Origin of the sequence: Crossiella sp. SN42, from assembly GCF_023897065.1 — a bacterium.
Taxonomy (GTDB): domain Bacteria; phylum Actinomycetota; class Actinomycetes; order Mycobacteriales; family Pseudonocardiaceae; genus Crossiella.
This window is the reverse complement of record NZ_JAMHIV010000018.1, coordinates 1-57671: the sequence shown is the minus strand read 5'-3', so window position 1 is coordinate 57671 and position 57671 is coordinate 1. Positions and strand designations below refer to the sequence as shown.

At 72.4% G+C, this 57671-nt stretch carries 45 protein-coding genes and 1 riboswitch (1 of these 46 running past the window's edge); of the genes, 30 read left to right on the top strand and 15 right to left on the bottom strand.

Annotated features, from left to right (window positions below; genetic code table 11):
* Positions 1–255: the 5' portion of a right-handed parallel beta-helix repeat-containing protein gene (locus tag M8C13_RS22040; RefSeq protein WP_252482553.1), read on the bottom strand. Its footprint begins 522 nt before the window's first position; only the first 255 of its 777 coding nucleotides appear in the window; the start codon lies at positions 253–255; the stop codon falls past the left edge of the window.
* Between the two features lie 143 nt (positions 256–398).
* Between M8C13_RS22040 and M8C13_RS22035 the strand changes: the two genes are divergently transcribed.
* The 11 genes from M8C13_RS22035 (at position 399) to M8C13_RS21985 (ending at position 10538) form a co-directional block, all read left to right on the top strand.
* A complete protein-coding gene (locus M8C13_RS22035) occupies positions 399–2156 on the top strand; it encodes a serine/threonine-protein kinase (protein WP_252482552.1) in 1758 nt (585 codons plus the stop codon).
* Positions 2157–2217: 61 nt separating this feature from the next.
* Entirely contained in the window at positions 2218–3018 is an 801-nt protein-coding gene (locus M8C13_RS22030) for an FHA domain-containing protein (RefSeq protein WP_252482551.1), read from the top strand.
* Between the two features lie 41 nt (positions 3019–3059).
* The gene (locus M8C13_RS22025; RefSeq protein WP_252482550.1) at positions 3060–4826 is read left to right on the top strand and encodes an SDR family oxidoreductase; all 1767 of its coding nucleotides are present in this window, start codon (positions 3060–3062) and stop codon (positions 4824–4826) included.
* A 17-nt stretch (positions 4827–4843) separates the two neighbouring features.
* Positions 4844–5716: a metal-dependent hydrolase gene (locus M8C13_RS22020; protein WP_252482549.1), complete on the top strand. Its 873-nt coding sequence runs from the start codon at positions 4844–4846 to the stop codon at positions 5714–5716.
* Complete coding sequence (locus tag M8C13_RS22015) at positions 5716–6723, top strand: PDR/VanB family oxidoreductase (RefSeq protein WP_252482548.1); 1008 nt, start codon at positions 5716–5718, stop codon at positions 6721–6723. The genes M8C13_RS22020 and M8C13_RS22015 overlap by 1 nt, the downstream gene beginning before the upstream one ends.
* Before the next feature lie 58 nt (positions 6724–6781).
* On the top strand, positions 6782–7393 hold the full coding sequence (locus M8C13_RS22010; RefSeq protein WP_252482692.1) for a TetR/AcrR family transcriptional regulator: 612 nt from the start codon (positions 6782–6784) through the stop codon (positions 7391–7393).
* A gap of 3 nt (positions 7394–7396) precedes the next feature.
* The gene (locus M8C13_RS22005; RefSeq protein ID WP_252482547.1) at positions 7397–7918 is read left to right on the top strand and encodes a GNAT family N-acetyltransferase; all 522 of its coding nucleotides are present in this window, start codon (positions 7397–7399) and stop codon (positions 7916–7918) included.
* 98 nt (positions 7919–8016) lie between these two features.
* A riboswitch (cobalamin riboswitch) is annotated at positions 8017–8193 on the top strand.
* Positions 8194–8216: 23 nt separating this feature from the next.
* Positions 8217–8414 carry a CbtB-domain containing protein gene (locus M8C13_RS22000; RefSeq protein WP_252482546.1) on the top strand — a complete coding sequence of 66 codons (198 nt, stop codon included), beginning with the start codon at positions 8217–8219 and terminating at the stop codon, positions 8412–8414.
* 14 nt (positions 8415–8428) lie between these two features.
* The gene (locus M8C13_RS21995) at positions 8429–9178 is read left to right on the top strand and encodes a CbtA family protein (RefSeq protein WP_252482545.1); all 750 of its coding nucleotides are present in this window, start codon (positions 8429–8431) and stop codon (positions 9176–9178) included.
* 176 nt (positions 9179–9354) lie between these two features.
* Complete coding sequence (locus M8C13_RS21990) at positions 9355–9966, top strand: response regulator transcription factor (RefSeq protein WP_252482544.1); 612 nt, start codon at positions 9355–9357, stop codon at positions 9964–9966.
* Positions 9963–10538 carry a response regulator transcription factor gene (locus M8C13_RS21985; protein ID WP_252482543.1) on the top strand — a complete coding sequence of 192 codons (576 nt, stop codon included), beginning with the start codon at positions 9963–9965 and terminating at the stop codon, positions 10536–10538. The genes M8C13_RS21990 and M8C13_RS21985 overlap by 4 nt, the downstream gene beginning before the upstream one ends.
* Before the next feature lie 50 nt (positions 10539–10588).
* Here M8C13_RS21985 and sbnB read toward each other — a convergent pair whose 3' ends face one another.
* From sbnB to M8C13_RS21970, 3 genes are read right to left on the bottom strand one after another with little or no spacing between them, the layout of a single operon-like run.
* Entirely contained in the window at positions 10589–11599 is a 1011-nt protein-coding gene (gene sbnB, locus M8C13_RS21980) for a 2,3-diaminopropionate biosynthesis protein SbnB (protein WP_252482542.1), read from the bottom strand.
* The gene (gene sbnA, locus M8C13_RS21975) at positions 11593–12606 is read right to left on the bottom strand and encodes a 2,3-diaminopropionate biosynthesis protein SbnA (protein ID WP_252482541.1); all 1014 of its coding nucleotides are present in this window, start codon (positions 12604–12606) and stop codon (positions 11593–11595) included. The genes sbnB and sbnA overlap by 7 nt, the downstream gene beginning before the upstream one ends.
* A gap of 5 nt (positions 12607–12611) precedes the next feature.
* A complete protein-coding gene (locus M8C13_RS21970) occupies positions 12612–12821 on the bottom strand; it encodes an MbtH family NRPS accessory protein (protein ID WP_252482540.1) in 210 nt (69 codons plus the stop codon).
* Positions 12822–13018: 197 nt separating this feature from the next.
* On the opposite strand from M8C13_RS21970, the gene M8C13_RS21965 reads away from it, so the two are divergent.
* Genes M8C13_RS21965 through M8C13_RS21930 form a run of 8 tightly spaced genes read left to right on the top strand, consistent with a single transcriptional unit; the run spans position 13019 to position 31830 of the window.
* Positions 13019–22447: a non-ribosomal peptide synthetase gene (locus tag M8C13_RS21965; RefSeq protein ID WP_252482539.1), complete on the top strand. Its 9429-nt coding sequence runs from the start codon at positions 13019–13021 to the stop codon at positions 22445–22447.
* 21 nt (positions 22448–22468) lie between these two features.
* Complete coding sequence (gene ectB, locus M8C13_RS21960; RefSeq protein ID WP_252482538.1) at positions 22469–23758, top strand: diaminobutyrate--2-oxoglutarate transaminase; 1290 nt, start codon at positions 22469–22471, stop codon at positions 23756–23758.
* 10 nt (positions 23759–23768) lie between these two features.
* Positions 23769–24689: an ornithine carbamoyltransferase gene (locus M8C13_RS21955; protein ID WP_252482537.1), complete on the top strand. Its 921-nt coding sequence runs from the start codon at positions 23769–23771 to the stop codon at positions 24687–24689.
* Positions 24690–24709: 20 nt separating this feature from the next.
* The gene (locus M8C13_RS21950) at positions 24710–27007 is read left to right on the top strand and encodes a lantibiotic dehydratase (protein ID WP_252482536.1); all 2298 of its coding nucleotides are present in this window, start codon (positions 24710–24712) and stop codon (positions 27005–27007) included.
* Complete coding sequence (locus M8C13_RS21945) at positions 27004–28446, top strand: amino acid adenylation domain-containing protein (protein ID WP_252482535.1); 1443 nt, start codon at positions 27004–27006, stop codon at positions 28444–28446. The genes M8C13_RS21950 and M8C13_RS21945 overlap by 4 nt, the downstream gene beginning before the upstream one ends.
* Positions 28443–29348, top strand: a complete 906-nt coding sequence (locus M8C13_RS21940) for a threonine/serine dehydratase (RefSeq protein ID WP_252482534.1) — start codon at positions 28443–28445, stop codon at positions 29346–29348. The genes M8C13_RS21945 and M8C13_RS21940 overlap by 4 nt, the downstream gene beginning before the upstream one ends.
* A complete protein-coding gene (locus tag M8C13_RS21935) occupies positions 29345–29593 on the top strand; it encodes a phosphopantetheine-binding protein (protein ID WP_252482533.1) in 249 nt (82 codons plus the stop codon). Before M8C13_RS21940 ends, M8C13_RS21935 begins: the two co-directional genes overlap by 4 nt.
* 5 nt (positions 29594–29598) lie before the next feature.
* A complete protein-coding gene (locus M8C13_RS21930; RefSeq protein WP_252482532.1) occupies positions 29599–31830 on the top strand; it encodes a lantibiotic dehydratase in 2232 nt (743 codons plus the stop codon).
* Positions 31831–31888: 58 nt separating this feature from the next.
* Here M8C13_RS21930 and M8C13_RS21925 read toward each other — a convergent pair whose 3' ends face one another.
* Positions 31889–33124, bottom strand: a complete 1236-nt coding sequence (locus M8C13_RS21925; protein ID WP_252482531.1) for an MFS transporter — start codon at positions 33122–33124, stop codon at positions 31889–31891.
* Positions 33125–33433: 309 nt separating this feature from the next.
* Here M8C13_RS21925 and M8C13_RS21920 point away from each other — a divergent pair, with 309 nt between their 5' ends.
* From M8C13_RS21920 to M8C13_RS21905, 4 genes are read left to right on the top strand one after another with little or no spacing between them, the layout of a single operon-like run.
* Complete coding sequence (locus tag M8C13_RS21920; protein WP_252482530.1) at positions 33434–40672, top strand: non-ribosomal peptide synthetase; 7239 nt, start codon at positions 33434–33436, stop codon at positions 40670–40672.
* Positions 40672–41658, top strand: coding sequence for a TauD/TfdA family dioxygenase (locus tag M8C13_RS21915; protein WP_252482529.1), 987 nt, complete (start codon positions 40672–40674; stop codon positions 41656–41658). Before M8C13_RS21920 ends, M8C13_RS21915 begins: the two co-directional genes overlap by 1 nt.
* A 58-nt stretch (positions 41659–41716) precedes the next feature.
* Positions 41717–42232, top strand: a complete 516-nt coding sequence (locus M8C13_RS21910; RefSeq protein WP_252482528.1) for a hypothetical protein — start codon at positions 41717–41719, stop codon at positions 42230–42232.
* Positions 42232–43161 (top strand): oxidoreductase, encoded by a 930-nt coding sequence (locus M8C13_RS21905; protein WP_308202839.1) that lies wholly within the window; start codon positions 42232–42234, stop codon positions 43159–43161. The genes M8C13_RS21910 and M8C13_RS21905 overlap by 1 nt, the downstream gene beginning before the upstream one ends.
* A 1079-nt stretch (positions 43162–44240) precedes the next feature.
* Here M8C13_RS21905 and M8C13_RS21900 read toward each other — a convergent pair.
* Complete coding sequence (locus M8C13_RS21900; RefSeq protein ID WP_252482526.1) at positions 44241–44642, bottom strand: DUF1992 domain-containing protein; 402 nt, start codon at positions 44640–44642, stop codon at positions 44241–44243.
* 201 nt (positions 44643–44843) lie between these two features.
* Here M8C13_RS21900 and mgrA point away from each other — a divergent pair, with 201 nt between their 5' ends.
* Positions 44844–45839 carry an L-glyceraldehyde 3-phosphate reductase gene (gene mgrA / locus M8C13_RS21895; protein WP_252482525.1) on the top strand — a complete coding sequence of 332 codons (996 nt, stop codon included), beginning with the start codon at positions 44844–44846 and terminating at the stop codon, positions 45837–45839.
* Between the two features lie 91 nt (positions 45840–45930).
* On the opposite strand, the gene M8C13_RS21890 is transcribed toward mgrA, so the two are convergent.
* The 5 genes from M8C13_RS21890 to M8C13_RS21870 form a co-directional block, all read right to left on the bottom strand.
* Complete coding sequence (locus tag M8C13_RS21890; RefSeq protein ID WP_252482524.1) at positions 45931–46869, bottom strand: glycoside hydrolase family 6 protein; 939 nt, start codon at positions 46867–46869, stop codon at positions 45931–45933.
* A gap of 117 nt (positions 46870–46986) precedes the next feature.
* Positions 46987–48012 (bottom strand): LacI family DNA-binding transcriptional regulator, encoded by a 1026-nt coding sequence (locus M8C13_RS21885; protein WP_252482523.1) that lies wholly within the window; start codon positions 48010–48012, stop codon positions 46987–46989.
* A 40-nt stretch (positions 48013–48052) separates the two neighbouring features.
* On the bottom strand, positions 48053–48571 hold the full coding sequence (locus tag M8C13_RS21880) for a hypothetical protein (RefSeq protein WP_252482522.1): 519 nt from the start codon (positions 48569–48571) through the stop codon (positions 48053–48055).
* Positions 48571–49071 carry a hypothetical protein gene (locus M8C13_RS21875; protein WP_252482521.1) on the bottom strand — a complete coding sequence of 167 codons (501 nt, stop codon included), beginning with the start codon at positions 49069–49071 and terminating at the stop codon, positions 48571–48573. The genes M8C13_RS21880 and M8C13_RS21875 overlap by 1 nt, the downstream gene beginning before the upstream one ends.
* Before the next feature lie 44 nt (positions 49072–49115).
* Positions 49116–49814 (bottom strand): TetR/AcrR family transcriptional regulator, encoded by a 699-nt coding sequence (locus tag M8C13_RS21870; protein ID WP_252482520.1) that lies wholly within the window; start codon positions 49812–49814, stop codon positions 49116–49118.
* A 226-nt stretch (positions 49815–50040) separates the two neighbouring features.
* Between M8C13_RS21870 and M8C13_RS21865 the strand changes: the two genes are divergently transcribed.
* Genes M8C13_RS21865 through M8C13_RS21855 form a run of 3 tightly spaced genes read left to right on the top strand, consistent with a single transcriptional unit; the run spans position 50041 to position 52339 of the window.
* On the top strand, positions 50041–50394 hold the full coding sequence (locus M8C13_RS21865) for a GntR family transcriptional regulator (protein WP_252482519.1): 354 nt from the start codon (positions 50041–50043) through the stop codon (positions 50392–50394).
* Positions 50391–51296: an ABC transporter ATP-binding protein gene (locus tag M8C13_RS21860; protein ID WP_252482518.1), complete on the top strand. Its 906-nt coding sequence runs from the start codon at positions 50391–50393 to the stop codon at positions 51294–51296. The genes M8C13_RS21865 and M8C13_RS21860 overlap by 4 nt, the downstream gene beginning before the upstream one ends.
* Positions 51293–52339 carry a hypothetical protein gene (locus tag M8C13_RS21855; RefSeq protein ID WP_252482517.1) on the top strand — a complete coding sequence of 349 codons (1047 nt, stop codon included), beginning with the start codon at positions 51293–51295 and terminating at the stop codon, positions 52337–52339. The genes M8C13_RS21860 and M8C13_RS21855 overlap by 4 nt, the downstream gene beginning before the upstream one ends.
* Position 52340: 1 nt before the next feature.
* On the opposite strand, the gene M8C13_RS21850 is transcribed toward M8C13_RS21855, so the two are convergent.
* Positions 52341–52931, bottom strand: coding sequence for a TetR/AcrR family transcriptional regulator (locus M8C13_RS21850; protein ID WP_252482516.1), 591 nt, complete (start codon positions 52929–52931; stop codon positions 52341–52343).
* A gap of 61 nt (positions 52932–52992) precedes the next feature.
* Between M8C13_RS21850 and M8C13_RS21845 the strand changes: the two genes are divergently transcribed.
* Positions 52993–53448, top strand: coding sequence for a GNAT family N-acetyltransferase (locus M8C13_RS21845; RefSeq protein ID WP_252482515.1), 456 nt, complete (start codon positions 52993–52995; stop codon positions 53446–53448).
* Positions 53449–53454: 6 nt separating this feature from the next.
* On the opposite strand, the gene M8C13_RS21840 is transcribed toward M8C13_RS21845, so the two are convergent.
* Both M8C13_RS21840 and M8C13_RS21835 read right to left on the bottom strand, forming a co-directional pair.
* Positions 53455–53904 (bottom strand): universal stress protein, encoded by a 450-nt coding sequence (locus M8C13_RS21840; RefSeq protein WP_252482514.1) that lies wholly within the window; start codon positions 53902–53904, stop codon positions 53455–53457.
* Between the two features lie 71 nt (positions 53905–53975).
* Positions 53976–54893: an SDR family NAD(P)-dependent oxidoreductase gene (locus M8C13_RS21835; RefSeq protein WP_252482513.1), complete on the bottom strand. Its 918-nt coding sequence runs from the start codon at positions 54891–54893 to the stop codon at positions 53976–53978.
* Between the two features lie 84 nt (positions 54894–54977).
* On the opposite strand from M8C13_RS21835, the gene M8C13_RS21830 reads away from it, so the two are divergent.
* Positions 54978–55523 (top strand): TetR/AcrR family transcriptional regulator, encoded by a 546-nt coding sequence (locus M8C13_RS21830; protein ID WP_252482512.1) that lies wholly within the window; start codon positions 54978–54980, stop codon positions 55521–55523.
* Between the two features lie 160 nt (positions 55524–55683).
* Here the strand turns inward: M8C13_RS21830 and M8C13_RS21825 are convergent, their stop codons facing one another.
* Positions 55684–56466 carry a class I SAM-dependent methyltransferase gene (locus M8C13_RS21825; protein WP_252482511.1) on the bottom strand — a complete coding sequence of 261 codons (783 nt, stop codon included), beginning with the start codon at positions 56464–56466 and terminating at the stop codon, positions 55684–55686.
* A 160-nt stretch (positions 56467–56626) separates the two neighbouring features.
* Here M8C13_RS21825 and M8C13_RS21820 point away from each other — a divergent pair, with 160 nt between their 5' ends.
* On the top strand, positions 56627–57616 hold the full coding sequence (locus M8C13_RS21820; protein WP_252482510.1) for a YdcF family protein: 990 nt from the start codon (positions 56627–56629) through the stop codon (positions 57614–57616).
* Positions 57617–57671 lie beyond the last annotated feature (55 nt).

Sequence of the window (57671 nt, the reverse complement as noted above, 5' to 3'; positions counted from 1 at the left end):
GGTGATGTCGTTGCCCTGCGCGCGAATCCCCGGCGCCTCGGGCTGGACCAGCCGGAAGTTGCGGATCACCACGTGGCTGGCGTTGACGGTGATGCCGCCGACGTCCTTGCCCGTGCCGTCGACGACCAGCGGCCGCTCCGCCGTGCCGCCCTTGCTGATCACCAATCGTGACTTGGCCGGTCCCGCGACCCCGGCCGGGGCGAGCAGCACGACGACCCCCGCCGCCGCGATGACCGCCGACACCTTTCCGATCATGTGGATCCCTCCTCTTCACCTCCCCGGCGGGTTGCCGCACCGGAGGCCGCGGACGCTAGGTCCGGCGGACGGGAGGGTTCCCGGCACCGGGCTGACTGGAGAACCCGGCCGCCGGCCATTCCCCGGCTCCCTACACTGACCGCATGCGCAGTGGTCACCTGATCGCTGGGCGTTACCGCTTGGAGGAGCGGTTGGGCGCCGGGGGGATGGGGGTCGTCTGGCGGGCGACCGACCTGGAGCTGAACCGCACGGTGGCGCTCAAGCGGTCGCAGTCGGCGGACAACGGGCACGGGGGCAGCCAGACCAGGAGGGAGGCCCGGCTCGGCGCGGGGCTCAACCACCCCAACGTGGTCACCGTCTTCGACGTGCTGCTCGACGGCGAGGACCGTTGGCTGGTCATGGAATACCTGGAGTCCCGCGACCTCGGCCGGGTGCTCGCCGAGGACGGTCCGCTGCCGCCGGAGCGGGTCGCCCGGATCGGCGCGCAGCTGGCCGCCGCGCTGGCCGCCATGCACGAGGACGGCCTGGTGCACCGGGATGTCAAGCCGGGCAACGTCCTGCTCACCGCGAAGGACACCGCGAAGCTGACCGACCTCGGCATCGCCCGCTGGACCGAGGAGACCCGCGCGGGCGGCGCCGAGCTGGACGGCACGCCCGGGTTCCTCGCCCCCGAGGTCGCCAAGGGCGAGGCCGGTGACTCCCCGGCGGACGTGTTCTCCTTGGGCGCCACGCTGTTCGCGGCGGTGGAGGGCTGCTCGCCGTGGGGCCAGGCCACGGTCAACCCGTATGGCCAGGTGCACCGCGCGGCCGGCTATCAGCTGGAGCCGTGGCGACTGGCCGGATCACTCGGCCCGGTGCTGGCAGCCTTGCTGCGCAAGCGACCCAGGGACCGGCCCAGTGCGGCCGAGGCCGAGTCGATGTTGCGCGAGGTGGCCAGCGGCAGCGAGGCCACCATCCGGATCCCGCCTGCGGTGCGCCGCCGCCGCTGGGGGTTCGCGCTGGCCGCCGCCGCGGTGGCGGCCGGGCTCGTCGCGGGCACGCTGGTGTGGCGCCACGCCGGAAGTGAACCGGACTCCGTCACCGGCGACCCGCGGACCGCGGACCCGTGCGCGCTCACCGATCCGGCCGCGCTGAGCCGGTTCGGCCAGGCCCGGCTGGACGCGGACTACGGCAACTTCAACCGCTGCGACGTGCTGGTGCGGCTCAGCCCCGACCCCAGGGACGAGGCCGATGTCCGGGTCGAGCTGGAACCGCGCGCGGGCAACGCGCCGGCCGCGGTCACCGCTACCCCGGTCGCCTCGATCGACCGCGCCCCGGAGCGCAACGGCCAGTGCCGGCGGACCGTCCAGCTCAACGACGGCTACCGGATCGTGGTCAGCGCCAAGCACATCGACAACCGGCGGGCCGAGCTGTGCGCGATGGCCGACGCGGTGACCAGCGGCGCGGTGCTCGTGCTGGGCCGGGGGCAGATCCCGCTCCGCCAGGCCGAACCTCCGCCCGGCTCACTGGCCGGTCTGGACGCCTGCGCGCTGGTCTCGGAGCAGGAGGTCGCCACCGCCCTGGGCGGCGCGGCCACGCCCGGCCCGGGGTTCGGGAACTGGCTCTGCGAGTGGGAACGCGGCCGCCGCACGCTGCTGGTGATCTTCGACCGGGACCAGCCGATGGGTGAGCGGGACGGCGACCGGATCGACCTCAGCGGCCGGGCCACCTACGTCGAGGCCGACGGCTACGGCGAGCGGACCTGCGAGGCGGCCATCGTGCACCGCGACTACACCGGTCCCGACGGCAAGCCGATGATCGAGGTGGTGCGGGTGGTGCTGCGCGACGACCAGCCCGGCGAACAGCTGTGCGCACCGGCGCGGGCCGCGGCTGGCCAGGTGGCGGCGCGCCTGGCACGGTGATCGGGAGGGGTCCCGGCAGCGCGGGCGCAGACTGGCCCCACGACGGTGCGAGGAGGCCGGAATGACCACACCCAGAGCGGGCGGCGTGCTGCTGCCCCGCAAGCACCGCAGCCTGGCCCACGGCGTGGAACGCGCCGCGCCGGGCGAGGTGTACGCGCTGACCGTGACCGGCGGCGTGCGGATGGCGCCGATGGAGGGCCAGCAGGTCCGCTTCGGGCGCAACCGGCCGGACGTCGACGTCTGCGTCGGCGAGGACGACGTGCAGGTGAGCCGGCGGCACGGCGTGCTGACCAGGCGGTTCGGCCAGTGGTGGGTGGGCAACACCGGCCGGTTGCCGATCAGGTTCCCCGGCGCGCTGCTGCTGTGCGGCGGCGAGGACGAGGTGCCGCTGGAGGAGGGCTACACGCCGCTGTTCATCCGCGGCGCGCGCAACCGTGAGCACCTGCTGGAGGTCTACGTCGCCGGTTCCGACGGCGGCCGTCCGCAGCCCCGGCACGGCGAGCAGACCCGGCCGCCGCGGACCTGGGTGCTGCGGCCGGAGGAGAAGCTGATGCTGGTCGTGCTGGGCCAGCGGTACCTGCTGCACGACGCGCGGCCGCAGCCGATGTCCCGGCAGCACACCGCGGAGGTGCTGGCCGGCTTGCAGCCGGGCGCCGGGTGGACGATCAAGCGGGTCGAGCACATGGTCACCGAGGTGCGGGCGCGCCTGTCGGCCGGGGGAGTGGCCGGGCTGACCAAGGCCGAGGTGGGCGAGCCGGTGGGCAACGCGCTCAACGACAACCTGCTGCGCGAGCTGGTGCTCTCCACCACGCTGGTGCCGCCGGACCTGGGCTTGCTCGACGATCCGTTCCCGGTGGAGTGAGCCCGGCCGACCCCTATTGACAGAATGTCTAACATGACATTATGTCTCACAACGTGGTGCCTGCGGAGGCCGGGCGCACCCGGTTCGTCCAGGGTGACGGGGTCCGGCTGGCCGTGCGGGAATGGGGCGACCCCGCCGCGCCGACCGTCCTCTGCGTGCACGGCTACCCGGACGACAGTTCGGTGTGGACGGACGTCGCGGCGCGGCTGGCCGAGCGGTTCCACGTGGTCGCCTACGACGTGCGCGGCGCGGGGGAGTCCGGCAAGCCCACGGCGCGCGCGGACTACCTCCTGGACCGGCTGGTCGCCGACCTGGTAGCCGTGGCGGCGGCGGTGAGCCCGGACGAACCGGTGCACCTGCTGGCCCACGACTGGGGCTCGATTCAAGCCTGGCACGCGGTCACCGACCCGGCGCTGAAGGCCCGGATCCGTTCCTACACCTCGATTTCCGGGCCCTGCCTGGACCACGCCGGGCACTGGATCCGGGACCGGCTGCGCAGGCCGAGCCCCCGCGGGTTGCGGGAACTGCTGCGACAGCTGGTGTTCTCCGGCTACATCGGCTTCTTCCAGCTGCCGTTCGCGCCGGAACTGGCCTGGCGCACCGGAATCCTGCCGAAGGTGATGGGACGCCTGGTCAAGCTCGGCGACGGGGTCGCCATCCCGCCGCCGGTGCTCGCCGACGGTCTGCACGGACTCCAGCTGTACCGGGCCAACATGCCGCCCCGGTTCGCCCGGCCCGCCCAGCGGCGCACCGAGGTGCCGGTGCAGGTGCTGGCGCCGACCAGGGACCCGTTCGTCAGCACGCCGGTGCAGACCGACCTCGCCCGCTGGGTCAGCGACCTGCGGGTACGGCGGATCGCCGGTGGGCACTGGCTGCCGCGCAGCAGGCCCGAGGTCATCGCGCGCTGCGTCACCGAGTTCGCCGAGCACGTCGACGGCGGCCCGGAAACCCGGTCGCTGCGCCGGATCCGCCCGATCCGGCCCAAGCAGCGCTGGGCCGACCACCTGGTGCTGGTCACCGGCGCGGGCAGCGGCATCGGGCGGGAGACCGCGCTGGCCTTCGCCGAGCACGGCGCCGACGTCGTGGTGTCCGATGTGGACGGTGAGTCGGCGGCGCGCACGGCCGAGCTGGCCGAGCGGTTCGGCGTCACCGCCAGCGCGCACACCGTGGACGTGGCCGACGAGAAGGCCATGACCGCCTTCGCCGAGGAGGTCCGGCGGGGCAGGGGAGTGCCGGACGTGGTGGTCAACAACGCCGGCATCGGCATGGCCGGGGCGCTGCTGGACACCAGCACCGAGGACTGGCAGCGGGTCATCGACGTCAACCTGTGGGGCGTCATCCACGGCTCGCGCCTGTTCGCCGACCAGCTGGTCGAGCGCGGCGAGGGCGGGCACCTGGTCAACATCGCCTCCGCCGCGGCCTACCTCTACTCGCGCACCCTGCCCGCCTACGCCACCACCAAGTCCGCGGTGCTCACCCTGACCCAGTGCCTGCGCGCCGAGCTGGCCCCGCACCGCATCGGCGTCACCGCGGTCTGCCCCGGCATCGTCAACACCAACATCACCCGCAGCACCCGTTTCGTCGGCCTCGACGACAGTCAGCAGCAGCGCAGCCGGGACCGCACCGCCGCCCTGTACCGCAGGCGGAACTACCCGCCCGCGAAGGTCGCGCGCGCCATCCTGCTGGCCGTGCAGCAGGACAAACCGCTCGCGCCGGTCACCCCGGAGGCGCACGCCGGGCTGCTGCTCTCCCGCCTGACCCCCGGTCTGCTGCGCGCCGCCGCCCGCCGCGACCTGACCCCGCACTGACCGCACCGGAGCGACCCATGAGCCACGAGCAACCCGACCGCCTGGTCCTCAGCGCCCGCGACGTGCACTTCGACTGGAGCCGCACCCCGCTGCACTGGGTGCCGGGCGAGCCGTTCGCCACCCACATCATCAACGTCATGCACCTGCTGCTGCCCGAGGGCGAGCGCTGGTTCGTCAAGGTCTTCCAGCAGGCCCTGCCGCTGATCAGGGACGCGGAGCTGCGCGAGCAGGTGATCGGCTTTGTCGGGCAGGAGGCGGTGCACGCCGAGTCCCACCAAGGCGCGCAGGAACACCTGCGGGCACAGGGCATCGACCCGGACCCGTACGTGCGGCAGGTGGAGTGGATGTTCGCCAGGATCCTCGGCGACCGGGACCTGGACGCCCGGGGTCAGCGGGCCTGGCTGGTGGAACGGCTGGCCTACGTGGCCGCGGTGGAACACGTCACCGCCTTCCTCGGCCAGTGGATCCTGGACGCGCGCGGCCTGGACCGGGCGGGCGCCGATCCGACCATGCTGGACCTGCTGCGCTGGCACGGCGCGGAGGAGGTCGAGCACCGCTCGGTCGCCTTCGACCTGTACACCCACGTTGACAGTAGCTACCTGCGCCGGCTGCGCGCGATGGTGATCGTGGGACCGGTGCTGGTGCTGCTGTGGGTGCGCGGCCTCAAGCACCTGCTGCGGGCCGATCCGGAGCTGGGCGGGCGGGTCCGGCCGCGCTGGCGCGACGTCAGCCGCGGTGCTCGCAAGGGTCTGCTGCCCAGCTACGGCCAGCTGCTGCGCAAGATGGCCACCTTCTTCCGCCGCTCCTACCACCCCTCCCAGGAGGGTTCCACCGCCCAGGCCGTGGCCTACCTGGCGACCTCGCCCGCCGCGCGGGCCGCGGAGCACTGATGGCCCACCAGGACGCGCCGCCCGACCGGCTGGCCGGGTGGGCGGCCCGCGCGATGGACCGCTACATCCGGCTGCTGCGCGGTCGCCGGCCGGTCGACCTGCCGCCCGAGCCGCCGCGGCGGGTGCGGGTCGAGCGGGTCAGCGCCGAGGCCGAGGACGTGGTGAGCCTGCGCCTGGTCGCCGCCGACGGCGCCGCGCTGCCCGCCTGGCAGCCGGGGCACCACCTGGACCTCTGCCTGCCCTCCGGCCGGTGGCGGCAGTACTCGCTGTGCGGGGACCCGGCGGACCGGACGGCCTACCGGATCGCGGTCCGCCGGATCGCCGACGGCGGTGGCGGCTCCCGCGAGGTGCACGAGCTGCGCGCCGGGGACGAACTGGGCATCCGGGGACCGCGCAACGCCTTCCCGTTCGTGCCCGCCCCGCGCTACCTGTTCCTGGCCGGCGGTATCGGGATCACCCCGATCCTGCCGATGGCGCAGGCCGCGGCCAGGGCCGGCGCGGACTGGCGGCTTGTCTACAGTGGACGGTCGAGGGCCAGTATGCCGTTCCTGGCCGAGCTCGCCGGTCACGGCGACCGGGTGCGGGTGCACGCCGACGACGAGCAGGGCGGCCCGCCCTCGGCCGCCGACCTGGTCGATGCCGCCGACTCGGTGGTCTACTGCTGCGGCCCGCCACCCATGCTCGCCGCGGTCCGCCGGGCCGTGCCGGTGTCCCGGCCGCTCTACCGGGAACGCTTCAGCCCGCCACCGGTGCTCGGCGGCGCGCCGTTCGAGGTCGAGCTGCGCCGCACGGGCATCACCGTGCCGGTACCGGCCGATGTCTCCGCGCTCACCGCGATCCGCGCCGTGCTGCCCGAGGTCGGCTACTCCTGCCGGCAGGGCTTCTGCGGCACCTGCCGGGTCCGGGTGCTCGACGGTGTGCCCGACCGCCGCCATCTGGCCGATGATCCGGACCAGGCGCGCATCTGCGTGGTCCGAGCGCACACCCGGCTGACGCTGGATCTGTGATGATGAACCGGACATGACTGAACTGACCGAGACCAGCCAGCCCCGGCGCAAACGCCGGATGTCCCCGGCCGAACGCCGGGACGACCTGATCAGCGCCGCCCTGGAGCTGTACAGCAGCCGCGCCCCGGAACTGGTGTCGATCGAGGACATCATCACCCACGCCGAGGTCTCCAGGGCCCTGTTCTACCGCTACTTCGGCAGCCTGCGCGAACTGCACGTGGCCGCGCTGCGCACCGCGGTGGACGAGCTGGTCGACCGGCTCACCCGGCGCGAGCCCGGCACCCTGCTGGACCAGCTGCGGCGCTCCCTCGGCGTGTTCGTCGACGTCGCCGACACCTACGCCACCGCCTACATCGCCTTGCTGCGCAGCGGATCCGTGGTCGCCACCAGGGACACCGACGCGCTGGTCGACGAGGTCCGCCACCTCGCGGTGCAGGAGATCCTGGACGTCACCGGCGTCACCGAGCCGAGCCCGTTCCTGCTGCTGACCCTGCGCTGCTGGGTCGCGGTGGTCGAGGGCAGCCTGCTGATCTGGTTGCAGGAACGCGACCACACCCGCGAGGAGCTGATCGGCTGGCTGATCGACCAACTGGCCGCGATGACCGCGGCCACCGCCACCCGCGATCCGGTGGTCGCGGAACTGCTCACCCGCATCGCCCCGGAGGTGTGAGCGGTGCCCGTGCCGGCCCTGCGCCCGGTGACCGAGCCGGATCTGGCCCTGTTCCGCCGGTTCGCCACCGAACCCTGGCTGGTCGGCCTGGACTGGCACGGTTTCCGCGATCCCGGCGCGGCCACCCGGCGGTTCCCGGTGGACGGCTACCTCGGCGAGGACGGCGGCCGGCTGATCGTCGAGGTCGAGGACACCGCGACGGGTTCGGTCAGCTGGGACAGCAGGAGCCACGGCCGCGGCCGGTACTGGGAGATCGGCATCGTGCTGCTGCCGGAGTGGCGCGGCCAGGGCATCGGCTGGCGGGCGCAGGCGATGCTGTGCGACTACCTGTTCCTGCACACCCCGGCCGAGCGGATCCAGGCCGGCACCCACCCGGAGAACCACGCTGAACAGCGTTCCCTGGTGAAGGCCGGTTTCCAGCACGAGGGCGTGCTGCGCGCGGTGGAATGGCGCGCGGGCCAGTGGCGGGACGGCTACCTGTACAGCAGGCTGCGCAGCGACCCGGCCCCCGATCCTGCCGCCTGAACGCGCGAGCGCGACGAAAGTTCCGCCCGCCACCGCTTCGCGGCCTGATCGTGATGCTGATGACCCGTTCGGCGCTGGCTGGGCCGCCGTGCGGTGGCCTACCGTCACGGGGCCGCAGTGTTCGGGAAGCCGGTGCGATTCCGGCGTGGTCCTCGCCACTGTGACCGGGGAAGCCCGTCTCGATCCAGGCCACTGGACGGTTCGCCGTCTGGGAAGGCGAGAGACGTGGCCGTGATCCGGGAGCCAGGAGACCGGCTGCGGCGCGTCTGGAACCGTCCACGAGGCATGGAGGAAGAACATGTCGGCATCCGCCGCGTCCCCCGATCGTCCCACCGCCATCCCGGTGCCCGCCTGGTCCTACCTGGTCGCCGCCGCCGCGCTGATCGTGCTGTACGTGCTGCTCCAGGAGAACGGCCTGGTGCTGGCGCACGCTTCGGAGCTCATCCACGAGTTCGCGCACGACGGGCGGCACGCGCTCGGCGTCCCGTGCCACTGAGCGGGGGCGCGTTGATGAGCACGCCCACCTTCGGATCCACCCTGGCCCGCGGCGCACTGGCCGGAGTCCTGGCCGGACTGGCAGGCGCCGCGGTGCAGTACTTCCTCACCGAGGTCCCACTGGAGGCCGCGCTGGCGGTGGAGGAGGCCCGCCCGGCCGATCCCGCCGCGGCCGGGCACCATGGCGAGCTGTTCGACCGGGGCACCCAGCTGCTCGGCGGACTGCTGGCCACCGTGGTGTTCGGACTGGCCATCGGCGCGGTGTTCGCGGTCGTCTACGCGCGGCTGCGGCACCGGCTGCCCGGCCGGGCCGACTTCGACCGTGCGCTGCTGCTGGGCGGCGTCGGCTTCCTGGTCGTCTCCCTGTTGCCAGGCCTGAAGTATCCGGCCAACCCGCCCGGTGTCGGTGATCCGTCCACAGTGGAGGAACGCACCCTGCTGTACCTGGCGGTCATCGTCGCCGGGCTGGTGCTGGCCAACCTCGCGCCGTGGTTCAACCGGTTCCTGGCGGGCAAGGGCTGGGACCGCTCCAGCAGGCTCGCGGTCACCGGACTGTCCACTGTGGTCCTGCTGGCGCTGGTGGTGTTCCTGCTGCCGGCCAACAACGACCCGATCCCGGCGGACATCCCCGGCACGCTGCTGTGGCAGTTCCGGCTGTACTCGCTGATCCAGCTGGCCACCGTGTGGGCGGTGCTGGCGGCGGCCTTCGGCCTGCTGCTGGACCGTCAGCAGCGCACGGCGGAGGCGCCCGCGCTCGCGGCCTGAACCACCCTGCCCGGCGGTCCACTGCTCACCCTGGACCGCCGGGCCTCGCGCTGTCCGGGCGATTGTGGGTGGTCAGCGCCCGGCCCCGCGGAAATGTGGGTGGTCGGACCCGATGTGCCGCCGCGCCGGCACGTATTGGCTGACGGCAGGAGGCAACACGAGCGAGGAGGAACCGGATGGGTGAGCCGGTACGGGTCAGCGTGGTGGCGCTGGACCCGATGCTGGAAGCCGGCGCGACCGGTGCGCTGCACAGCTGCCCCGATCTGGCCGTGGCCGGGCCGGGGGAGCCGCCAGAGGTGACCGTGGTGATCGTGGACGCGGTCGCCGACAGCGTGCTCGACCTGGTGCGCGAGACCCGCGACGGGCCGGACCGGCCCGAGGTGGTGCTGGTGGCCACCGACCTGGCCCCGGCGGAGGCCCTGCACGCCATCGCCGCGGGCGCCCGCGGCCTGCTGCGCCGCCGGGAGGCCAGCGCGGACCGGCTGGCCCGCACCGTGCTGGCCGCCGCGGGCGGGGACTGCACGGTGCCGCCCGACCTGCTGGACGAGCTGCTGGAACACCGCGCCCGGCCGGTGCCGCGCGCGGGGATCGGCGGGGTGGCGCTGAACGAGCGGGAACGCGAGGTGCTGCGGCTGGTCGCCGACGGCCGGGAGACCGGGGAGATCGCCCAGCAGCTGTGCTACTCGCCGCGGACGGTGGTGAGCGTGGTGCACGACATCACGCACCGGTTCCGGCTGCGCAACCGGGCGCACGCGGTGGCCTACGCGCTGCGGGCGGGCCTGCTGTGACCGCGCTGCGGGTGCGGCTGGCCGCCACCGACGCCCTGGCCAGGGCAGGCGCGCTGGAACTGCTGGCCAGGGCGGGGATCGCGGTCGACCCGGCCGCCGCGCCGGTCACCCTGGCCGCGGGCGGCACCGTGGAGGAGGCCCTGGACGCCACGGCGGACCCGGGCGACCGGCCGGTGATGGTGCTGGCCGACACCTTCGCCCCGGCCGGGGTGCTGCGCGCGGTGCGCACCGGGGTCAGCGTGCTGCTGCACGCCCGGCGCACCACGACTGACCAGTTGGTCGCCGCGGTGCACTCGGCCCGGCACGGTGACGGCCGCCTGCCCTCGGAGGTGCTGGTCCGCCTGCTGTCCGGGCCGGAACCGGCGGCGGTGACCGCGCCGCGCACGCTCACCGCGCGGCAGACCGCGGTGCTCACCCTGATGGCCGACGGGCACGGCAACGCCGCGATCGCCCGCTCGCTGTCCTGTTCCGAGCACACCGTGAAGAACGTGATCTACGAGCTGATGGCCCGGTTGCAGGTGCGCAACCGCTCGCACGCGGTGGCCCGCGCGGTCCGGGCCGGACTGATCTGACGCCCTGCCAAGGAAAAAGGCCCCGTCGGCGACGACGGGGCCTTCTCGGGTCAGCCGGTGGAGCTCATCGCGGCCTCCCCGGCGGGCAGGAAGTCGGTCAGCTCCACCCCGAGCCCCGACTCCCGCGCCAGCCGCAGCACCAGCGCGGACACCGCCAGGTCGAGCACGCCGAGACCGAAGGGGGAGAACAGGGTCACCCGGTCCGGATGCCGGTGGTGCTCGGTGCCGGAGGTGAGCAGGTCGCCGAGCGCGCCGGTGATGAACTCGCGGTGGCCCAGGTGCTGCTCGGCCAGGTGCAGCGAGGTGGCGGCGCGGCACACGTGGTCGTGGTCGTCGACGATGTTCACCGCCGCGCGGACCCCGTCGATGGTGACATCCCGCAGGGACAGGCCCAGCACCAGCGTGCCGGGATGGCAGGCGCTCAGGTCGGTGTGCGGCACGGAGGCGGTGGTGGCGAAGGAGACCAGCCGGTGCGCGGCAAGGGCCTCGGCCAGCTCGGCGGCCACCGTGACGGTCAGGCCGGGGCCGCAGCGGGTAGCGAAGGACTCCGCCCGGTCGCGGTCCAGGTCGAACACGGTCACCGCGCGCAGCTCCGGCCGCACCACCCGCAGGAACCGCAGCACCTCCCGGTTGATCACCCCGGTGCCGACCAGCGTCACCCCGGAATCCGGTGTGGCGCCGGGCAGGGTGGCCGCGGCCAGGGCCGCGCTGGCCGCGGTGCGGCGCGCGGAGATCGTCGAACCCTCCAGCAGCGCAACGGGATTGCCGGTGCGCATGGAGTTCAGCACGATCGCCGCCGAGGCCCGCTGCAGGCCGAGCTCGACGTTGCCGGGGAAGCTGGCGATCCACTTCATCCCGGCCACCGCCTGCGCCCCACCGAGATAGGCGGGCAGCCCGATGATCCGGTTGCGGGTGTCGTCGGGGAAGCGCAGGAACACCGAGTGCGGCAACGCGGTCTCACCCCGCGCGTGCTGCACGTAGGCCTGCCGCACCGCGGCCAGCACCTCCAGCTCCCGCCCGTCCAGCACCCGCCGGACCGCGTCGTTGCCGAGGATCAGCACCTGGCCCCCTCCATCGCGTCGTCCTTCCACAGCTCGGTGACGTCGCCGAACTGGGCCGCGACCCAGTCGTCGTCGTAGATCGTGTCGAGGTACCGCTCACCGCGGTCGGGCAGGATCAGCGCGCAGTTCGCCCCGGCCGGGATCCGCTCCCGCAGCCGGTGCAGCGCGCTGACCACCGCGCCGGAGGAGCCACCGGCCAGGATCGCCTCCCGCACCGCGAGCCTGCGGCAACCGACCACGCAGTCCAGGTCGTTGACGTGCACCACCTCATCGGCCAGCCCCGGCCGGAACAGCTCCGGCGGCACCGCCGCGCCGTGCCCGGGGATCAGCCGCCTGCCGACCGGTGGGTGGAAGATCGCGCTGCTCTCCGCGTCCACCGCGATGATCCGCACGCCCAGCGCGTGCTCGCGCGCGTACTCCGCGCAGCCGCGCAGCGTGCCTGCCGAACTGACCGTGCACAGCAGGAAGTCCAGCCGGCCGTCCAGCGCGTCCACGATCTCCCGCATGGTGCCGCGGTGCGCCCACGCGTTGCGCGGGTTGCCGTACTGGTTGGGGCAGTAGGCATCCGGGATGGTCGCGAGCAGTTCCAGCACCCGGCGCCTGCGCACCGGCAGGTACTCGCCGGTGGCCGGGTCCCGCTCGGTGACGGTGTGCACCTCGGCGCCGTAGGCCCGCATGATCGCGATGTTCTGCGGGTTGGTGCGCGGGTCGACCACGCACACGAACCGCAGGTCCAGCAGCCGGCACACCTGGGCCAGACCGATGCCGAGGTTGCCGGAGCTGGACTCCACCACCACCGACCGGCCGGGCACCACCGCGCCGGTGCGCACCGCCTCGGTCAGCATCGCGTGCGCGGACCGGTCCTTGATGCTGCCACCGGGATTGGCCGCCTCCAGCTTCGCGTGCACCCGGAACCCGCTGCCGGGCCACAACCTGGTCAGCTCGACCAGCGGGGTCCCGCCGATCGTGCCGAGCACCCCGGCCGAACCGGCGCCGTAGCCGCTCATGCCGGTCAGCTCACCTGTTCCATGCGGCGGCGCAGGCTCAGCGGGCGCATGTCGGTCCACACCCGGCCGATGTGGTCAAGGCACTCCTGGCGGGAACCCTCGGTGCCCTCGGCGTGCCAGCCCAGCGGCAGCTCGCGGTCGGCCCGCCAGATCGAGTACTGCTCCTCGTCGTTGCGCACGACGCGGTACACGGCCTCGTCGTTCTCCTCGGTCATGACCGTCCTCCGGGGGTCGGGGTACTGGCCCGCCGAGCGTGCCGTTTGGCATCCCGTGCGAGATAGGGACAAACGCGCACCCGAGGTGGCGGGCGAGCGCTGCCGCTCCTTCCCTGGTGGCGGTGCCGGTGCGGGCCGCAGTCTTCGGTGGACCAGGGCCGAGCAGGTGGAGGTGACCGGTGGACAGCGGTGCCAGGGTGACATCGTTCGCACAGCAGCGGCTGTTGTTCCTCGACCAGCTCCGGCCCGGCGCGCCGGACTACCTGCTGCCACTGGCCCTGCGGGTCCGCGGCGAGCTGGACGTGCCCGCGCTGACCGGCGCGTTCGCCGCGATCGTGGCCAGGCACGAGGTGCTGCGGACCCGCTACACCACCGCCGGTCAGGTCGTTGAGTCCGAAGTGGACACCACCCCGGCCTGGCACGACCTCAGCGGCACAACGGATGCCGAGCGCCGGGCGGCCGAACTCGTCGAACAGGAGCTGCGGCGGCCGATCGACCTGAGCACCGCGCCGCCACTGCGCCTGACCCTCATCCGGCTGGCCGCCCGGGAACACCTGCTGCTGTTCGTGGTGCACCACATCGCCTTCGACGGCTGGTCCTGGGGCGTGCTGGCCCGCGAGCTGGCCGCCGGGTACCGCGAACGCACCGGTGGTCCCTCGGCCGTGCTGCCCCAGTTGTCGTTGCAGTACGCGGACTTCGCGGCCTGGCAGCGTGAGCGGCTCACCGGCGACCGGCTGGCCAGGCTGCTGGACTTCTGGCGCACCAGCCTGTCCGGTCTGACCCCGCTGGAACTGCCCACCGACCGGCCACGACCCACCGTCTGGGACGGCGCGGGCGACGTGGTCCGCTTCCAGCTGCCGCCCGAGCTGCTCGCGCAGGTCGACGCCTACGCCCGCAATCGCCGCGCCACCCGGTTCATGGTGCTGCTGGCCGCTTTCGAGGCCCTGCTGGCCCGCTACACCGGGCAGACCGACCTCGCGGTCGGCACCCCGGTCGCCGGACGCACCCGCACTGAGGCCGAACCGCTGATCGGCCTGTTCGCCAACACCGTGGTGCTGCGCGGTGACCTTTCCGGGCGGCCCAGCTTCGCCACCCTGCTGGACCGGGTGCGCGCCAACGCGCTGGCCGCCTTCTCACACGCGGAGGCGCCGTTCGAGCGGATCGTGGCCGAGCTCGCCCCGGACCGCGACCTGTCCCGCAACCCGCTGTTCCAGGTCTCCTTCTCCCTGCGCAACGCGGTCGCCGAACCGCTCACCCTGCCCGGCCTGGATACCGAGCTGGTGCCCACCCCGCTGCTGGGCACGCCGTTCGACCTGTTGCTGGACATGGACATCCGCGCCGACGGCAGCCTGGCGGCCAGGTTGCAGTACGCGACCGCGCTGTTCGACCAGCCCACCGTGCGCCGGCTCGCCGAGGGCTTCCAGCAGCTGCTGCGCACCGCACTGTCCACACCGGACACACCGGTGGCCGAGATCGAACTGATCTCCGCCGAGGACCACCGCGACCTGGTCACCAAGTACAACGACACCGCCACCGCCTTGCCCACCGGCTGCCTGCACGAACTGTTCGCCGCCCAGGTCGAACGCACCCCGGCGGCAGTGGCCCTGCGCGGCCCCGAAGGCGAACTAACCTTCCGCCAGCTGGATGAACACGCCAACCAGATCGCGCACCACCTGCGAGCGCGCGGCATCGGCCCGGAGTCGCTGGTTGGGGTCTGCTTGCCGCGCGGCTTCGACCTGGTGGCGACGTTGCTCGGCGTGCTCAAGTCCGGCGGCGCCTACCTGCCGCTCAACCCGGCCGACCCACCCGACCGGCTGGCCGTTCTGCTCACCGAGGCCGGGGTCTCGCTGCTGGTCACCAGCGCCGAGCTGAGGCCCGCGGACTGGACCGGGGCGACCACCACGGTGCCCGCGCGCGAGGGCGGCACGGGCGCCGTCGCCCCGGTCCAGCTCGCCTGCCCGGACAACGCCGCCTACGTGATCTTCACCTCCGGTTCCACCGGCCGCCCCAAGGGCGTCACGATCACCCACCGGAACCTGGTCAACTACGTCAGCTGGGCTGCCTCCGCCTACAGCAGCCACACCCACGGCAGCACGCTGTACTCCTCGGTCGCCTTCGACCTGCCGGTCACCTCGCTCTACCCCGCGCTGCTCTCCGGCGTGCCGGTCACCCTCACCGCCGACGACGGCTCACCCGGCCTCGACGCCCTGGTGAACACCTTGGAGCACAACAGGTTTGACCTGCTCAAGCTCACCCCGACCCACGTCGGTGTGCTGGGCCAGGAACTCTCCCCGGAGGCGCTGCGCACCGCGGCCCCGCACGTGGTCGCCGGCGGCGAACTGCTCACCGGCGCGCTGCTGGACCCCTGGCGGCGGCACGCGCCCGACACCGTGGTGTTCAACGAGTACGGCCCCACCGAGACCACGGTCGGCTGCTCGGTGCTCATCCGCCGCGCGGGCGAGCTCGACCCCGGCCCGCTGCCGATCGGTGCGCCGATCGCCAACACCACCATGTACGTCCTGGACGCGGAGCTGCGGCCGGTGCTGCCGGGCGCGGTGGGGGAGCTGTACATCGGCGGCGACCAGGTCGCCCGCGGCTACCACAACCAGAGCGCACTCACCGCGGCCAAGTTCGTGCCCGACCCGTTCACCCCCGGCGCGCGGCTGTACCGCAGCGGCGACCTGGTGCGCCACCGCGCCGACGGCGAGCTGGAGTTCGTCTCCCGCACCGACACCCAGATCAAGATCCGCGGCTTCCGCATCGAACCCGGCGAGGTCGAGGCCGCGCTCACCGCGCACCAGGACATCCGCGAGGCCGCCGTGGTCGCCCGCGCCGGAAACCTGGTCGCCTACCTGGTGTCCACAGTGGACATAGACCTGTCCGGACTGCGGTCAAGTCTGGCGCTGGTCCTGCCCGACCACCTGGTGCCCGCCCAGTACGTGGTCCTGCCCGAGCTGCCCAAGACCGCCAGCGGCAAGGTCGACCGCAAGGCCCTGCCCGACCCGGCCGCGCACCGCCTGCCCAGCGGCCTGGCGCACGTGCCACCGCGCACCCCGGTCGAACACGCGGTCGCCGCGGTCTGGGCCGAGCTCCTGGAACTGCCCGAGGTCGGCGTGCACGAGGACTTCTTCACCCTCGGCGGCAACTCCCTGCTGGCCACCCGGATCGCGGCCCGCCTGCGCGCGCAGCTCGACGTCGAACTGCCACTGGCCGAGGTGTTCACCGCCCGCACGGTCGCCCGCCTTGCCGAGGTGATCACCGCCGCCGAACCGGGCCGGTTGCCGATCACGTCAGTGCCGCACGACGGGCCGCTGCCGCTGTCCTTCGCCCAGCAGCGCCTGTGGTTCCTGGACCGGCTGGCCCCCGGCGCGACCGACTACCTGGTCCCGTTCGCCTTGCGCCTGACCGGTGAACTCGACGAACCTGCGCTGCGCGCGGCGGTGCGCGACCTCGCCGACCGGCACGCGATCCTGCGCACCCGCTACCTCGAACAGGACGGCGAACCGGTCCAGCTGATCGACCCGGCCGCCCGCATCCCGTTCACCACCGTCACCACCGACGGCGACCCACTCGACCTGGTGCACGCCGACCTGCACGAGCCGTTCGACCTCACCACCCAGCTCCCGGCCCGCGCGACCCTGATCCGGGTCGGCGCCACCGAGCACCTGTTCCTGCTGACCCTGCACCACATCTGCTCCGACGGCTGGTCCGCCGAGGTCCTGGCCACCGACCTGAACCGCCTCTACACCGCCCGCCGCAACGGCGACACACCGCCAGCGCCGCTCCCGGTGCAGTACGCCGACTACGCCGCCTGGCAGCGCGCCACCGCGGACACCCCGGAGTTCGCCAAACGCCTGAACCACTGGCGGAATAGTCTTGCCGACTTGTCCACAGTGGACCTGCCCACCGACCGCCGCCGTCCCCGGGTCCGGGACTGGCGCGGTGACCGGATCGCCGTCGAACTGCCCGGCGACCTGGGCCGCGCCGCCGAGAACCTGGCCCGGCAGCACGGCGCCACCCCGTTCATGGTGCTGCTGGCCGCCTTCCAGGCCCTGTTGTCCCGGCACGGCGGCGGCCAGGACATCCCGGTCGGCACCGCGGTCGCCGGTCGTGGCCGCCCCGAGCTGGACGGCCTGCTCGGCTTCTTCGCCAACACCCTGGTGCTGCGCGGAAACCTCGGCGGCGAGCCCACCTTCACCGACCTGCTCACCCGCGTCCGCGACACCGCACTCGACGCCTACGCGCACGCCGACATCCCGTTCGAGCGCATCGTCGAGGAGCTCGCCCCCGAACGCGACCCCTCCCGCAATCCGTTGTTCCAGGTCATGTTCGAGCTGCGCCCGGACGGCCCGGCCCCCTTCACCCTGCCGGGACTCGGCGTCGAGCAGGTCGGCATCAGCTGGCCGATCGCCAAGTTCGACCTGATGCTCTCCGTGCTGCAGCGCGCGGACGGCTCGCTGCGCTGCGGTTTCGAGTACGCCACCGCGCTGTTCGATAGGTCCACAGTGGAACGACTCGCCGCGCACTACGGCCGCCTGCTCACCGAGGTCCTGGCCGACCCGGACCAGCCGCTGCACGGCATCGACTTCCTCGACACCACCGAGCGCACCCGGCTCACCCTGGGCTGGACCGACTCCTGGACCCAGTGCCCGGCCGCCACCCTGCCCGAACTGATCACCGAACAGGCCCGCCGCACCCCGGACGCCCACGCGGTCATCTTCGGTGACACCACCCTGACCTACGCCGAACTGCACACCCGCGCCGACCGCCTCGCCCGCCAGCTCCGCACCCTCGGCGTCCGCGCGGAAACCGCGGTCGCGGTGGCCCTGCGCCGGGACGCTGACCTGGTCACCGCGGTGCTCGCGGTGCTCAAGGCCGGTGGCGTCTACGTCCCGATCGACCCGGCCCACCCCCGGCAACGCCGCGAACACGTGCTCACCGACAGCGGCGCCCAGGTCCTGATCAGCCAGTCCTGGATCCGCGACGACCTGCCGGACACCACAATCCCACTGCTGCTCCTGGACGAACCCGGCCCCGCGTCGAGCACCGATCCACTGTCCACACTGGACCCTTCCGGCGCGGCCTACGTCATCTACACCTCCGGCTCCACCGGTCGCCCCAAGGGTGTGGTGATCAGCCACGAGGCCATCCGCAACCGCGTGCTGTGGACCATCCGCGAACACGGCCTCGGCCCGGCCGACCGGGTGCTGCAGAAGACCACGGTCAGCTTCGACGCCTCGATGTGGGAGTTCCTCGCCCCGCTGGTCGCCGGTGGCACCGTGGTCGTCGCCGCCGACGGCGTCCCGCGCGACCCGGCCGCCATGGTCGCCGCGATGGTCGAACACCGGGTCACCGTGCTCCAGCTGGTGCCTTCCGTGCTGCGCGTCCTGCTCCAGCAACCGGACCTGGCCGACTGCGCCGCGCTGCGCCTGGTCTTCTGCGCAGGCGAACCCCTGCCCGCGGACCTGTGCGCCGACCTGCTCCGCCAGGTCCCGGTGCGGCTCACCAACACCTACGGCCCTACCGAGTGCGCCATCGACGTCACCGCCTGGGAGTACACCGGCGCGGAACCGAACGAGATCGTGGCCATCGGCCGCCCGCTGGACAACACCCGGATCCTGGTGCTGGACCAGCACAACCAGCTGGCCCCGATCGGCGTGCCCGGCGAGCTCTGCGTGGCGGGGGTCAACCTGGCCCGTGGCTACCTCGGCCGCGGCGACCTCACCGCGGCACGCTTCACCCCCAACCCGTTCCCGGCCGAACCCGGCGAACGCCTGTACCGCACCGGCGACCTGGCCCGCCGGCGCGCGGACGGCGTGCTGGAGTACCTGGGCCGCCTGGACCGTCAGGTGAAGCTCCGCGGCGTCCGCATCGAACCGGGCGAGATCGAGATCGCCCTCTGCGAGCATCCCGCGATCACCGCCGCCGCGGTCGAGGTCTACGCCGTCGGCGAAGATCAGCGACTGGTCGCGCACCTGGTCACCAACACCGAGGTCGACCCGGCCGAGCTGCGCGCACACCTCGCGGAACGCCTGCCCGAAGCCATGATCCCGGCTGTGCTGCGCACCCTGGACGCGCTGCCGCTCACCGCCAGCGGCAAGATCGACCGGGCCGCCCTGCCCGGCCTCAACGGCCTGGACACCGATGCCGACTACATCGAACCCCGCACCCCGGCGGAAGCCACGGTCGCCGCCCTGTTCGCCGAACTCCTCGGCACCACCAGGGTCGGCGCGACCGACGACTTCTTCGCCATGGGCGGCCACTCCCTGCTGGCCACCCGCCTGGTCTTCCGGCTGCGCAAGGCATTCGGCGTGGAGGTCCCGGTCGCGGAAGTCTTCGCCGGTCGCACCGTGGAGTCCCTGGCCCACCTTGTGTCCACATCGGACAGAAAAGCCGAGGTGATCACCAGGATTCCCCGGGACGGTGAGTTGCCGCCGTCCTCGGCCCAGCGCCGGATGTGGTTCCTCGACCAGCTCGAACCCGGCAGCGCCGAGTACCTGGTGCCCCTGGTGCTGCGCCTGCACGGCCCGCTCGACCTGCCCGCGTTTGCCGGTGCCCTGGATGACGTGGTGGCCCGGCACGAGATCCTGCGCACCCGCTACCCGGCCCCGGCCGGTGAGCCGATCCAGGTCATCGACCCGCCCGCCAGCCTGGACGCGCACCCGATCGACCTCACCGCGCTGCCCTACCAGGAAGCCGTCGCCCAGGCGGAAACCCTGGTGCACGCCGACACCGCCCGCCCGTTCGCGCTGGACCGCGAGATCCCGTTCCGCGCCCTGCTGATCCGCATCCGCCCCGAGGAGCACCTGATCGCGCTCACCGCCCACCACATCGCGGTGGACGCCTGGTCGATCGACGTGCTCACCAGGGACCTGGGCCGCTACTACGAGTCCCGCACCGCCGGAGCCACCCCGCCGCCCGACCCCGCGATCCAGTACGCCGACTTCGCCGCCTGGCAAACCCACTGGTCCACCGGCCCCGACCCGGAACGCCACCTGGCCTACTGGCGCGACCGCCTGGCCCACCTGCCCCAGCTCGAACTCCCAGCCGACCATCCACGACCGTCCACAAGGGACAGTCGCGGTGACCTGCTGACCATCGAGGTGCCCGCCGACACCACCGCCGCGGTGGACGCGCTGGCCCGCACGCACGGCACCACGCCGTTCATGGTGCTGCTGGCCGCCTTCCAGCTGCTGCTCGCCCGGCACACCGGGTCGCCGGACGTCGCGGTCGGCACCCCGGTCGCCGGTCGGACCCGCGCCGAGACCGAGGACCTGCTCGGCGCGTTCCTCAACACGGTGGTGCTGCGCGAGTCCCTGGACGGCGTGCCCAGCTTCGCCGCCCTGCTCGGCCAGGTCCGCGGCCACGTGGTCGACGCGTTCGCGCACCAGGACCTACCGTTCGAGCGCCTGGTCGACGAGCTGCAACCCGGACGCGACCTGTCCAGGAACCCGCTGTTCCAGGTCATGTTCGAGCTCCAGCAGGCCCAACGCACCCCGCTGCGCCTGCCCGGTCTCACCGTCGAACGCGTCCAGACTCCTTGGCACACCGCCAAGTTCGACCTCACCCTGTCCCTGGGCCGCCGCGCCGACGGCAGCCTCACCGGCCTGTTCGAGTACGCCACCGCGCTGTTCGACCGGTCCACCATCGACCGGATGGCCGGGCACTACCTGCGCCTGCTGCACCACGCCGTCACCCGGCCCGAACTGCCGCTGGACGCACTGGCCATGCTCACCGAACCCGAGCGCGCCCAGCTGCTGCACGAGTGGAACCCACCGGCCGCCCCGGAAACCGCGGCCTGCGTGCCCGCCCTGTTCGAGCAGCGGGTGGCGGCGCACCCGGACGCCGAAGCGGTGACCTTCGGCCCGGACCGCCTCAGCTACGCCGAGCTGAACACCCGCGCCAACCGGCTCGCCCACCACCTCCGGGACCGGGGCGTCGGTCCGGAGAAGATCGTCGCGGTCTGCCTGGACCGCGGCCTGGACGCGGTGATCTCCCTGCTCGCCGTGCTCAAGGCCGGTGGGGCCTACGTGCCGGTGGACCCGGACCACCCGGCCGACCGGCTGGCCTTCATGCTCGAGGACGCCACCGCCCACCTGGTCATCGCCACCGGCGACCGCCCCGTGGCCACCGATCGGCCGGTCGTCCGGCTGGACCGCGAGGCCGAGGCCATCGCCCAGTGCCCGGCGCACAACCCCGAGCCCCTGGCCACCCCGGCCCACCTGGCCTACATGATCTTCACCTCCGGTTCGACCGGACGGCCCAAGGGCGTGCTGATCGAGCACGGCTCCTACGCCCACCACTGCCGGATCATCGCCCGCGAGTACGACATCCGGCCCACGGACCGGGTGGTGCTGCTGTCCGCGCTGACCTTCGACGTGGCCATGGACCAGATCGCCGCCACCCTGCTCGTCGGCGCGACCATCGTGGTCGCCGACCCGCTGTTCTGGAGCCCGGCCGAACTGCCGGACCGGATCCACGAGCACGGCATCACCATCATGGAGATCACCCCCGCCTACTACCGCGAGGTCCTGCGCGGCCTGCGCCCCGGCGACCCCAGACTGCGCGGCCTGCGGCTGATGAACGTCGGCAGCGACGTGGTCACCGTCGACGACGCCCGCCGCTGGGCCGGCACCGGACTGCCCGGCCGGTTCCTCTGCAACTACGGCCCCACCGAGGCCACCGTCACCTGCCTGCTGCACCCGATCGGCGACCTGCCCGCCGGGGCCCGCGCCGAAGCCGCCCTGCCGATCGGACGCCCGGTGCCCGGCACCAGGGCCTACGTGGTGGACCGGCACGGCGACCCGGTGCCGGTCGGTGTGCCCGGCGAACTGCTACTCGGCGGCGTGCGGCTGGCCCGCGGCTACCACCGTCGGCCCGGGCTGACCGCGGAGAAGTTCGTCCCCGACCCCTTCGGCGTGGAGCCAGGGGCTCGTCTGTACCGCACCGGTGACCTGGTGCGGTACCTGGCCGACGGCACCATCGAGTTCCTCGGCCGGATCGACCAGCAGGTCAAGCTGCGCGGCTTCCGCATCGAGCTGGGCGAGATCGAGGCCGTGCTCGCCCAGCACCCGGCGGTCCGCGCCGCGGTCGTGCTGGCCAGGGAGGTGCGGCCGGGGGACCGGCGGCTGGTCGCCTACCTGGTGCCGCAGGACCGGACCCCGGAGATCACCGACCTGCGCGCCTTCGCCGGAGAGCGGCTGCCCGAGTACATGGTGCCCGGACTGTGGACCTTCCTGCCCGAGCTGCCGCTGACCCCGAGCAAGAAGGTCGACCGGAAAGCCCTGCCACAGCCCGAGATCGACCGCCCGGACCTGGAGATCCCTTACCAGGCCCCGCGAACCCCGACCGAGGACATCGTGGCCGGGATCTGGGGCGAGGTGCTCGGCCTGGACCGGATCGGGGTCGAGGACGACGTGTTCGCCCTCGGCGCGCACTCCCTGCTCGCCACCCGGGTGCTGGCCCGGCTCAACGCGGTCTTCGGCATCGACCTGCCGCTGCGCCGCCTGTTCGAGGCCACCACCGTCGCCACCGTCGCCGCAGCGGTGCACACGGCGATCGAAGCGGAGATCGACCAGCTCTCCGACGAAGAAGTCGCCGCTCTGCTCGAACCCGGCGAGCGCTGACCGCCACCGAGAGGACCCGCCATGACCGTCACCGCGCACCACCCCGGCACGCACACCGCGGCCACCGATTTCTCGGTGTTCCAGGACCTCGAGTCCGAGGTGCGCAGCTACTGCCGGAAGTTCCCGATCGTCTTCCACCGCGCCAAGGGCGCCGAGCTGCACGGCGAGGACGGCCGGGTCTTCATCGACTTCTTCTGCGGCGCGGGCACCCTGAACTACGGGCACAACAACGACTTCATCAAACGCCGTCTCACCGAGTACCTGGCCGCCGACGGGATCGTGCACGGCCTGGACATGCACACCGTGGCCAAACGCGAGTTCCTCAGCGCCTTCGCCGAGACCGTGCTGCGGCCGCGCGACCTGGACTACAAGATCCAGTTCTGCGGACCGACCGGCACGGACGCGGTGGAGGCGGCGCTGAAGCTGGCCCGCAAGGCGACCGGCCGCACCGGCGTGGTCGCCTTCACCGGCGCCTACCACGGCATGTCCCGCGGCTCGCTCGCGGTCACCGGCAGCCGCCGGGCCCGCCGCGCCGGTGGCATCGGGCCATCAGAAGTGACCTTTGTGCCCTATGAGGACGGTCCACAAGGGACATTCGACTCGATTGGATACCTGGAGCGGATGCTCGCCGACCCGTCCTCCGGGTTCGAGGTCCCGGCCGCGGTTATCGTGGAGCCGATGCAGATGGAGGGCGGCATCTACCCGGCCTCCCCGGACTGGCTGCGCAGCCTGCGCGCGCTCACCGAGCGGCACGGCATCCTGCTGATCTTCGACGAGATCCAGGCCGGCTGCGGCCGCACCGGCACCTTCTTCTGCTTCGAGCATGCCGGCGTGGTGCCCGACCTGGTCACCGTGTCCAAGTCCATTGGCGGCTACGGGCTTCCGCTGTCACTGACCCTGTTCCGCCGCGACCTGGACGTGTGGGAACCGGGCGAGCACACCGGCACCTTCCGCGGCAACCAGCTCGCCTTCGTCGCCGCCACCGCGGCCCTGGACCTGTGGCGGCAGACCAAGTTCCACACCGACCTCGCCGTGGCCAGCCGCCGCCTGGACCGCTTCCGCACCGAACTGGCCGAACCGGTGATCAGCACCCGCGGCCTGGGCATGGCCTTGGGCATCGACCTCGCCCAGGCCGGTGGCCCGGAGCGCGCGGACCGGGTGCAGCGGCACGCCTTCGAGCACGGCCTGATCGTGGAGCTGTGCGGCCGCCACGACGAGGTGGTCAAGGTGCTGCCGCCGCTGACCATCGACATCGCCCGGCTGGACCGCGGCCTCGACGTGCTGCGCGACGCCCTGCACACCACCCGGTGAGGAGCCGACCATGGCCGACCGACGGCACCTGATCTCCATCGACGACCTGTCCGAGGAAGACCTGCGCTGGCTGGTCCAACGCGGCGCGGACTATTCCGCAGGACGGCTCGAAGGGGCAAAACCGTTGCGGGACCTGGTGGTGGCCGTGCTGTTCCGGCGCACCTCCACCCGCACCCGCACCGCCTTCTCCGCCGGCGCGCTGCGCCTGGGCGCCCAGCTGATCACCTACGGGCCCGGCGACCTCCAGGAGAACACCGGCGAGTCGGTGGCCGACACCGGCGCGGTGCTCTCCGGGATGCTGGACGTCCTGGTCGCCCGCACCGCAGGCCCGGAACGGGAACTGCGCGAGTACGCGGCGCAGCAACGCATGTCGGTGATCAACGCGATGACCGCCGCGGAACACCCCACCCAGGCCCTCACCGACCTCACCACGATGACCCGCCACTTCGGCCGGGTCGAAGGCCTGCGCGTGCTGTACGTGGGGGAGGGCAACAACACCGCCACCGCGCTGTCCCTCGCCCTGACCCGCTTCCCCGGCACCGAGCTGCACCTGCGCACCCCGAACGGCTACGGCGTCCCGGCGAGCTTCCTGGAACGCGGCGCCATCAGCGCCAAACGCGGCGACGGCCGGATCGAGCAGCGGCACGACCTGGCCGACCTGCCCGAGGTCGACGTCGTCTACACCACCCGCTGGCAGACCACCGGCACCAGCAAACCCGACCCGGACTGGCGCGCGCGGTTCGCACCGTTCCAAGTGGACAGTCGGCTGATGGAGTCCTGCCCCGGCGCGGTGTTCATGCACGACCTGCCCGCGCACCGCGGCGAGGAGGTCACCGCCGAGGTGCTCGACGGTCCGGCCGGCATCGCCTTCGCCCAGGCGGAGAACAAGTACCACAGCGCCCGCGCCGTCCTGGAATGGTGCACGGCCTGAACCGAAAGGTGTCTGAGGCGATGTCCGACAACGTGTTCCTACCCACCGGCGACTGGCGGCTGTGGTCCCAGTTCTCCTTGCGCGGACCCGGTTTCCCCGCCACCGGGGTGCTGCGGCTCGCGCCGGACGGACTCGCCGCGGCCGCGGACAAGTTCGACGAGCAGCTCACCGGCGCGGACTGGACCGCATTCGAGGAGGAGTTCGGCGCGGCCGCGGTGCGCACCGCGCGGGAGCTCCAGGACATCGCGGCCCGGCCGGACTTCCGCGCCGCGGTGGCCTGGCAGAACCGCACCGTGCTGGACACCGGCATCAAACCCTTCCTGGCCTGGACACCCAGCGCGGACAACCGCAGCAGCATGCCCCGCCAGCGGGAGGAGCTGGTCGCGCACTACTGGCAGCGGTTCTGCGTCAAGAACGACACCATCGGCTTCTTCGGCCCGGTCGGCTGGGGCCGGTGGGACCTCGCTCAGTCCGGTGTCACGGTCGACCCCGGCACCGGCCTGATCGCCGAGTCCACCGTGTACTTCTCCAGCTGGGCCATCGACACCCTGGCCCGTGTGCTCGGCGAGGATCCAGCACTGCGCCGCTGGATCCCGCCCCGCCGGGTCTCCTTCATCCGCATCGCCACCGACTCCGTGCACCTGCCCGGCCGCCCAGCCCAGCCGCTCACCGCGGACCAGCGCGAGCTGCTGCTGCGCTGCGACGGCACCCGATCCCCGGCCGAGCTGGCCGCACAGCTCAACCGGCCGGAGGCGGAGGTGCTGGCCGGGATCGAGGACATAGTACGACGGCGGTGGGCGGTGTGGCGGCTGGAAGTGCCGACCAGCGCGCACCCCGAGCAGCACCTCCGGTCCACAGTGGAGCGAGTCGGCGATCCCGAGGTGCGCGAGCGGGCACTGGCCAAGCTGGCCGTGCTGGAACAGGCCAAACAACGCATCCACGACGCCTACGGCGACTCCGCCGCCCTGTCCGCCGCGATGGCCGCACTGGAACAAGACTTCGCCACCCTCACCGAGACCGCGGCCGTGCGCGCCAAGAACAGCCGCACCGCACCCTGCCGCTCCCTGGTCTACGCCGACTGCCGCCGCTCGGCCACCGCCACCCTCGGCGCCGCGGTCCTGGCCGAGCTCACCCCGCTCGCCCTGTGCCTGACCGCGGCCCGCTGGCTGACCAACCGCTTCGCCGAGGCGATGACCGAGCGCATCCGCGTCGCGCACCGGAAGCTGCTGGACCGGCACGGCCGGGTCGACCTGGGCGCGCTCTGGTTCGAGTGCCTGCCGGTGCCGCACCCCGACTCCACAGCCGAGATCGACCGCATCCAGGCCGAACTACAGGCACGCTGGGCCAGGATCATCAACGCCCCCGAGGGTGTCCGACGCGTTCGACTGTCCACTGTGGACATCGCGGACCGGGTGCGCGCGGAGTTCGGCGAACCAGGGCGGGCCTGGAACATCGCCCGCTACGTCAGCCCCGACGTGTTGATCCTGGCCGAGAACGCCGAAGCGGTCGCCCGCGGCGAGTTCGAGCTGGTGCTCGGTGAGCTGCACGTGGCCATGAACACCGTGGGCGCCTCGCTGTTCGCCATGCAGCACCCCGACATCGCCGAACTGCTCGCCGAGACCACCAGGGACTTCCCCGGCCCCCGGGTGATGCCCATGCTGCCCAAGGAACAGCCGCCGCGCTGGTCCACCCGCAGCCGCCCAGCGCTGGTGCGGCCAGAGGACTACTTCATCGGCATGGTCGACTACACCGCCGACCCGCACAACCCGCGCGCCCTCAACAGCGCCGACGTCGAAGTGGTCGACCGCGACGGCGAACTGCTGCTCATCCTGCCCGACGGCAACGAGTTCCCGCTGCTGGACGTCTTCGGCAACGCCCTCACCAACCGCGTCATGGACCGGTTCTCCCTGCGCCCCCACGCTGATCACGGTCCACGGATCACCGTCGACCGCATGATCATCGCGCGCGAGACCTGGCGGATCCCGGCCGCGGACCTGGCCTTCGCCGCGGCGAAGACCGAGTCCCGCCGCTTCGTCCGGGCCCGGCAGTGGCGGGAAGAGCTGGACCTGCCCCGGTTCGTCTTCGTCACCTCGCCTGCCGAACCCCGGCCGTTCTACGTCGACTTCGACAGCCCGGTCTACGTCACCATCCTGGCCAAGGCCGCCCGCCGCCTGGCCCGCACCGACCCGGACGGCAGGCTCACCATCAGCGAGATGCTGCCCAACCCGGAACAAACCTGGCTCACCGACGACCAGGGCAACCGCTACACCTCGGAGCTCCGCTTCGTCGCGGTGGACCAGACCGGCGGTGCGGTATGACCGGGTTCGTCGACGACATCCTCAACCACCCGCCCGAGGCCACCGCGATCATCACCCCGGATCACCAGGTGTCCTACGGCGAACTCCGCAACCGAATCGTCCACTTGGCCCAATGCTTGGTGTCCGACGGCGTGCACCCCGAGCAGGTGTGCGCCATCGCCGTACCCAGATCCGTCGACGCCGTGGTGGCCATGGCCGCCGTGCTGCACGCCGGCGGCGCGTTCCTCACCCTGGACCTCGACCAGCCACCCCAACGCCTCGCCACCCTGCTGGGCTGCGCGACCCACCTGCTCACCACCAGCGACACCGGCCTCCCGTTCACCGGCCCCACCACCTTGCTCGACCAGCTCGCCCCGTCCACCGCCCCACTTGCCGCGGTGCCACCACGATCCCTGGCCTACGTCAGCCACACCTCCGGCTCCACCGGCACCCCCAACGCCGTCCTCATCGAACGCCGCGGCCTGGACTCCTACCTGCGCTTCCTGGTCCGCGACTACCGCCTCGGCCCGGACACGGTCGCCGTGCAGCTGGCCCCGCTCGGCTACGACGCCTCGATCCGCGACACCTTCGCCCCACTGCTCGCTGGTGGCCGCCTGGTCTTGGCCCCACGCGCCGACCTGCTGCGCGCCAACGGGTTCGCCGAGGTCATCCGGCGCTACCAGGTCAACTCCGTGCTGAGCGTGACGCCCTCGTTCCTCACCTTCCTGGCCCAGTACCAAGGATCCTTCGACGGACTTCGCCTGGTGGTCGCCAGCGGCGAGTCCCTGCGCCCGTTCCTCACCGCGGGCGGCCGCGAGCTGATCACCGGCGACCTGGTCAACCAGTACGGCCCCACCGAATGCACCATGACCTCCACCCGGCACCACGTCCCGGCAACCCCGGACCTCGGCGCCGACCACATCGGCGACCCGATCCACGGCGTCACCGCGCACCTGCTCGACGAGCAGGGCAACCCGGTGCCCGACAACGCCATCGGCGAGATCCACCTCGGCGGCATCGGCCTCGCCCGCGGCTATGCGAACCGCCCCGCGCTGACCGCCGACCGCTTCCGCCCCGACCCCTTCGGCGAGCCCGGCTCCCGCCGGTACCGCACCGGCGACCTGGCCCGCCGCACCGACAACGGCCTGGAGTACCTGGGCCGGCTGGACCGCCAGGTCAAGATCCGCGGCTACCGGGTCGACCCGGCCGAGGTGGAATCGGCGCTGCTGACCCATCCCGCGGTCACCGGGGCTGTGCTCACCGCGGCCACCGACGACCGCGGCCGGGTGCACCTGGTCGCCCACCTCACCGGCGACCTGGCGGCGACCACCGACGCCGAACTGCGCGCCCACCTCGGCAAAACCCTGCCGCCACACCTGATGCCGCGCCGGTTCGCCCGGATCGACCGCCTGCCCACCACCAGCACCGGCAAGACCGACCGCAAGGCCCTGGCCCGATGACCGCGCCCACCCTGCGCCTGGGCCGCGCCGACGTCCGCGCCGCCGCCGAGCGAATCGCCGACCACATCAGGCCCACCCCGCTGCTGCCGTGCCAACCGGGCTTGCGGCTGAAGGCGGAGCACCAGCAGCGCGGCGGCTCCTTCAAGTTCCGCGGCGCGGCCAACGCCCTGCTCGGCACCCCGGCCACCGCGGTCGTCACCGGCTCCTCCGGCAACCACGGCATCGCGGTGGCCACCCTCGGCGCCCGCCTCGGCATCCCCGTCACCGTCGTCATGGCCGAGGCCGCCAGCCAGGCCAAGGCGGCCAAGATCCGTGACCTGGGCGCGACCGTCGTCGCCGTGCCCGGGGGAGTGGCCGCCCGCGAACGCCACGCCCGCGACCTGGCCGCCCGCACCGGCGCGTTCCTGCTGCCCTCCTCCGACCACGACCTGGTGGTCGCGGGCGCGGGCACGGTGACCCTGGAGATCCTGACCGACGCGCCGGACACCGCCGCCCTCTTCGTGCCCACCGGCGGCGGTGGCCTGCTCGCGGGCGCGTGCCTGGCCGCGCTGGACCACCCGGTCCGGGTGATCGGCGTCGAACCGGCCGCCTGCCGCCGCTACGCCCGCTCACTGGCCGCCGGCCACCCGGTCGAGCTCCCGCCGCCGGACACCGTCGCCGACGGCCTGCGCGGCCAGCGCCCCGGCGAGGTCCCGTTCCCCATCATCCAGCACCGGGTCGACGACCTGGTCGCGGTGTCCGATGAGGACATCAACCACGCGCTCGACCTGTTGCGGCGCAACGGAGTCAACGCCGAACCCAGCGGGGCGGTCGCCTTCGCGGGCGCACTGCGCGCCGGGTGGCACGCCGACACCGTCGCGATCGTCTCCGGCGGAAACACCACACCGAAAGGACTCCCGTGACCAGCAACCTCAAGGTAGACGTGCCCGAACTGATCGCCGCCATCTACCGCGAAACCCTGGGCGACGCCACCCTGGACACCGGCAGCGACTTCTTCGAGGCCGGTGGTGACTCCCTGGCCGCGTTCCAGATCACCGCCCGCATCCAGGAGTCCCTGGGCGCGGAGGTGCCGGTGGCCCTGGTGTTCGCCTACCCCTCGCCCGCCGACTTGGCGAGTGTGGTGGACCTCGAACCGGCCCAGGGGTGAGGCCGGTGGAGGTGCGCCTGGACCGGACCTGGCGGCTGTGGGACCAGTTCGCCCTGCGCGGACCGGGTTTCCCGGCCAACGGGGTGCTGCGGCTCGCCCCGGACGGACTCGCCGAGGCCGCGGACAAGTTCGACCAGGACGTGGCACTGTCCGGAGTGGACTGGACCGCCTTCGAGGAGACCTACCACGAAGCCGCGGTGCGGAGCGCGCGCCAGCTCCAGGACATCGCGGCCCGGCCCGACTTCCGGGCCGCGGTGGCCTGGCAGAACCGCCCGGTGCTGACCACCGGCATCAAGCCGTTCCTGGACTGGACCCCCACCGCGACCGGTCGCACCAGCATGCCCCGCCAGCGCGAGGAGCTGGTGGCGCACTACTGGCAGCGATTCTGCGTCAAGAACGACACCATCGGCTTCTTCGGCCCGGTCGGCTGGGGGCACTGGAACCTCGATCAGCCCGACATCGCGGTTGACCCCGGCGACTCCCTGATCGCCGACACCACCGTCTACTTCGCCAGCTGGTCCATCGACACCCTGGCCCGCACCCTCGAACCCGGACTGCGCCAGTGGATCGCGCCCCGCCGCGTCCCGTTCGTCCACATCGGACAGACCGAGGTCACCATTCCCGGCCGCCCACCGCAGCCGATCACCACCGACCAGCACCGCCTGCTGACCCAGTGCGACGGCACCCGCTCCGCGCACCACCTGGCCCGCGCGAACCCGGACCTGGACGTTCCAGCCCTGCTGACCGAGCTGGTCGGCCGCCGCTGGCTGGTGTGGCGCCTGGAGGTGCCCGCCGACGCGCACCCGGAACGCTGGCTGCGCTCCTGGCTGGCCACCGTCGAGGACGAACCCCAGCGCATCCGCGCCGAAGCCGCACTGGACCTGCTGGAACAAGGCCGGTCCCAGGTCGCGGCCGCCACCGACGCGGACACCCTGGCCGCCGCGCTCGCTCGGCTGGAGCAGGACTTCCTCGCCTGCACCGACACCGCCGCGGTCCGGGAGAAGTCCGCGGGCACCGCACCCTGCCGCGCCCTGGTCTACGCCGACTGCCGCCGCACCGCCACCGCCACCGCAGGCCGCCGCGTCCTGGACGCGCTGGACCCACTGCCGCTGTTGCTGGCCAGCGCGAACTGGCTGACCGCCACCCTCGCCGACCGCGTGTTGCAGCGCGCCGAGGAGGTCTTCGACCGGCTGGCCGCCAACGGCCCGGTCAACCTGGCCGAGTTCTGGTTCGCCTGCATGCCCATTCTGCACGGCGCCGCCGTCCAGGACGCCACCGAGCTGCAACAGGAGTTCCAGCGCCGCTGGCAGACCATCCTCGACCCGGCAGACGCCAGCAGGGTTCGAAGGTCCACAAAGGACATTGGGAATCAGGTGGAGCTGGCCTTCGGCAACCGGGAACCCGGCTGGACCGCGGCCCGCTACCTCAGCCCCGACATCCTGCTCACCGGGGACCAGCTCGTCCTCGGCGAGCTCCACCTGGCCACCAACAGCCTGGGCTCCTCGCTGTTCGTCAACCAGCACCCAGACCAGGCCGAGCTGCTCGCCCGCACCACCCGCGACCACCCCGGACCGCGGCTGCTTCCGTTGCTGCCCAAGGAACACCGCTCCCGCCTGTCAGCCAGGACCCGCCAGACGCTGGTCCGCCCCGAGGACCACTACGTCGCCCTGGTCGACCACACCGCAGACCCGGCCCGCCCGCGAACCCATGCCAGCGCCGACATCCTGGTCGAACGCCACGACACCCTGTCGGCCGTGCTGCCCGACGGCACCCGGTTCCCGGTGGTCGACGTCTTCGGCCACGTGCTGACCACCCTGGCCATGGACCTGTTCCGCCTCACCGCGGACGCCCCGCACACCCCGCGGATCACCATCGACGACCTGGTGGTCACCAGGGAGACCTGGCGCTTCCCCGCTGTCGAGATCACCGCGGCCGAGGAGAAGTCCGAACCGCGCCGGTTCGTCCGCCTGCGCCAGTGGCGGGAAACCCACCGCCTGCCCAGGTTCGTCTTCGTCACCTGCCCGACCGAACCCCGCCCGTTCTACGTCGACTTCGACAGCCCGGTCTACCTCACCATCCTGGCCAAGGCCATCCGCCGCCTCGCCCGCAAGGACCCGGCCGGCCAGCTCACCCTCACCGAGATGCTGCCCACCCCGGACCAGGCCTGGCTGCCCGACCACCACGGCGAGTCCTACACCGCCGAACTCCGCTTCGTCGCGGTCGCCGATCCCCAGTAACCGCGGTCACCACAAAGCCCCCGCCCCGGACAACCCGGGCGGGGGCTCACTTCCGCGATCACCGGACGACCGCCTCGCGTTCCGCCACCGCCCGCGCCAGACTGGGCGCGTCCCGCACCGCCGGGCTCACCGTGGCCAGCACCGCCAGCCCGATCATCCACACCGCCAGCGCCCACACCGTCGCCCGCGCCCCGATCCACTCCAGCGCGAACCCGCCCAGCAACGACCCCAGCGGCACCGCGCCGAACGCGATCATCCCCGCCGCCCCCAGCACCCGCCCCTGGATGTGGTCCGGGGTGACCGCCAGTTGGTAGGCCGAGATCGCCACGTTCCACACCGGGCCGACGAAGCACATCAGCGCGTACACCGCGCCCAGCACATAGGCATTGGGCACCAGCAACACCATCGGCACCAGCAGTCCCCAGGCCCAGTTGGCCCCGACCACCACCACCCGCATGGACAGCCGCCGCTCCAGCGCGGGCGCGGCGAGGGACCCCAGCACCCCGCCGACCGCAGCCAGCCCGAACATCACCCCCACCAGCGTCGGCGAGGCCCCGTAGTCCGCGGCGATCACGATCACCACCAGGAACAGCGCCCGGAACAGGAAGTTGCTGCCCGCCACCAGGAACGTGGTCATCCGCAGGAACGGCTGCCGCCACAACCAGGTGATCCCGGCCGACAGGTCCACCGGCTGCCGCTTCCGGGAAGCCTGGAAGTCCTTGCGGATCAACAACAACGAGACCAGCGACACCAGGTAGGTCAGCGCGTCGAACAGGAACGGCACCGCCCGCCCCAGCCCGAACAGCATCCCGCCCAGCGGCTGCCCCAGCATCGCCGCGCCCCGCTCCCTGGCCTCGTTGCGGGACAACGCGAAGGTCAGATGGCTCGGATGCACCACGTTCGGCACCGCGGCCGCCGCGGCGATCTTGAACGTCACGGTCAGCACGCCCTCGGTGAACCCGACGGCCAGGATGTGCGGCAACGTCAGCGCATCCAGCACCAGCGCCGCGGCCAGCGTGCCGATGGCCAGCGCGCGCAGGACGTCACACCAGATCATCACCCGCTTCCGGTTCCACCGATCCACCAACGCCCCGGCCGGCACCTGGCAGATCAGCTGGGGCAGCAGCGCGACGAACCCGCTCAGGCCCGCGTCCACCGGCGACCCGGTCAGCGCCAGCACCAGCAGGGGATAGGCCACGCTGGAGGCGTTCGCGCCGAGGCTGGACACCGCCGAACCCGACCACAGCAACAGGAAGTCCCGATTGCGCCGCAGCGGCGGCACCTCTTCGCTCATGCGCCCGATGCTTCTCGCGCCCACCCCGCCTCCACAGAGAAGGACCGGCACCCACGCAGGCAGTCCCACCTGCCGACAGAGGTACCGCGCTGACTCTGCTCCCGCACCCCGCGCGCTCGGCAGGCTATCCCCTGATCGGCCGACCGGTAGACAGGAAGGCGAACGATGAGCAAGAGGGCCAGTCCCCAAAATCCCGTCCACGATAGCCGCGCCGAGGTGGTCCCTGGCGGCACGACCGAACCGCCCGAATACGCCCTGTATGAGGGCGGTCCGGCCGCACCGCCAGGAACCACCTCGATCACGACTCTCGTGGACGGGATTTCGGGGACTGGCCCTCGCTCGATCTCCCGCGCGGAGCTGCTCCAGCGCAGGCTGCGCGGCCTCGCCCCGGCCGCACCGGAGCACGGGATCACCCCGGTGCCCAGGGACGGCGTGCTGCCGCTGTCGTTCGCCCAGCGGCGGCTGTGGGTGCTGGACCAGATCCAGCCCGGCGGCACCGAGTACCTGATGCCGCTGCGGCTGCGGCTGCGCGGCCTGGTCAACGTGGTCGCGCTGCGCGCCGCGCTGGCGCAGATCGTGGCCCGCCACGAGATCCTGCGCACCCGGTACTCCACTGTGGACGGTGAGCCGGTGCAGATCATCGACCCGCCCGGCCCGATCGCCTGGCGCGAGGCCGACCTGCGCGGCGCGAACTCCGAGGCCCGGATCGGCAAGCTGATCGAGGCCGACGGCCGCCGTCCGATCGACCTGGCCACCGAGCACCCGATCCGCGCCCTGCTGATCCGGCTCGCCGCGGACGAGACGATCCTGCTGATCACCACCCACCACATCGCCGCCGACGGCTGGTCGGAGTCGGTGCTGCTGACCGAGCTGGACCGCCTCTACGCCACCCTCGCCGCCGGCATGCCCTCCCCGCTGCCCCCGGTCCCGGTGCAGTACGCCGACTACGCCGCCTGGCAGCGCGAACAGCTCACCGGCCCGCGCCTGGCCGAGCAGCTCGCGCACTGGCGCAAGACCCTCGCCGGACTTACCCCGCTGGCCCTGCCGACCGATCGGCCCAGAGGCCCGGTCCGGGACAGCCGCGGCGCCACCGAGACCTTCACCCTGCCGGCCCGGCTGGTCGAACCGCTGCTGCGCACCGGCCGCGAGGTGGGCGCCACCCCGTTCATGGTGCTGCTGGCCGCTTTCCAGCTGCTGCTCGGCCGCTACGCCGGACAACACGACGTGGTGGTGGGCAGCCCGGTGGCCGGTCGCGACCGCGCCGAGCTCCAGCACCTCGTCGGCCTGTTCGTCAACACCGTGCTGCTGCGCACCGACCTCTCCGGCGACCCGACCTTCCGCGACCTGGTGGCCAGGGTCCGGGAGACCGCCCTGACCGCCTACGCGCACCAGCACACCCCGTTCGAGCGCATCGTGGACGAGCTGGCCCCCGAACGCGACCCGTCCCGCAACCCGCTGTTCCAGGTCGCCTTCCAGCTCACCAGCGGCACCCCCACCGAGCTGCCCGGCCTGCGCGCCGAACAGGAACCGGTCGCCTGGAGCGCGGCCAAGTTCGACCTCGGCCTGGCCCTGGCCGCCCACCCCGACGGCTCGCTGACCGGCCAGCTCGAGTACGCCACCGCGCTGTTCGACGCGAGCACGATCCGCCGGATGATCGGTCACTTCACCCAGCTGCTGACCAGCATCGCCGCCCAGCCGACCGTTCGAGTGGGCGCGCTCGACCTGCTCACCGCACCGGAACGCGCCCAGCTGCTCGGCCCGTGGGCGGGCGCGGCCAGGACCTTCCCCGCCGCGGAGTGCCTGCACGAGGTGTTCCAGGCCCAGGTCCGCCGCGTCCCCGGGGCGACCGCGCTGCGCCACCGCGGCCAGCACCTCAGCTACGCCGAGCTGAACGCACGGGCCAACCGCCTCGCCCACGCGCTGCGCGCCCGTGGCGCCGGACCGGACCACCCGGTCGGCGTCTGCCTGGACCGCGGCCCGGACCTGGTGGTCGCCCTGCTCGCGGTGCTCAAGTCCGGCGCGGGCTACCTGCCGCTGGACCCGGCCGCGCCCGCCGACCGGTTGGCCTACTTGGTGGAGGACGCCGAGGTCTCCCTCGCGGTCACCGACGCCGCGTTGCCCGGGGTCACCTGCCTGCCGGTGGACCAGCCCGGCCACCCGGACACCGACCCGGAAAACCTGGCCACGCCGGACAACCTCGCCTACGTTATCTACACCTCCGGCTCCACCGGCCGCCCCAAGGGCGTGCAGGTCACCCACGCCAACGTGCTGCGCCTGCTGCGCGCCTGCGAACCGGACTTCGGCTTCGGCCCCACCGACGTGTGGACCCTGTTCCACTCCTACGCCTTCGACTTCTCCGTCTGGGAACTGTGGGGCGCGCTGCTGCACGGCGGCACCGCCGTGGTGGTGCCCTACGAGATTTCCCGCTCCCCGCAGGACTTCCTCGACCTGCTCATCAGCGAACAGGTCACCGTGCTCAACCAGACCCCCTCCGCCTTCCGCGGCCTGGTCGAGGCGGTCACCCAGGCGGGCCTGCCTGCCGACGCGCTCGCCCTGCGCACCGTGGTCTTCGGCGGCGAGGCCCTGGACGTGACCGAGCTGGCGCCCTGGTTCTACCGCTTCGGCGACCAGCGGCCCGAGCTGGTCAACATGTACGGGATCACCGAGACCACCGTGCACGTCACCTACCGGCCGATCGGCCGGGCGGACCTGGACGGGGAGCAGCGCAGCCCGGTCGGCGGCGCGCTCCGCGACCTCCGGCTGTACGTGCTGGACGGGGAGCTGAACCCGGTGCCGATCGGGGTGCCCGGCCAGGTCCACGTCTCCGGCCCCGGCCTGGCCCGCGGCTACCTCGGCAGGCCCGCGCTCACCGCCGACCGCTTCGGCCCCGACCCCTACGCCACCACCCCGGGCGCGCGCATGTACCGCACCGGAGACCTGGCCCGCTACCGCGCGGACGGCGACCTGGAGTTCCTCGGCCGCGCCGACAACCAGCTCAAGATCCGCGGCCACCGCATCGAACCCGGCGAGATCGAGGCGGCCTTGTCCACCCACCCCTCGGTGGACAAGGCCCTGGTCCTGGCCCACCGATCCCGGCTGGTCGCCTACCTCACCGGCCGGTCGGTAGCGGTCACCGAGCTGCGCGAACACCTCGGCCGGACGCTGCCTGCCTACATGGTCCCGGCGCTGTTCGTCCCGGTGGCCGAGTTCCCGCTCACGGTCAACGGCAAGATCGACCACGCCGCCCTGCCCGACCCGGACACCCACCGCGGCCAGGACTCCGCCGAGCGGGTCGCCCCGCGCAACCCGGTGGAACAGGTCATCGCCGAGACCTGGGCCGAGGTGCTCGGCGTGCCCGAGGTCGGCGTGCGGGACAACTTCTTCACCCTCGGCGGCGACTCCATCCGCGCCATCCGGGTGGTCGGCGCGCTCCGCCCGCGCGGCATCGACCTGTCCGTGCAGAACCTGCTGCTGCACCAGACCGTCGAGGAACTGGCCCGGTTCAGCGAAACCCGCGTCCAGTCCACTGTGGACAATGCGGAGGAACAACGGGTCGAAGCCTTCGCGCTGCTGTCCCCGGCCGATCGGCGCGCGCTGCCCGCCGGGCTGGTCGACGCCTATCCGATCTCCATGGTGCAGGCGGCCATGGTCTACCAGATGATCGCCGACAGCGAGGAAAGCCCGTACCACAACATCACCCTGCTGCCGATCAACGACGACGGCCCGTTCGACCTGCCCGCCCTGCGCCAGGCCGCGGCACTGCTGGCCCAGCGGCACGAGATCCTGCGCACCTCCTTCAATCTCAACGGTTTCAGCGAACCCCTCCAGCTGGTGCACCCGGCCGGGACCATCGAGGTCGGCTACCACGACCTCCGGCACACCGCCGACCCGGACGCCGAGATCCAGCGCTTCATCACCGCCACCCGCGCCACGCCGTTCGACGTCACCAAGGCGCCGATGCTGCGGTTCCACGCGCACCAGACCGCCGAGGACCGCTGGACGTTCTCCTTCATCGAATGCCACGCCATCCTGGACGGCTGGAGCCACCACTCCCTGATCACCGAGCTGATGGCCGACTACCGCGCCCTGCGCGACGGCCGCGAACCGGCCGCACCGACCGTCCACAGTGTCCGGTTCGCCGACTACATCGCGCTGGAACGGCGCTCCCTCAGCGAATCCGGGGACCGCGAGTTCTGGCGGGACCGCCTGAACCGGTTCGACCGGGTCGAGCTGCCCGAGGGCTGGGCCGCGGACCCGGAGCAGGGCGAGACGGCCTACAAGATCGGCGTGCCGATCGGCGACCTCGAACCCGGCCTGCGCGCGCTGGCCGTGGTGGCCGGGGTCTCGCTCAAGAGCGTGCTGTTCACCGCGCATCTCAAGGCCCTCAGTGTGCTCAGCGGTTCGCCCCGCTTCCACACCGGCCTGGTGTGCAACGGCCGCCTTGAGACCAGCGGTGGCGAGACCGTGCGCGGCATGCACCTCAACACCGTGCCGGTCGGCGTCGAGCTGACCGGGACCACCTGGATCGACCTGGTGCGGCAGGTCTTCGCCGAGGAGGTCGCGGTGTGGCCGCACCGCCGCTTCCCGCTGCCGGAGATGCAGCGCGAGTGGGGCGGCGGCGCGTCGCTGGTGGAGACCGCGTTCACCTACCTGGACTTCCACGTGCTGGACGCGCGGCGGATCGAGTCGGCGGGCGTGGTCGACGTCAGCCCGAACGAGTTCGCCCTGGACGTGTGGACCTTCCCCGGCGCGCTGTTCCTGGCCGCCCGGCCTGAGCGGATCAGCCGCGCCAACGGCGAACGCCTGGCCCGGCTGTACCGGCGGATCCTGGAGCTCATGGCCGCCGACCCGCTCGGCGCGGCCAGGAACAACGGCCTGGACGAGGACGAGACCGCGCGACTGCTGTCCTTCGCCAACGGTGAACCCGTGGCGTACCCGGACCTGTGCCTGCACGAGCTGTTCGAGCAGCAGGTCAGCCGGACCCCGGACGCGGTCGCCCTGCGCTGCCCCGACGGGTCCACTGTGGACTATTCCGCGCTCAACGCCCGCGCCAACCGGATCGCCCGCCACCTCCGCGATCTCGGCGTCGGCCAGGAGTCCCGGGTCGGCATCCTGCTGCGCCGCGGTCCCGACCTGGTGGCCGCGATGCTCGGCGTGCTCAAGGCCGGTGCGGCCTACCTGCCACTCGACCCCGCCCACCCGGCCCAGCGGCTCGCCGGCCTGCTCGCCGAGGCCCGCGCCGAGGTGGTGCTGGCCGAGTCCGCGACCGCACCCCTGGTGTCCGGCCACAAGACCGTTCTCCTGGACCAAACCGACCTCACCAAACTGTCCACAGTGGACCTGGCTCGGACCGCGACCCCAGAGTCGCTCGCCTACATCATCTACACCTCGGGCTCGACCGGCACGCCCAAGGGCGTCATGATCGAGCATCGCAACCTGGTCAACTACGTGCTCTGGTGCCTCGGTGCCTACACCCCGTTGCGCGGCAAGGGTTCGCCGCTGTACTCCTCGGTCGCCTTCGACCTGCCGGTCACCTCGGTGTTCCCCGCGCTGCTCACCGGCCAGCCGGTCACCATCACCGCCGACGACGGCACCCCCGGCATCGACGCGCTCGTGGACGCTTTGGAGCACGGCGAGTTCGGCCTGCTCAAGCTGACCCCCTCACACCTGGCGGTGCTCAACCAGTCGCTGTCCCCGGACGCGATCCGCCGGGCCACTGGCAGGATCATCGCCGGTGGCGAGGAACTGGTCCGGGACATGGTGTCCAGCTGGGCACAACACGCCCCGGACACGGTGGTGGACAACGAGTACGGCCCCACCGAGACCACCGTCGGCTGCTCCTGGCTGGAAGCGACCCCGGACCGGCTCGAACCCGGCGTGCTGCCGATCGGCAAGCCCATCGCCAACACCGTGATGCGGGTACTGGACGCCAACCTGGAACTGGTGCCGGTCGGGGTGGCGGGGGAGCTCTACATCGGCGGTGCCCAGCTGGCCCGCGGCTACGTCGAGCGGCCCGAGCTGACCGCGGCCCGGTTCATCCCCGATCCCTATGCCGGACAAGCAGGTGCGCGGCTGTACCGCACCGGCGACCTGGCCCGCTACCGCGCCGACGGGGTGCTGGAGTTCGCCGGCCGGGTCGACCACCAGGTCAAGATCCGCGGCTACCGGATCGAGCTGGGCGAGATCGAGGCCGCGCTGCACCGGCAGGTCCCGCTCCAGGACGTCACCGTGCGCGTGCACACCGCGCCCTCCGGCGACAAGGAGCTCATCGCCTACCTGGTGCCCGCCGACGGCACCACCCTGGACCTGGCCGCGTTGCCGGGCAGCCTCGCCGATATCCTGCCGGACTACCTGGTGCCGCAAGCCTTCCTCGAGCTCGACGAGCTGCCGCTGACCGCCAACGGCAAGGTCGACACCGCGCGCCTGCCGCAGCCCGAGCTGTCCCGGTCCGCCGCCAGGTTCCAGGCGCCGCGCACCGCGGTGGAGAACATCCTGGCCCGCGCCTGGGCCGAGGCCCTGCGGCTGCCCCGCATCGGCGTGCACGACAGCTTCACCGAGCTCGGCGGCCACTCGCTCAGCGTCATGCGGATCATCGTGAAACTCCGCGAGGAGCACGGCATCCGGCTGTCCTTCCGCGACTTCTACGAACACCGCACCATCGCCGAACTGGCCCGCGTCATCGGCGGCACGGCACAGTCCGATGTGGACACCCTGGACGCGGTGGTGTGGTTGCGCCGTGGGGGAAGCAGGCCGCCGCTGTTCTGCGTGCACCCCGGCAGCGCGCACTGGTTCACCCAGCTGGCCGAGCACCTCGGCCCCGACCAGCCGGTCGCCGCCTTCGAGTGGCCCGGCCTGAGCCGCCAGTGCCCGCCGCCGGAGACCGTGCACCAGATCGCCGAACTGAACCTCGCCCAGCTGCGCCGCCTGCAACCCACCGGACCCTACCGGCTGCTCGGCTGGTGCGGCGGCAGCCAGATCACCACCGAGATGACCCGGCAGCTGCGCGCCGAGGGCGAGCAGGTCACCTTCATGCTGCTCGATCCCGCGCTGGACAGCCATGATCGCGCCAACATGCACGAGTTCATGACCCGGTTCCGCCGCGCCGAGGCCCTGCTGGCCGAGCTGGCCACCGCGGTCGCCGAGGAGGTCCCCGGCATCCAGGACCGGGCGGTCGGCGTGCTGGAGCAGATCGTCGACGACGGCCGCATCGACCCGCCGGTGCCGGGCGACGAGTTCTGGCCGTCCAGGGTGCGGGTGTGGCGCGAACTGCTGGCCACCCGCCTGAACTACCGACACGAACCCTGTCCGGGCCGCCTGCACCTGATCGCGGGCGACGAGCTGGCCGCCGGTGAGCACGAGGTCGCCGTCGGCGTCGACTTCACCGACTACACCCAGCGCTGGGCCGAACTCGCCACCGGCGGACTCGACGTGCACCGGGTCAGCGGCAACCACCTCGGCGTCCTGCGCCCACCGCACGTCGGCGAGGTGGCGCGGGTGCTGACCCGCCTGATGGCAACCCCCGAAGACGCGCAGAAGGATGTGAACTGATGTCGATGGTCCTCGAGGTCGACGCGCCGACCGGCGTGCTGACCCTCAACCGCGCCAACGCCCTCGCCGTCGAGGAGGTCGCGACCACCCTGCTGTCCATTGAGGACGGACACATCGACGAGCGGGGCTGGATCAGGGCCGCCGGTGAACGCGCGCACGAGCTGCCGATCTCCTTGCGCCGTGCCCTGTCCGGGTACCGCCGGGACTCCGGGCCCAGCGGCGCCATGGTGATCCGCGGCCTGCCGGTGGACGAGTCACTGGTGCCGGAGACGCCGGCGCGCAGCGGTTCGGTGCAGCGCACGGCCACCGTGCCCTCGGCCACCCTGATGATGGTCACCCACCTGCTCGGCGACGTGATCGCCTTCCGGCCGGAGAAGTCCGGCGCGCTGGTGCACGACGTGGTTCCGGTGCCCGGCAGCGAGGACTTCCAGGGCAACGAGGGCTCGGTGCTGCTGTCCTTCCACAACGAGAACGCCTTCCACGACAACCGCCCCGACTACGTGCTGCTGCTGTGCCTGCGCGCCGACCACGACCGCGAGGCCGGGCTGCGCACCGCGTCCATCCGCCAGGTGCACGACCAGCTCAGCGACCAGAGCCGGGAAGTGTTGTTCCGCAGGGAGTTCGTCACCGCGCCCCCGCCGTCCTTCGGCCTGCCCGCAGGCGAGACCGAACCGCACGCGGTGCTCAGCGGCGCCCCGGACGACCCCGACGTGCTGGTCGACTTCGCCGCCACCAGCCCGCTCACCGAAGCCGCCCGCACCGCCATGGCCGAGCTGCGGAACCTGTTCGCGGCCAACGCGTTGACCCACTACCTGGTGCCCGGTGATCTGGCCATTGTGGACAACCGCGTCACCGTGCACGGCCGCACCGGGTTCACCCCGCGCTACGACGGCCAGGACCGCTGGCTGCAACGCACCTTCGCCACCCAGGACCTGCGGCGCTCGCGGGCGCACCGGATCGGCGACGGCCACGTGCTGTACGGCTGAGCACCCCGGGCGCGGACTCCGGCGGCGGAGCCCGCGCCCGGCCCACCGCGGAGGAACCATGGAACAGGCAGTCCTGCACGGCATCCACCGCTCGCACACCCACGCCAAGATCACCGTCACCGGCCAGGTCACCCTGCCCCCGCTGCTGCGCGCGATCGCCGACCTGAACATCCCGCTCGGCCCCCTGGCCCGCCGACCGGCCGGGTGGGCGTTCACCGTGACCAGGACAGCGGGCGCGCTGGTCGCCGCCACCCTCCAGTCGGCAAGGCCCCGCCTTGGCTTCGCCCGGCTGGCCCTGGACGAGCGAATCGCCGAGGTCGCCGTCACCGGCTCCGGCCTGCGCTCCGACCCGGCCATCCGGCCGATCTTCTGCGAGACCCTGCTCCGGATCGGCGTGCACCTGGAACTGATGTCCGCCACCGGCGACCGCCTTTCCGTGCTGTGCCACGACTCCCAGGCGATCCCAGCCACCCGCGCCCTGCGCGAGGCCCTGGCGATCGGTGTCACCGGACTGCGACCAACGGATGATCAATCCACTTGTGTTACGATACAAGTAGATAGAAAATCCGGTTAGTGGAGGTCGCCGTGCAGAACTGGACCGTCGCGGACATGCCAGACCAGACCGGCCGGACCGCAGTCGTGACCGGCGCCTCCAGCGGCCTGGGCCTGGCGGTCACCAAGGCCCTGGCCGCCCGCGGCGCCCGAGTGATCATGGCCGTCCGCAACCCCGCCAAGGCCGAACGCATCCGCGCCCAGCTGCCCGACGCCAACCTGGTCATCCGCGAGCTCGACCTGTCCAACCTGGACTCAGTCCACGCCTTCGCCGCGGATGTGATGGCCCGCGGCGACCAGCTCGACGTCCTGGTCAACAACGCCGGCATCGGCAACCAGCCGCAGAGCCACTCACCGCAGGGCCACGAGCTCCACTTCGCCACCAACCACCTCGGCCACTTCCTGCTGACCGGCCTGCTGCTGGACAACCTGGCCAAGGGCAACGACCCGCGAGTGGTGACGGTCGCGTCGCTGATGTACCGCTACGGCAGGCTCGACTTCGACAACCTGCCCATCACCCGCGGCTACACCACCGCCCGCGCCTACGCCCAGTCCAAGCTCGCCAACGTCCTGTTCGCCCTGGAACTCCACCGCCGCCTGCGCGCCGCGAAGTCCCCGATCCGCAGCCTGCTGACCCACCCGGGCGTCGCCCGAACCCCCATGCTCGGCAGCGCCCCTTCCCCGCTGATCAGCCGCCTGTCCAGCACACTCGCCGGAATGATCAGCCGCCCGGTGGAACAAGGCGCCCTCCCCATCATCTTCGCCGCCACTGCTCCCGATGCTCCGGCAGGCGTCATGCTCACCCCCGGCGGCATCCTCCGCCCCCACCGTCTCACCGCGGAACCACTCCGCCCCCACGCCACCAACCCCACCACCGCCGCCACCCTCTGGACCACCTCCGAAACCCTCACCAACACCCCCTTTCCCGCCGACCGCAACCCCACCACCTAGCCCCTGTGGACAGCCGCCCCCACCACTCCAACTTCCCCGCTATGTTCAACTGGCGACCCGTCCACCCACCCCCAAACCCCCACCGGAGCCCCGCAAAAACCAACCCCACCACGGTTCGCCAACCCCACCTGCCCACACCCCGTCGCTCAGCGTGACCACCCCAGCGACCACCTATCGCCAATCCGGGTGGAGTCGGTATGCCGGTCATAGTGAATGCCCCACGGAACTTTGACCCATGATCATTTCGTTACCGCAGTAGGAAGCGGAGGGCGGCGCAGGGCACCACGATCGGCTCCCCCCTCCCGCCCCAGGCAACCACCCAAGAACAACAGTCACCGGCACCGAGCGGCAGCACGGCACCGAGCGACAGCACCGGCACCGAGCGACACCAACCGGCAACCAGCGACAGCCCCACGGCAACCAGCGACAGCCCCACGGCAACCGGCGACAGCCCCGCCGGCAACCGGCGACAGCCCCGCCGGCAACTGGCAAGAGCCCGCGCCCCGTCGGCAACCGGCGAGAGCCCACGCGAGAGCGGACCTCGGCGGCCAGGGCAGGGCGCACACCGGAAGCGACGGCAGTCGGAAAGTCGCGGAGGCGGGGCAGACGTGGCAGGCCGGGTGAGAACGGCGGCCGGTCGACGTGACCCCGTGGCGCTGGCTGGCGGGGACGGCGGCTCGCTGCGGGGCCGGGCGGGCGCGCCGAGCCGCGCTAGCCGCGCGTGCCGATCCAGCCGAGCCGTGCGAGTCGAGCAGTACCGGACCGCGCGGGCCGTGCCGCGCTGAGCGCGCGAGCCGGGCGAGCCGGGCGCAGTGCCGGGCCGGGCTGCGCGTGCCGGGTCGGGCCGAGCCGTGCCGTGCCGGGTCGGGCCGAGCCGTGCAGTGCCGGGTCGGGTCGGGCGGCGCCGGGTCGAGCCGCGCGAGCCGGGCGGGAGTGGCGGCCCGGACCGCGCGTGCCGGGCGGGAGTGGCGGCCCGGACCGCGCGTGCCGGGCGGGAGTGGCGGCCCGGACCGCGCGTGCCGGGGGCGGGCCGAGCTGGGCCAGGGCTGGGGCACGTGAGCGGCAACCGGATTCGTGCGTTAGCCAGCCTGGTTGCTGCGGCGCGTCTTGAGCACCTTGCGGATGTTGAACGGCACCAGGTCCAGGCCCGGCCCCGGAGGCGGGTTGCGGATGGCCGCGGCGATCCGGATGTTGATCGCTTCAATGATCGCCCGGGCACGATCCTCCGTCGGCGCGGCGAGAGCCGCCTCATACGCCGTGGCCGCGTCCCTGCGCAGGATCAGGCTCGGGGGCAGGTTGGTGAGCTTCTCGTCAGCCAGTTTCCGGTTGATCCACCACAGTTCCTGGTACGGCTGGTTGGCGTCGGGGAGGGGTTTGCCGGCGCCGGGCAGGTTGTCGAACTCGCCGCGTTCCATGGCTTCGCGGATCTGGCGCTCGACCCAGGTTTCCCAGGTCGCGTCTGCGGGTTTCCGGGTGGTCATGGGCGGGCCTCCTTGGCGGGTCCGGGGTGGGGCTGGGGTTGGTGGGGGCTCGCCATCCAGTGTGCAGGAGAGTTGGTGGGGCGCAGGCGGAGTTGGGGCCGGGTCGCGGGGTGGGTCGGCGGGGCGGGTGTGCGCGGTGGGGCGGTGGCTGGCGGGGATGGGTTAGCGTTCGCGTAGTTTCGACTGGCCACAAGGAGCACGATGACCTACGTCGCCGCTGATGCGCGTTATGACGCCATGACCTACCGCCGGTGTGGTCGCAGTGGGCTGAAGCTGCCCGCGATCTCGTTGGGGTTGTGGCACAACTTCGGCCATGAGAAGGCGCTGGACACCCAGCGTGACATCGTGCGAGCCGCTTTTGACCTCGGGGTCACGCACTTCGACCTGGCCAACAACTACGGTCCGCCGCCCGGCGCCGCGGAGGAGAACTTCGGGCGGTTGTTCGCCGCGGATCTGCGGAACTACCGGGACGAGGTGCTGGTTTCGACCAAGGCCGGGTACCTCATGCATCCGGGGCCGTATGGCGAGTGGGGGTCGCGCAAGTACCTGGTGTCCTCGCTGGAGGCCAGCCTGGCCCGGCTCGGGCTGGACTACGTGGACATCTACTACCACCACCGGCCGGACCCGGACACCCCGATCGAGGAGACCATGGGGGCGCTGGACTCCTTGGTGCGGCAGGGGAAAGCGCTTTACGTCGGGGTGTCCAACTACTCGGCGGAGCAGACCAGGGAAGCCGCGGCGGTGCTGGCGGAGCTGGGCACGCCGTTGTTGATCCACCAGCCTTCGTACTCGATGGTCAACCGGTGGATCGAGGACGGGTTGCAGGACGTGCTGGACGAGGTGGGGGCGGGGTCGATCGCGTTCTCGCCGTTGGCGCAGGGGCTGCTGACCGATCGGTACCTGGACGGCATTCCGGCTGACTCGCGGGCCGCGGGGGCCAGTCCGTTCCTGCAGGCCGAGGGCATCACCGAGGCGCAGCTCGCGGTGGCCAGGGGGCTCAACGAGGTCGCGAAGCGGCGCGGGCAGACCTTGGCGCAGCTGGCGCTGGCGTGGGTGTTGCGCGGGGAGCGGGTGACCTCGGCGTTGATCGGGGCCAGCAGCGTCAAGCAGTTGACCGACAACGTCGCGGCCACCGCGAACCTCGACTTCGCGGCGGAGGAGCTGGCGGAGATCGAGGGGTTGCTCGGCGCGCGCTGAGCGGCGGGGGACAAAGTTGGGTGGCCCGCTACCGACCGGTCGGTAGCGGGCCGATGCCCGGGGCGGGTTGGGGGCTCGCCCCGGGGGCCGGTCAGCCGGTGGCCAGTTCGTAGGCGCGTTGCGGGACGAACTGCCCTGCCGGGGCGATGCAGCCGTCGGCCTCGCCGGGCAGCTTGATCCACAGGTAGGCGTCGATCTGCGAGTCGCCGGTCGAGGTGGTGCTGGGGGTGCCCAGGGCTCGGCCGGCCGGGTCGCACCATTCGCTGCCGCGGGGGCCGTTGCCGTTGCGGCTGGTGTCGATGACCGCGCGCAGGCGGGAGTTGCCGAGGCGGGACAGGATGTTCTTGGCGTAGGCGGTCTCGGTGTGGGTCCAGTGGTAGTTGGAGACGTTGAGGGAGATGCCGTCGGCGCTGTTGGCGATGTCCGCCTGGGCGAGTCTGCTGGCCATCTCGGCTGCGCTGTGCCAGCTGGAGTGGGCGGCGTCGAAGTAGACCTTGGCCGCGCCCGAGCCGGACTTGAGCTTCTTGCCCGCGTAGGCGATGGAGGCGCGGGTCTCGGCCTGCTGGGCGGCGCTCTGGCAGTTGGTCATCAGGGCCAGCACGTCCGGTTCCAGGATGATGGTGGCCGGGCGACCGGCCAGGCCGGCGGCGACCTGGTCCACCCACTGGCGGTAGGCGCTGTGGCTGGGGGCGCCACCGCCGCTGGCGCCGCCGCAGTCGCGGTTGGGCACGTTGTAGACCACCAGGATCGGGGTCTTGCCCGCGTTGGCCGCGGCGTTGACCAGGTTGTTGACCTGGGTGCGGACCGTGCTGGTGTTGGTGGTGGTGAACCAGCGGGCCTGGGGGACCTTGGCGATGCGGTCGCGGATCACCTGGGCGCGGCCGTCGTTGGGGTTGGCGGCCACCCACTTCGCGGCACTGGTCTCCGGGTCGGTGTAGAAGCCTGACGGGGCGGCGTGGGCTGGTGTGCTCGCCAGGCTGAGGGCGATGAGAACCGTGGCGAGCACGGGCGGCACTGACCTTCTGCTCATCCGAAACTCCGAGTTGCCGATGTGACAGGGACACAGGCGGCGGCGGTTTCTGGGAGCGCTCCCAGACACGGGCGAGTTTACGGATGTGACCACGCGCTGGGAAGAGGCGGCTTGTCCTCAGGCCGAGGCGCGGTGCACGAGGCTGACCGGCAGGACCTTGCGCCGCGGCGGCGGGTTCTCGCCCTCGATGAGCTGGCACAGGGTGTCGACCATCTGCCGGACCTGCTCGCGCGGGTCCTGGTGCACGGTGGTCAGCGGGGGAGTGGTCGCCTCGGCGATGCCCCGGTGGTCGTCGAAGCCGACCACGGCCACGTCCTCGGGCACCCGCCGTCCGGCGGCGTGCAGGGCGCGGAGCGCACCGGCGGCCATGGGGTCGTTGGCGGCGAAGACCGCGTCCAGGTTGGGCACCCGGGCGAGCAGGCGGATCATGGCCTGTTCGCCGCTTTCGGTGCTGAAGTCGCCTTCCTCGGACAGCCGGTTCGCGGCGCGGTCGTCCAAGCCGAGGGTCTTGCGCCAGCCGGTGAGCCGGTCCACCGCGGAACGCTGGTCCTGCGGACCGGCGACGGTGCCAATTCGCTTGCGCCCCAACGACAACAGGTGCTGCACCGCCAGCTTCGCGCCGCCCTCGTTGTCGAAGTCGACCAGGTGCAGGCCGCGGGTGGCGCCGCCGGGCCTGCCGCCGCCGAAGACGATCGGCAGTCGCAGCGAGCGCAGCGCGGACGGCAGTGGGTCGGCCCGGTGGGAGGCGAAGACCAGCGCGCCGTCGACGTGGCCGCCGTCCAGGAAGCGCACCGTGCCCGGCACGTCCTCGCGGCTGTCCACCAGCATCATCAGCATCTGGCTGCGGCGGGCCGACAGCTCGCGGAAGGCGCCGCGGACGATCTCGGCGAAGTAGGGGTCCTCCAGGACCTTGGTCTCCGGTTCGGAGAGCACCAGCGCGATGGCGTTGGTGCGGCGGGTGACCAGCGAGCGGGCGGCCTGGTTGGGGGAGTAGCCCAGCTCGCGGGCGGCGTCGAGGACCTTCTCCCTGGCCCGGGAGCTGACGTAGGCCTCCTCGTTGAGCGCCCGGGACGCGGTCGAGCGCGACACACCCGCGTAGGCGGCGACGTCTTCCAGCGTCGGCCGCAGGTCACCTTGGGTCACGCCCACCACCTCATCCACACCGCTGCCCGGGATGATCAGCCTAGTCGCCGAGCCAGGCCACGCGGGCCAGCGCGGCCACCTCCGCCACCGACCGGTCGGTCGAGTCCAGGCACAGGTCGCCGAGCGGCGGGTGGGACGCCGTCGCGGCCAGGCGGCGCAGCTCCGCCGGGGGCCTGCCGCGCAGGTCGTCGCCGGGGATCGGCGGCCCCTCGCCGCGCCCCCTGGCCAGCAACCGCTCGGTCAGCCGGTCCTGGTCGGCGTGCAACCGGCACACCGTCAGCGGCACCCCCGGCAGCGCCGCCGCGTAGGCGTCCAGGGTGGCGGCATCGCTGACCTCGCCGGAGAGGACCAGGTAGCGGGCGCCGGTGGCGCGGAAGGTGCGCCAGGCGGCGGCCAGGTTGCGAGCCTTCACCCAGCCCTGGTCCGGGCGGCAGAAGCCGAGCTGGGCGAGGTCGAGGTAGGCGGCGGGCTGCCCGGTCCGGGCCAGGTGAGCGAAGACCGCCCAGGCGACCACGGACTTGCCGACACCCCTGGGGCCGCACAGCAGCAGCGCCTTCATCAGACCCAGCGCTCCAGCACCATCCGCGCCACGGCCACCACGGGCAGTCCGGTGGTGTCCACGCACAGGTCGGCGAAGTCCTCCCGGTCCAGCTCCGCCGCCTCGCGCAGCGCGGCCTCGGCCAGGTGGGTGAGCCAGCCCCGGCGCAGGTACCGCTCCCGCAGCTCCGAGGAGCCCGCGCGCAACCGGCACAGCGTCACCGCCGCGCCCGGCAGCGCCCGGGTGTAGCTCCGGGCGACCGCGGCCGACTCCAGGATTCCGGACACCACAAGGCGATCCGCGCCCGCCTCCCGGTAGTGCGGCCACATCGCGGCCAGGTTGCGCGCCTTGATCCGGTGCTGCGCCGGGTCATCGGCGGGCGCGGGTGAGCACAGGCCGAGCTGGTCGGTGTCCACGAAGCCGGAGCGGTCCAGCTGGGTGTGGATCTCCCAGCCCACCGTGGACTTGCCGACGCCGGACGGCCCGCACAGCCACAGCACCGGGAAACGATCACCAGCCACCCGGCGGAGGCTAGTGCCGCCTGCGCCGTCGCGGCCAGCGGATTTCAGGCGTCGGCGATCCGGTCCAGCCACTCCACCAGCAGCGCCTGCTCCGCCGGAGACAACGCGCCCGCCGGGTCCCGGCGCAGCGCGGCGGCCAGCCCGGCGGCGCGGGCGGGCACATCGGTGTCGCCGACGGCCTGCCCGCCGGTGGTGATCGAGCTGATCACGTGCTCCCTGGCCGCCGTGGACAGCTCCAGGTCCCGCTGGTCCTCCGGCTTCGCGATCAGGGTCAGCACAACGCCCTTGCCGGTGGCGTGCACCAGGTCCGCGCCCCGGCTCACGCTCACCCGCAGCAGCCCGGCCTCGGCGATCCGCTGCACGATCCGGTGCAGCCGCGCTTCGGACTCCTTGCCCGCGCCCGAGGAACCGGCCCGGGTGTCGCCGTACATCAGCAGGTAGAAGGCGGGATGGCTGAGACCGAACTGGACGTGCAGGTCCCAGCCGCGGCGCAGGTCCTCGATCGGGTCCGCGCTCTCGCCGAGGGCGGCCTTGCCGGTCAGGTACTCGGCGAAGGCGTGCGCGGCCACCGCCTCCAGCAGCCCGTCCTTGTCCCCGAACAGGCGGTAGAGGGTGGGCGCCTGCACACCGGCCGCGGCGCTCACCGCACGGGTGGACACCGCGTCCCTCCCGCCCTCGGCCAGCAGCTCCGCCGCAGCCTTGACCAGGCGTTCCCTGGTGGACTCGGCGCTCTTCTCGGTCATGAATCAATGCTAACAAACACCCAGTAGCATCGTTCCGGACCGCGCGGCATCGGCCGGGCGAGCGCGCTGCGGCTGGCCGCCGACGGGCAGGCCGTGGTGGTCGCCTACGGCGGCATGGTCTAGCCGACCTCGGCGACCCAGCTTTGCTACAGTCTTCTAGTGTTACAGTTGACTAGCACAATTCAGGGGCGGTGCGGTGGAGTTCCGGGTTGATCGATCAGCGGGTATGCCCGCCTACCGGCAGCTCATGCACCAGGTCCGCGACGCGGTGCGGCTCGGCTGGATCAAGCCGGGTGACCGCCTGCCGACCGTCCGGGAGGTAGTGGCCACCTGCGCGGTGAACCAGAACACCGTGCTCAAGGCCTACCGGGAGCTGGAGCTGGCCGGGGTGCTCGAGGTCCGTCAGGGCTCGGGCACCTACGTCCGGGACTCCGGCGCCCCCGCCCCCGCGCAGCTTCCGCCGGAGCTGCGGGAACGACTGGAGGACTGGGTGCGAACGGCACGCGAGGCTGGACTGAACGACGAGGACATGCGGGCACTGCTGGGCGCGGCGCTCTCCGGCCGGGCGGGGCAGGAGTGACCGGCAACGCGCTGGAGGTCGCCGGCATCGGCAAGCAGTACCGGCGCCGCTTCGGCCGCGGCTCGAACTGGGCGCTGCGGGACTGCACCTTCGAGGTGCCGGCCGGCCGGGTGGCCGCGCTGGTCGGCCCGAACGGCGCGGGCAAGACCACCCTGCTGAGCATGCTGGCCGGCCTACTGGCCCCCACCGAGGGCACCGCCAAGGTCGGCGGCAGGCTGGTCACCGCCGGCCGGGGCCGCGCCGCGGGCCGGGTTTCCTTTGTCGCTCAAGAGAAACCGCTGTACCGGCAGCTGAGCGTGGCGACCATGCTCGCGGTGGCCGCCCGGCTCAACCACGAGTGGGACCAGCGGCGCGCGACGCGCTGGCTGGAGCGTTTCGAGATCCCGCTGGACCGGCCGTGCGGCAGGCTTTCCGGCGGGCAGCAGGCCCAGGTGGCCTTCGCCATCGCGCTGGGCTCCTGCCCCTCGGTGCTGCTGCTGGACGAACCGCTGGCGAACCTGGACCCGTTGGCGCGCAACGAGGTCACCCAGGAGCTGCTCGGCGAGGCGGCCGAGACCGGGATGACCGTGCTGCTGTCCACGCACGTCGTCGCCGAGCTCGGCGGGGTCGCCGACCACCTGGTGCTGCTGGCTGACGGCGCGCTGCTGGCCGACGGGCCGGTGGACGACATCCTGGAGCGCCACCGCTTCTACGACGGCCCGCGCTCCTCGACCCCGCCCGTGCCCGGAGAAGTGGTGCAGGCCAAGCACAGCGACCGCCAGTCCAGCTACCTGATGGGCTTCGCCCCGCCGTGGCGGCCGCCGGAGGTCAGCCCGCCGTGGCGCGGCCGCGAGATGACGCTGGAGGAGTTCGTGCTGGCACAGCTGGAGAACAGCCGCGCGAGCAAGAGGAGGGCGGCATGACCACCAGCACGCTGCGCACCGACCCGCCCGCCACGAGCAAGCGCGGTGGCGCGGGATTCCTCGACCTCGCCTGGGTGACCTGGCGCCAATACCGCTGGCTGGTCCTGGGCACCGCCCTCGCGGTGGCCGCGGTCTCCGGCTTCCTCCTGTGGAGCCACTTCGCCGCCAGCGGACTGCCGCCCTGCGGCAACGCCTGCCCGGACGGCGGCGCCTCGCCGGGCCTGGAGGCGATCGCCCGGCGGGTCGGCCTGCTGGAGTACCCGGTGCTGCTCTTCGCCGGGCTGGTCGCGGCGTTCTGGGGCGCGCCGCTGCTGTCCCAGGAGTACGAGCACCGCACCCACCTGTGGGCCTGGACCCAGGACGTCTCGCCCACTCGCTGGCTGAGCACCCGGCTGCTGGCGCTGTGCGCGACCCTCACCGTGCTCACCGGCCTGCTCGGCCTCACCGGCACCCTGGTCACCCAGTACCTGCACAGCCAGGACAGCTCGGCCTTCCACCCGTACCAGAGCATGTCCTTCGACCTGTGGCCGCCGCTGCAGATCGGCTACGTGCTCTTCGGGTTCGCCCTCGGCGTCGCGGTGAGCGCGGTGGCCCGGCGCACGGTCATCGCCATGCTGGTCACCGTGCTCGGCTTCGCCGCGGTGCGGGTGTTCGTGGCCGAGTTCCTGCGCCCGCACTACCTGACCCCGCTGCGCCAGGCCACCCCGCTGGGACAGCAGGCGAAGCTGGAGGGCGCCAACCTGATCACCGGCACCGGGTACCTGCACACCTCGGGCGCGACCATGCCGCAGAACGGCGAACTGGTGGCCGAATGCCGCAAGCTGGCCGAGCAGGTCAGCCCGTCGAACGCCACCTACAGCCAGGTGCAGGCGGAGATGTCCAAGTGCCTCACCGAACGCGGCTGGACGCAGACCTACCTCGACTACCAGCCCGACGCGCGCGTGCTGCCGATCCAGCTCGTCGAGACCGGCCTCTACCTCGGGCTGGCGATCGTGCTGCTGGTGCTGGCGGTGCGGCTGGTGCGGCGCACCGCCACGCTCTGACTCAGCCGGTCAGGTCCAGGGCGGCCAGCGCGGTGTCGAGCACCGCGGTCTGCCGGGTCGGCCGGTAGGTCGCCGGATCGGCCGTGGCCAAGGTGTTCATCCCCTCGATGAGTGAGACCAGGGTCAGCGCGGCGGTCGCCCGCCGGGCCCTGGTCCACTGTGGACGGACCTGGGCGATCAGTCGCTCGATCCGGCGGAGGAAGGACTGGTTGGCCGCGCGGTGCCGCTCGGCCAGCTCGTCATCACCCAGCGCGGCGGCCAGATAGCCCAGCCACACCCTGGCCTCCTGCTGCTTCGCCGGATCCACCGAGGCGGCGTGCCGCAGCACCGCGCGCAGCACCGCCGCCGGTGGGCCGCCCCCGGCGGTCAGCTCGTCCATCGCCGCGCCGGTGCGCTGGTGCAGCAGGTCCCTGGCGTGCCGCAGCAGCGCCCGCTTGTCCGGGAAGCGGTGCAGCACCAGCCCGGTGGTGCAGCCCGCCGCCGCGGCCACCGCCCGCAGGGTCAGCCCCTGCGGCCCGGACTCGGCCATCAGCCGCCACACCGCCGCGGAGATCCGCTCGCCCTGCTCCGCCCGATCCGCCGTCCTCGCCATCGGCCACCACCTCTCGTAACACATGTTACCGTAACGCCTGTTACGAGGAGAGGGGCAGTCGATGACGGTGCGGGTGACCGAGGTGAGCTGGGCGGATCCCGAGGGCGCGGCGCTGCGGGCGGCCCAGCGGGCGGAGCTGGACGCCCGCTACGGCTTCGCCGACCACGAACCGGGCGCGCCACCCACGGCGGCCGACATCGAGGTGTTCCTGCTGGCCAGGGACGAGCAGGGCCAGGCGGTCGGCTGCGGCGGGCTGCGGCTGCGCGGGCCGGACTCGGCAGAGATCAAGCGGATGTACGTCACGCCGCGGGCGCGCGGCACCGGGGTGGCGGTGGTGGTGCTGCGGGCACTGGAGAACGAGGCGCGGCGGCGCTCGCTGCGCACCCTGCTGCTGGAGACCGGCACCGCGCAGCCGGACGCGATGCGTTTCTACGAGCGCGAGGGCTACCACGCGGTGGCGAACTTCGGCCCGTACGTGGGTTCGGAGCTGTCCCGCTGCTACCGGCGGCAGCTGTAGGCGCCGCTAGCGGGGCACCAGCTTCGGCGGGATCACCACCACCGGGCAGGTCGCCTTGCGGATGCACTCCGCGCTGATCGAGCCGAGCACCGCGCGGTAGAGCCGTCCGTGCCCGTGGCTGCCCACCACCAGCAGGTCCGCCTGGGCGGCCTCCTCGGTCAGCACGTCACCGGCGTAGCCCTGCCGCACCACCGTGCGCACCGGGTGCGGCTCGCCGCCGGTGACTTCGGCGATCGCCTCGTCCAGGCGTTCCCGGTGCACCTTGTCGTGGTCCACGTCCAGGTCCGTGGGCTCGACCACGGTGAACGGGGTCGCCGAGGACGGCACCGGGTTGGGCATCCAGGCGATCACCGCGACCACCTCGGCGTCCCGGCGGCGGGCCTCGGTCAGGGACCAGCCCAGGGCGCGCAGGCTCTCGGTGGAGCCGTCCACGCCCACCACGATCGTTCCGGCCATGCCGCCTCCCTAGTGTCGCGTGGGTTCAGCTTGCCGAATACCACCGGGGACGGCTCGGTGAAACCGGCGGCTCACACGGGGAAGATCACACCGGTGAGGCGCTCGGACTCCGCCCACAGCCGCCGCTGCTGCTCCTCGTCGCGGGACTGCCTGCTGGAGCGCACCACCACCGGCGCGCCGCGCAGCTCGCGGAACCCGTTGGGCCCGTAGTACTGGCCGGTCACCGCGGCCGGGTCGGTGGCCGCGCGCAGGGTCGGCAGCGCGCCCTGCTCGGCGGGCTGGGTGAACAGCCTGCCGAACAGGCGCATGCCGAGGCGGAACGGCGCGGGGGAGTTGCGGACCAGTTCGGTCATGGAGATGCCGGGGTGCGCGGCCAGCGCCAGCGCCGGGCTGCCGTGCGCGCTCAGCCGGCGGGCCAGCTCGTAGGTGAACATCAGATTCGCCAGCTTGCTCTGCCCGTAGGCGGCGACCCGGTCGTAGGAGCGGCTCCACTGCAGGTCGTCGAAGTGGATCCGCGCGCGCAGGTTGTGCGCGATGCTGGCCACGGTGACGATCCGCGCGCCGGGCGTCTCCGCCAGGCGGTCGACCAGCAGGCCGGTGAAGGCGAAGTGGCCGAGGTGGTTGGTGCCGAACTGGAGCTCGAAACCGTCCTGGGTGAGCTGCTTGGGGGTGTACATCACCCCGGCGTTGTTGATCAGCAGGTCGATCCGCTCGAAGGAGTCGCGCAGCTCGCCCGCGGCCTCGCGCACCGAGTCCAGCGAGGTCAGGTCCAGGCGCTGCACCACTACCTGCGCGCCGGGCGCGGTCTCGGCGATCCTGGCCGCGGCCCGCTTGCCCTTCTCCAGGTCCCGCACCGCCAGCACCACGGTCGCGCCGCGCTGGGCCAGCACCTGGGCGGTGGGGAAGCCGATGCCGGTGTTGGCGCCGGTGACGATCGCGACCCGCCCGGTCTGGCCCGGCACCTCGGCCGCGCTCCACAGCTTGGTCATGACAGCTCCCACCTATAATCCGGGGTGTGCGTTCCGTTTACGAACATACGGAACGCACGCCCCGTTTGTCCAGTGGAGGGCCGTGTGAAGAAGCTCAGGTCGGATGCCGTGCGCAACCGGGAACGCGTGTTGCGGGTCGCCTACGAGACCTTCGCGACCGAGGGCCTCTCGGTGCCGATCGACGAGATCGCGCGCCGGGCCGGGGTGGGCGCGGGCACCGTGTACCGGCACTTCCCGACCAAGGACGCGCTGTTCCGGGCGATCGTGGCCGACCAGTTCGACCAGCTCATCGCCCGTGCCACCGAGCTGGCCGGGGCGGCGGACCCCGGCGCGGCCTTCTACGGCTACTTCAGCCGGTTCATCCAGGACTACGTCACCGACCAGGGCCTGATGGAGGCCTTCGCGGGCAGCAAGTTCGACATCGAGACCGCCGAACCCGAGCGCACCGCGGAGTTCAAGCAGGCCATCGGCGTGCTGCTGGCCCGCGCGCAGCAGGCAGGCGCGGTGCGCGCGGACGTGGACGTCGCCGACGTCAAGGCGCTGATGATCGGCGGCCAGGCCATGCTCAACTACCGGGGCGAAGCAGGCGCGCGGCTGATCCCGCTGCTGTGCAAGGCGCTCGCGCCCTAGTGGCCTGAATCGGAGGTGCGCCAGCGGTCTCGACGGCCCAGCTTCCCGCTGGCCGCACCGCGGGAAAGCCCACGTACAACCCGGTACGAGGGCTTCCCCTCGGCACGCCCAGCGGAAAGCTGGACCGCCGATACCGCCACCGCACCTCCGATTCAGGCCACTAGCGCGGCGCCCGCCCCCAGGTGCTGACCAGCGGATAGGCGGTGACGCTGAACCCCGGATCGCGCAGCAGCCGGGTGAACTGGGCCAGCTCGCCCGGCCCGACCCCGGCCGCGCGCAGCTTCTCCCGCAGCTCCCAGGCGTTGGCCAGCAGCAGCCTGCTGCCCTCACCGCCGCCGACCCAGATCGGCGTGGACCGGCTGGCCGCGACCTGCTCCAGTCCACAGTGGACAAACAGTTTCTCCACGCCCAGCGCCCAGTCCAGGTCGTCGGAGCCGAGCTTGGTCAGCACGTCCAGCACCTGGGTCTGCACCGTCCAGAACGCCTCCTGCCTGCGGTCGTCGGTGCTGAGCACCCGCTGCTCCTTGGGCAGGATCTCCTCCAGCAGCAGCACCCCGCCGGGGTTGAGCGCGGCGGTCAGCTTGGCCACCGCGGCATCCCGCGCCGGGTGGTGGATGAGCACCAGGCGGCAGTGGATCAGGTCGAAGCCGGGGGTGGGCAGCGGGTCGGTGAGCACGTCGTGCCGCCGGACCTCCACCGGCGCGGAGAGCTCCAGCAGCCGGGTGTCCAGGTCGGTGGCCAGCACGTAGCCGTCCGGGCCGACCCGCTCGCCCAGCCAGCGCGCGACCGAGCCGCCGCCCGCGCCGACCTCCCAGCAGCGCTGACCCGGCCGCACGCCGAGCTCGGCCAGCAGCGGCGTGGTCACCGCGTCGTAGGTGGCCTCCAGCGCCGCCATGCGTGTTCGTGCGGCGTCCACCGCGTTGTCGAAGGGATAACTGCCCACCGCGCCTCCTGGTCCGGCTATTACCTTGACGGCTGGCGGGCTCCGGCGAAAGTCGGCGGGGCCATCCGGTCGCGGATCCGGCCCGGGGAGCCCGCTGTCCGCGCTCCCGGGCGGTACTGCACACTGTGGACGGTCGCCGGTCGGGTGGGAGAGGGCTGACGTGCTGTTCGGAATCCTGGCGGGAATCGCGGGCCTCGTCTTCCTGGTGCGGGTGATGCGCGAACCGCGCCGGGTGAGCAACGCGGTCTGGTTCGGCATCCTGCTGTTCTTCGGCGGCCTGTGGGCGTTGTGGGAGCTGGGCAAGTACGGCTACGGCGAGATCGTGGTGGTGCTCGGGCTGCTGGTGCTGCTCATCGGTCTGGTGCTGCCGTTCGCCATGGTCGCCAACGGAGTGATCATGTTACGCCGGGAGTCCTTCCGGCCGGCCAACCTGCTGTCCCTGCTGACCGGACTGGCCGTGCTGGGACTGATCGGGTTCACCGTGGTGTTCGGGCCCCGGCTGGACCGGGCCGCGCAACTCGTGTTGATCGCGGTGATCCTGGTGACCGGCTACTTCGCGTTCCTGTTCGCCAGCCTGCTCGCCTACTCCTTTGTGTACGGCAGGCTGAGCAGCCGGGCCAGGGCCGACGCGGTGGTGGTGCTGGGCTGCGGGCTGATCGGCGACCGGGTGCCGCCGCTGCTGGCCGCCCGGATCGACCGCGGCCTGGCGCTGTACCGCCGCGACCGCGCGGCCGGGGGTGAACCCGTGCTGGTGGTCTCGGGCGGCCAGGGGCCGGGGGAGACCACCACCGAGGCGGCGGCCATGCGGGACTACCTGCTGGCCCGAGGGGTGCCCGCCGAGCACATCGTGCTGGAGGACCGGGCCCGCACCACCGAGGAGAACCTGACGTTCAGCGCTGCGCTGGTGACCAGGCCGGGGGCGCGGATCGTCGCGGTGACCAACAACTACCACGTCTTCCGCACCGCGGTGCTGTCCTACCAGCTGAAGCTGCGGATGCGGGTGGTCGGCTCGCGCACCGCGCTGTACTTCCTGCCGAGTGCGTTCATCCGCGAGTTCGTCGCGCTGCTCATGCAGTACCGGGTGACCACCGCGGTCGGCGTGCTCGCCGTGGTGTCGGTGCCGGCGCTGGGCGGGCTGCTCTTGCTCTAGGCCGTGTCGTTAAAGCCCCGTCTGCGGGAGTCGTGATCGGTTTGGCCGCTGGCGG

What these genes read in the sequence shown, in the direction of transcription:
- M8C13_RS21950 (WP_252482536.1), top strand. Translation starts at nt 24,710, where the DNA reads ATGTCCGACAACGTGTTCCTACCCACCGGCGACTGGCGGCTGTGGTCC.
- M8C13_RS21855 (WP_252482517.1), top strand. Translation starts at nt 51,293, where the DNA reads ATGACCACCAGCACGCTGCGCACCGACCCGCCCGCCACGAGCAAGCGC.
- M8C13_RS21970 (WP_252482540.1), bottom strand. Translation starts at nt 12,821, where the DNA reads ATGACCGAGGAGAACGACGAGGCCGTGTACCGCGTCGTGCGCAACGAC.
- M8C13_RS21910 (WP_252482528.1), top strand. Translation starts at nt 41,717, where the DNA reads ATGGAACAGGCAGTCCTGCACGGCATCCACCGCTCGCACACCCACGCC.
- M8C13_RS22025 (WP_252482550.1), top strand. Translation starts at nt 3,060, where the DNA reads ATGTCTCACAACGTGGTGCCTGCGGAGGCCGGGCGCACCCGGTTCGTC.
- M8C13_RS22030 (WP_252482551.1), top strand. Translation starts at nt 2,218, where the DNA reads ATGACCACACCCAGAGCGGGCGGCGTGCTGCTGCCCCGCAAGCACCGC.
- M8C13_RS21850 (WP_252482516.1), bottom strand. Translation starts at nt 52,931, where the DNA reads ATGGCGAGGACGGCGGATCGGGCGGAGCAGGGCGAGCGGATCTCCGCG.
- M8C13_RS22020 (WP_252482549.1), top strand. Translation starts at nt 4,844, where the DNA reads ATGAGCCACGAGCAACCCGACCGCCTGGTCCTCAGCGCCCGCGACGTG.
- mgrA (WP_252482525.1), top strand. Translation starts at nt 44,844, where the DNA reads ATGACCTACGTCGCCGCTGATGCGCGTTATGACGCCATGACCTACCGC.
- sbnA (WP_252482541.1), bottom strand. Translation starts at nt 12,606, where the DNA reads ATGAGCGGCTACGGCGCCGGTTCGGCCGGGGTGCTCGGCACGATCGGC.
- M8C13_RS21865 (WP_252482519.1), top strand. Translation starts at nt 50,041, where the DNA reads ATGCCCGCCTACCGGCAGCTCATGCACCAGGTCCGCGACGCGGTGCGG.
- M8C13_RS21990 (WP_252482544.1), top strand. Translation starts at nt 9,355, where the DNA reads ATGGGTGAGCCGGTACGGGTCAGCGTGGTGGCGCTGGACCCGATGCTG.
- M8C13_RS21845 (WP_252482515.1), top strand. Translation starts at nt 52,993, where the DNA reads ATGACGGTGCGGGTGACCGAGGTGAGCTGGGCGGATCCCGAGGGCGCG.
- M8C13_RS21940 (WP_252482534.1), top strand. Translation starts at nt 28,443, where the DNA reads ATGACCGCGCCCACCCTGCGCCTGGGCCGCGCCGACGTCCGCGCCGCC.
- M8C13_RS21840 (WP_252482514.1), bottom strand. Translation starts at nt 53,904, where the DNA reads ATGGCCGGAACGATCGTGGTGGGCGTGGACGGCTCCACCGAGAGCCTG.
- M8C13_RS22035 (WP_252482552.1), top strand. Translation starts at nt 399, where the DNA reads ATGCGCAGTGGTCACCTGATCGCTGGGCGTTACCGCTTGGAGGAGCGG.
- M8C13_RS22000 (WP_252482546.1), top strand. Translation starts at nt 8,217, where the DNA reads ATGTCGGCATCCGCCGCGTCCCCCGATCGTCCCACCGCCATCCCGGTG.
- M8C13_RS21870 (WP_252482520.1), bottom strand. Translation starts at nt 49,814, where the DNA reads ATGACCGAGAAGAGCGCCGAGTCCACCAGGGAACGCCTGGTCAAGGCT.
- ectB (WP_252482538.1), top strand. Translation starts at nt 22,469, where the DNA reads ATGACCGTCACCGCGCACCACCCCGGCACGCACACCGCGGCCACCGAT.
- M8C13_RS21925 (WP_252482531.1), bottom strand. Translation starts at nt 33,124, where the DNA reads ATGAGCGAAGAGGTGCCGCCGCTGCGGCGCAATCGGGACTTCCTGTTG.
- M8C13_RS21890 (WP_252482524.1), bottom strand. Translation starts at nt 46,869, where the DNA reads ATGAGCAGAAGGTCAGTGCCGCCCGTGCTCGCCACGGTTCTCATCGCC.
- M8C13_RS21900 (WP_252482526.1), bottom strand. Translation starts at nt 44,642, where the DNA reads ATGACCACCCGGAAACCCGCAGACGCGACCTGGGAAACCTGGGTCGAG.
- M8C13_RS21880 (WP_252482522.1), bottom strand. Translation starts at nt 48,571, where the DNA reads ATGAAGGCGCTGCTGCTGTGCGGCCCCAGGGGTGTCGGCAAGTCCGTG.
- M8C13_RS21995 (WP_252482545.1), top strand. Translation starts at nt 8,429, where the DNA reads ATGAGCACGCCCACCTTCGGATCCACCCTGGCCCGCGGCGCACTGGCC.
- M8C13_RS22015 (WP_252482548.1), top strand. Translation starts at nt 5,716, where the DNA reads ATGGCCCACCAGGACGCGCCGCCCGACCGGCTGGCCGGGTGGGCGGCC.
- M8C13_RS21835 (WP_252482513.1), bottom strand. Translation starts at nt 54,893, where the DNA reads ATGACCAAGCTGTGGAGCGCGGCCGAGGTGCCGGGCCAGACCGGGCGG.
- M8C13_RS21955 (WP_252482537.1), top strand. Translation starts at nt 23,769, where the DNA reads ATGGCCGACCGACGGCACCTGATCTCCATCGACGACCTGTCCGAGGAA.
- M8C13_RS21915 (WP_252482529.1), top strand. Translation starts at nt 40,672, where the DNA reads ATGTCGATGGTCCTCGAGGTCGACGCGCCGACCGGCGTGCTGACCCTC.
- M8C13_RS22010 (WP_252482692.1), top strand. Translation starts at nt 6,782, where the DNA reads ATGTCCCCGGCCGAACGCCGGGACGACCTGATCAGCGCCGCCCTGGAG.
- M8C13_RS21945 (WP_252482535.1), top strand. Translation starts at nt 27,004, where the DNA reads ATGACCGGGTTCGTCGACGACATCCTCAACCACCCGCCCGAGGCCACC.